The organism is Acinetobacter sp. NBRC 100985, assembly GCF_000241225.1.
GTDB classification, from domain to species: domain Bacteria; phylum Pseudomonadota; class Gammaproteobacteria; order Pseudomonadales; family Moraxellaceae; genus Acinetobacter; species Acinetobacter venetianus.
Genome location: NZ_BAEB01000026.1, coordinates 1 through 55325, shown reverse-complemented (window position 1 = coordinate 55325; position 55325 = coordinate 1). Strand labels below are relative to the sequence as shown.

Sequence of the window (55325 nt, the reverse complement as noted above, 5' to 3'; positions counted from 1 at the left end):
GATCAACTAGTAAAAATCCACACAAGTTGTTCTTCTATTCTCTTAATGATCTCTTTATCGCCTCGTCAGCGATAAATAAAACGCAATAAATATTTAACAACTTAACCGTAAAGCTAAGTTATTTTTGCTTCATTGCGTCGGGATGTGTGCATTATAGGAGATTTTTTTTGGTGCGCAAGCTTTTTTAACTCTTTGCTTTATCAAGTGTTCTTTTTTTACACACAAATAGCTTTAAAAACACCAAAATAAAGCAGCAAATAATTGAAATAAAAGCAGAAATATATTTTTAATATTTCTGCTTTTATATTTTATTTCTTATTCTTTATCTGTACGCTGATAATTTTAATTGGTTGTTTAGGTACATTTTGATGCATTCCATAGTTTCCTGTTGGTGCATTTACGATTTTATCGACAATCTCCATCCCTTTCGTTACTTTGCCAAATACAGCATAGCCAGCGTCCATATTCGAACGATTTAGAAAGTTGTTATCGGCTACATTAATGAAGAATTGGCTTGTAGCAGAGTTTGGATTACTAGTGCGTGCCATTGCCAAAGTACCACGATTATTTTTCAAGCCGTTATTTGCTTCATTCACAATTGGAGCTTTTGTTGTCTTCTCAATCATATTGGCATCCAAACCACCACCTTGAACCATAAATCCTGGGATGACACGATGGAAGATCGTTCCTGAATAAAAATTACTTTTTACATAGTTCTCAAAGTTCTTTGCAGACACTGGCGCTTTATCATCAAACAATTCGATTTCAATATTGCCCATACTGGTTTTCATATCCACCATCGTATTTGCAAATAAATGGCTACTCGCCAAAATTAGAGCTGTTGTAATGAACAGTTTTTTCATGATTGCTTTTCTCTGTACAGAAATAGATTTGTTGTAGCGAGTCATCTTAGTTTTATCAATCTATTTTTGCTATTTCTATTTGTTATCTTCTGAAAACACAAAACCGATGTTTCACGTGAAACATCGGTTTGAAAGTATTAGTGATGCTTATCCCAAAACTTTCTGAAGTTCTTAGCTATCTCGATCGTATTTCGTTTAGCCTTGCTCGAAATTGGAGTTAAATTAATAAAACCGTGAGTTTGTTCAGGGTAATCGATGTATTGCACTTTAACACCGCTTTGTCTGAGCTTATGGCTATATATTTCACCTTCATCATGCAGTAAGTCATGTCCAGCAGTAATCACATATGCTGGCGCAAGCTTTTTAAGACTGCCATAAGTTGGAGAAATAAGTGCGTCATCCAAAGCAACATTGTGCTGCGTTGCATAATAATCTGTAACGTAATCTACATCTTTACTTGTTAACACCAGCCCTTCCCCATATGCATAAAATGAAGGATGTCGACTTTTGAAATCGACAACTGGATAAATAAGTAATTGTGCTTGCGGTGCGTATGACTTACCTGCGGCGTGCTGTGCAACAACAGTACTGATGTTTCCACCTGCACTATCGCCAGCAACAGCAATACGGTTTTTATAAATTTTCAACTGACGGCGGTTTTGATAAACCCATGCTAATGCATCTTCACATGATTTGATTAGGAGTTGCGGCGACACTTCTGGCGCAAGTGGATAGTCAATACTTAAGACTTGTACTTTTGCATATTTGGCAATAAGTCGACAGGCTTCATCATGAGTATCTAAACCACCGACAACAAAACCTCCTCCATGATAAAACACAATCATTGGAAGTTTTTTATTTGGTGCAGGATGATAATGTCTTGCGAAAACAGTTCCACTTTGTAGTGGTAAGCGAATATCTTCAACTGAATCAATCGATGTTGATTTATTTAAAATCGCCAACATTTGCGCATCGAATTGTCGGCGTGATTCGATTGGATCATCTCCAATAAAGCCAATGCGTCCTTGTTTAATCTGAACAGCCATAAGGCATTTGGTAAATGCATCCAAATCTGGATATTGATACGGATAGCCTAAAAGTTTAGCGAGGGATTCTTGTACGATCTTGGGCAGCTTATCAAGTGCTCGTGCAGCAGGACCTTGTCCTTTATCTAAAATTGTTTGAATTTTTTGAGGTAATGCTGTCACTGTCGTCCCCTTCTCTCACTCTGTCCATAATTCTTGTTCTCGTTGACTATATGCTTTTATAAAGTCATAGATCAAGAATAAGATTTCAAAATATGTCGTACGCTAAAGGGCTATTCTTTAAAAGTCATTAACCATTATGCTTATTCGATTTCGTTTTTTCTGCCAATTAACAACAGATTTTAATGCTTTGTTTAGAAATTATAAAACCAGAACTGAATGACTCAACTCTGGTTTTATAGCACTTAAAAAGTGTCATTTTTATGAATAAAGTCGCTATGCATGATATATAGCAGTACATCTATAAATTGATTTTTGGCATCTAACATTCAATCTATTGCAAGCCGACTTAGCATAAAAATTTATTGGCCTGCTGCATCAGCACCAGCTGAGCCAGATACTGAACCTGAAATATCTGCTGAAGCACCGCCTGGTTGAACATCTACAGACGTACCAGCTTGTACACCAACACCACCTTGTACGCCTGTTGGGCCTGCACTAGTTTGAGCTGAACCAGAAGCATCTAAACCACCTTGAGTCGAACAACCCACAGCTGTGAATGCAACACCAGTTACAACCATAGAGATCAATGCTAACTTTTTCATTGTGTATTTCCTTTCATTATGACAAATAGCAAAGTTATCTTTGCGTTGCCTATCATTCACAATTTTTTCTGCTGGCGTGATGCGGATTAGTAGCGGTTTGTTATTTATACAGCGTGCTTTTGCAACTTTTATTTAATCAATTAAAAGCAGATTTCACATATTTTTCTGATCATAAAAATTGGCTAAGCACTTATCTATTCATAACTTTTTTTGATATAAACTGAATTTATTAAAGAAAAAATCGAACATCTTCATTTTTTATAATTTATATAAACCTCGTAGAACATACCCAAAAGCTTACAATTACAAAGAATAGGTTAATAGTTACTTTAATCTAAATAAAAGCCGCAATCAGAAGATTACGGCTTTATTAATTTAGGCTTAAGGCCACTGCATCTCACCTTTAACAACTTTAGCACCTAACTCAAGGCTACTTGTTTCAGTCAGCGTTGGATATTTCTGTTGCATGGTTTTAATCAACACTTCTGAGTTTTTGCTAGATTTAACGGCTTGTTCGTATTGCTTTAAATAATCAATTGAAAAGTTCACCGCATTTAAACCTTCAGCAGCACCAGCCTTCATATGTGCAGGAACAACAGTTTGCGGTTTAAGTGCTTTGATCGATTCCAATGTTTTGATCACTTCAGCACGATCTTTCGTAGTTGGGGTATCTGCTGTCCAAAGGTGAATACCTGAAGATACTGGAATGCCGCCAACCACTGCTTTTACACTTGGAATCCATAAATAAGTCAGTTCTTTTTGACCCTTGATTTCGATGGTTTCATTCTCAAGTTTTAATGTTTTGGCTGTGTATGCTTGTGGAACAATAATTTTGCTTGGAGCATTGGCACCCATTTTTTGGACCCCAGTAATCCACTTTAAGTGCTTGCGTATCCTGAATATGTTTAACCGTTTCAGGCGTAGCAATGATTTGTACATTCGGGAAATATTGTTTAAATACATCTAAACCAAAATAGAAATCTGGATCACCATAACTCACAAAAATTGTTTTCAGCGTTTTTCCACTGTCCAGAATATCCGCTGCAATACGAAGCGCTTCTGATTTTGAAAATTGAGCATTGACCAACAGGACTTCTTTATCCCCTTCAATCAAGGTAGAAGTGACACCAAAATGCTCAGGCTTCGCTAAAAAGTTTTGGAGTGTTAAGTCTTGGGCAAATGTCGTTGATGCTGCTGTTAATGTTGCAATGGTTGCGAATGCAATTGCATAAGGATTCATTTTCATATGTTGTCTCCGATCTGATAGGAAACACTTTAAATTGCAATTATTGCTAAATAAACCCACTAAATTAAGATAAAATGTTGCATATCTTGCAACAATCAAAATAAATATGGATACCTTAAAAGCCATTCAAGTCTTTGTCTGTATTGCACAACAAGGCAATCTCAGCAAAGCTGCAGAACATTTAGACTACTCTAAAGCAATGGTGTCGCGTTATTTGGAACACCTTGAACAAACATTTTCCACTCGACTGTTTCAACGCAATACTCGCAAAGTTTCACTGACGCCTGCAGGTGAAAAAGCACTGGTGTATTGTGAAAATATTTTACAACAACAACAACTCTTGGAAAGTTTAGCAGCGCCAGAACAACATAGCGGTACTATTCGTTTTACGTGTGGCTTGTTCTTATTTCAATTGGGTGTCAATGAATGCATCAAGCAATTTAAAAAACGTTATCCGCACATTCATTTTGATGTGTATTTAACTGAAAATACCGTTGATCTCATGGATGCCCAAGTTGATCTCGCACTTAGGATTACGCAAAAAGTTGCTGATGGACTGATTGCTCGCCCTGTCTGCCAAATTGAATCTGTGTTCTGCGCACATCCACATTATTTAAAAGATCACCCTCCTCTCTCTCATCCCAGCCAATTGATTCAGCATGAATGTATTGCTCATCATACCCACAATCAATATTGGACGCTTTTTGATACAGATCAGCAACCACAGAACTATCCGTTAAATGTTACGTTTAAGAGCAATGATGTGATCGCGCTCTATCAGATGTGTCTCAAAGCGCAAGGTGTTTCCATGCTACCGACTTTGTTAGTACGTCAAGATTTTGCCGAGCAGCGCTTAGAACGAGTGTTTACAGATTTTTCTGCGCCCGATCTCACCTTGTCTTTGGTGTATGCATCAAGACAACATTTACCGAAAATAACCCAAGAATTTATTGCTTTCGTCATCGAAAACTTAAGTTTTTACTTAAATAAGCAAAATTAAAAGATTTAAATCGACCTGAACGCTTGAATTTTGTCGCGTTGCCCATACTTCATCCGTATCTATGAATGACCTATACGTGGCAGTTCGGGTTTGACCCTATGAGCATCAATGCCAAAAGGACTGTACATGTTTGAGAACTTTTTTAAACGGAGATCATCAATGGCTAATGAGCACAATGAGCAAGCTCAAGACATTCAAAATGAGCAACAGACTGAACAAACTCAAGCTGAAGGTGTAGAGCAAGCAAACGAGCTTAGCGTTGAAGATTTACAAGCGCAAATCACTAAACTCGAAGAAAGCTTAAAACTCGAAAAAGCACGTACTGCCAATGCCGTTTACGAAGCACAGAAAAGTGTTGAACGTATTCAACGTGAATCAGAAAAGCATAAAGACACTGTGCTTGAGAAATTTGCGAAAGAGCTATTGGATTCTGTCGACAATCTTGAACGTGCGATTCAAGCAGCTGGTGCAGAAGAAACACCTGTATTAGAAGGTGTAAAACTGACTTTAAAATCGTTGCTTACAACGCTAGAAAAATTTGGTGTGGTCGAAGCAGACACAAAAAATGGTTTTAATGCAGACCTTCATCAAGCGGTTGGTATCGATCCAAATGCTAAAGCGAATGAAATTGGTACGGTTTTACAGAAAGGCTATACCTTAAATGGTCGCCTACTCCGCCCTGCAATGGTCATGGTCGGACAATAAATCCAGTATTTTGAGAGTTTTTCAGTTTTTTTTCATAAAAATGCTTGAAAAAAAACGATTGACTCTCATATCGAATAACAAGCAAATCCCCTTTACCGAAAAGCATATGAGGGGGATTCACAAAATTTTAGAGGAACACATCAAATGGCGAAAATTATTGGTATTGACTTAGGTACTACCAACTCATGTGTTGCTGTACTTGAAGGCGACAAAGTAAAAGTAATTGAAAACGCAGAAGGCGCACGTACAACTCCATCGATCATTGCATACAAAGATGGCGAAATCTTAGTTGGTCAAAGCGCTAAGCGTCAGGCTGTAACAAACCCGAAAAACACATTATTCGCAATCAAGCGTTTAATCGGTCGTCGCTACGAAGATCAAGCAGTACAAAAAGACATCGGTCTTGTACCATACAAAATCATCAAAGCTGACAATGGTGATGCTTGGGTTGAAGTAAACGATAAGAAACTTGCACCTCAACAAATCTCTGCTGAAATCTTGAAAAAGATGAAAAAAACTGCAGAAGACTATTTAGGTGAAACAGTAACTGAAGCAGTCATCACTGTTCCTGCTTACTTCAACGATGCACAACGTCAAGCAACTAAAGATGCAGGTAAAATTGCAGGTCTTGATGTTAAACGTATCATCAACGAACCAACTGCTGCTGCACTTGCGTTCGGTATGGACAAAAAAGAAGGCGATCGTAAAGTTGCTGTTTACGACTTAGGTGGTGGTACTTTTGACGTATCGATCATTGAAATCGCAGACTTAGATGGCGACCAACAAATCGAAGTATTGTCGACTAACGGTGATACATTCCTTGGTGGTGAAGACTTTGACAACGCATTGATCGAATTCTTGGTTGAAGAGTTCAAGAAAGAGCAAAGCGTAAACTTGAAGAATGATCCACTTGCGTTGCAACGTTTGAAAGAAGCTGCTGAAAAAGCAAAAATTGAGCTTTCTTCTTCTAACGCAACTGAAATCAACCTTCCATACATCACAGCTGATGCGACTGGTCCTAAACACTTAGTGATCAACGTAACACGTGCGAAACTTGAAGGTTTAGTTGCTGACTTAGTTGCTCGTACGATTGAGCCTTGCCGTATCGCGCTTAAAGATGCTGGTCTTTCAACTTCTGAAATCTCTGACGTAATCTTGGTCGGCGGTCAGTCTCGTATGCCAATGGTTCAACAGAAAGTTCAAGAATTCTTCGGTAAAGAGCCACGTAAAGACGTGAACCCTGACGAAGCTGTAGCGATTGGTGCTGCGATTCAAGGTGCGGTATTGTCTGGTGACAAAAATGACGTTCTTTTATTAGACGTAACACCTTTAACTTTAGGTATCGAAACAATGGGCGGCGTATTAACTCCGATCATTGAGAAAAACACCACGATTCCTGCGAAGAAATCTCAAGTGTTCTCTACTGCTGCTGATAACCAACCAGCCGTAGACATTTCGGTTTACCAAGGTGAACGTAAAATGGCTCAACAAAACAAATTGTTGGGTAACTTCCAATTAGGCGATATCCCACCTGCTCCACGTGGCGTACCGCAAATTGAAGTATCATTCGACATTAACGCTGACGGTATCTTAAAAGTATCAGCAAAAGATAAGAGCACTGGTAAAGAGCAATCAATCCAGATCAAAGCAAACTCAGGTTTGTCTGATGCTGAAATCGAAGCAATGATCAAAGATGCTGAAGCAAATGCTGAAGAAGATCGTAAGTTTGAAGAACTTGCTAAAGCACGTAACGAAGCTGATGCACTAATTTCAAGCTCACAAAAAGCGGTTAAAGATCTTGGTGAACAAGTTACTGCTGAAGAAAAAACTGCGGTTGAAACTGCGGTTTCTGAACTTGAAGCAGCAACAAAAGAAAATGATGTTGATGCAATCAAAGCGAAAACTGAAGCGTTACAAAACATTTTGATGCCGATTACACAACGTGCTTATGAGCAAGCTCAACAAGCAGGTGGTGGCGCTGAAGGTTTTGATCCAAATGCATTCCAAGGCGGTGATGCAGGTCAACAACAAAAAGCGGACGACGGTGTCGTAGATGCTGAGTTTACTGAAGTAAAAGATGACAAAAAATAATTTGTCTCTTTAAAAAAACCGCGCTTATGCGCGGTTTTTTATTGAACTTAAAATTGATACTGGGTATATTGACCAAAATTTTTATATAAATATTTGAGAATATGGAAAAAATAATTAAGTTAACTCTTTTAGCAACAAGCCTATCGATGATGATGCTTTATCCAATTGGAAACCTTATTATCATATTACCCTCAACCCCTTTACTCTATCCTTTAAATTATCTGCAAACATTAGGTATCGATGCCAACTTTGTCCTTGGATTTCTCATTGCAATCATTTTCTTGAAAATACTATCAATACCCCAACGCTACCCTTTTGGGATGGGTTTTATATTCTTGATCTTAGGCTTATTTAGCTATATTGCCTTTCAAGTTTATAAGTTTGAGATCAGCTTATATGCTTTTAATCATCGCAATGAAAACCCATATAATATTAAATATTTAATTGAATTTATTATATTTCTTTTTAATTTTATAGGATTAATTTTGGTCTACCGTTCAAATCTACCAAAATCTATTGAATTGGAATGCCAGCAACAAATAACAAACGAATAAATCCTACCTTCATTAAAAAATTACATAAAGAACCAAATCGGAAGAGGACAGAAATTGATGAATTAAAAAACTGTGCTTATGCACAGTTTTTATGTTTTAACCTTAATAGGTTAGTCAAAATACAGTTCACCCAAAATTGGCATGAACAAAGGCATCACACCACTATCTTTAATTTCTTGTATAAATTCGGGGATATTCACGCCAGGCAATAATTCTGGTGTTTGGTCAATCGGTGTCACCATGGTATCCCAATGACACGGAATAATGTATTTCGGTTTGAGTAGCCTCACCACATCTTTAACATAATTCGGGCGATATTTACGTCCAATCGCGCATAAACATACAATATCAGCCTGTCTGCCCTGCAATTCCTGCTCAATAAAATCGGCTGAATCGATATGTACCACACTCAGTTTGCCAGTATCAATCCACCAATTAAACACTTGCCCATGTCGCAGATGGTTAAATTTTGGTGGATAAGGGGGTGGTGTGGTCATATCACCAGGCAATGGTATACGTCCAAAAAGGGCTTTACCATGAATCGAAGATAAACCGACAACTTGCCATTTTCCACAGTCAATCACTTCCTTCCCTTTCGTTTCTAGCATTTGCTGTTCCGACAAACCTGCTGAGCGTCCATACATTAAAGTGGCCTGTGAACCAATTAAACGTGCACCCGTTTGTTTACACACTTCTGGTGCATCTAAAATATGGTCATAATGCGCATGCCCAATCAACACATCATCTGCCTTGGGAATATACCGTTTCACTAATACTGGGTCACTTAATAAAGGCTGGGTAAAAGTCTGCCATAAGCCTGGACGACTAATAAAAGGGTCTAAAACCAATATGCGATATTGGTCTGATAAAATGAATCCTGCTGTCCCCAAGTATTTAATTTTTAAATTTTCAGCTTTTGCCTGAGCTGGAGAAACTGCATTCCATGTAGGATCTGGCGTTTTAAGTAAGTATTTCAACATAGATATTCCTTAATATTTTTCAGTACTGCCCTATTTTTGTTATAGTTTGATCTACTTAACGTTAAGTCAACATCTGATCTTCAACGAATTTATATTAGTTTATTTAGAAGAATATAAAATACAATGACTCGTGTTTTGATTTTATCGGGATTAATTCTATTCCTATTCTGGTCAGGCTATCAAACTCGCCAGCACCCCCAACTCAAATTTAATTCGCTCATGATGCGTATTGTTCATCCTTTGGATCATCGGCTACGTTATCGTATTGCTGAGGTTGACCCGCGTTTTAAACTCAGTGTTGAGCAGGTCAAAGTGATTAGCCAACAAGCGACACAAGTCTGGAAAGATGGCACTGGAAAAGATTATTTTGTCTATGATCCCAATGCACAACTCAGCATTCATTTAATTTATGATGAAAGACAATTTGAAAGTGAACAACGCCGAGAACATTTGAGCCAGCTCGAAACAGGTCAACGACAATGGCTGGATAAGAAGCAACGACTTGATCAAACTGAACAGGAAATTCTGAATAATAAACAGTTTCTCGATTTAAAACAGCAACAACTCAATCAACAAATTCAGCAATATAATCAAGAGCAACTGATTGCTCAACAACGCCCTGCATCCATAGTTGATCGGGACTATTTTCAACGAAGACAACAAGCCTTACAGGACAATATTCAACAAGTACAGCAAGAAATCACCCAATACAATCAGAAAATTAGCACTTTGAATCAGCAAGTTGATGAGTTAAATCAATTAAACCAACAGCTTGATCAGTCTGTTCACCAATATAAACAACGCTTTCAACCACATTTATTTCATAAAGGGTTATTTAATGGTAGAGAAATTCTAATCTATGAATTTGAATCCGAAGATGATCTACGCTTAACGCTCGCACACGAGTTAGGTCATGCTCTTGGGCTACAACATGCAAATGATCCAGCCGCGCTCATGTACCCATTAATGAAAGATCAAAATGCTGAAAATTTTCGCCTGACCCAAGCTGATCGTGAGCTTTTAATCAACCGATAGCATGGATAAAAGTGAAAGTTTTAACCAAAAAGTGAATTATTTCTCACTCTTTCTTTTATTTACAAAAAAACAACAAAAGTGATTTTTATTGATTTTCTCCCACTCCTCTACACTTTTAGCCAATCAATAAACTACAAGATTTTGATCTATATCATTTTATTTAGAATAAAAAGACATAATATATTCCATCTCAGTTTTATTTTGTTGTGTTATTCACAGCATTCATTTTTTTATTTTATGGAAAAAAGTCACACTTTTAAACCTTGTTTATTAAGTAGATAGCGTTTTGACGGCAAAATAATATTGCTCAAAAATAAACCTTATTTGGGGGAGTTTGGCTCATGCGCAAACAAGGTTTAGCCGTTTTAGTTGCATGCTTATGCATGGGTCTACCCAATCTAAGCTATGCCCAAAATGCATCACATACAGCGGGTTCACATACACAAGAATCTATGCAAATGCCATTGCATTACCGAATTGCAGACATCGACCCACGCTTTAATTTAGATAACCAACAAGTTTTAGAGCTTACACAGCAAGCGGCGAAAATTTGGGAACAAGAAACAGGACAAAAAAACTTTATTTATGATCCACAAGCTGAATTTACGATTAACTTTGTTTACGATGAACGCCAACAACATAGTAAAAATCGTGTAGAGAATTTAGATCAGCTCAATCAACAACAACAACAATGGGAAAATCAAAGGCTACAACTACAACAAGTGAAAGATGAGATCCAGAAAATGACGGCGCTCATAGCAAGTAAGCAAACCCAACTGACCTCTCAGTTTCAACAATATAACGCTGATGTACAACGATTTAATCAACTTCGTTCTTCATCTAAGCAAATGGCTGATCAGCTCGCACAACGCCAACAAGAACTACAACTTCAATCAAATTCTTTAAAGCAAGAAATAGCTCAACATAAACAAAAAACTCAACAATTAAACCAAGCAATTCAAAGCCTAAATCAAAATAATAAACAATTAGTGTTATCAGCAAATCAATTTAACAAAAACTTTCAACCTCGTTTATTTCATAAAGGCCATTTCAACGGTAAACAAATCTATATTTATGAATTTACATCTAAAGAAGATTTACGCTTAACACTGGCTCATGAACTCGGACATGCGCTCGGTTTAGAACACACAGATGATCCAACGTCTATCATGTATCCAGTCATTCAAAAACAAAACTTACAAAAGTTTGAACTCACAAAAGCGGATCAAGAACTGGTACGTGCAATGAATTAAATAACAAGTCATCGCACGACTGTTCGTTAAACGGAATTTTTCACCAAACGGTATATTTATTAAACAAACAAACTTTTATTTTACATGAAAAATAAAATATTAATAAATTTTCAATTTCACATAAAATACTAAAAAATTCGATATGTATAATTCAAAATAAATGACTGTGTTTCATGTAAATTTCGTCTAATTCATAATCAATACTCGAATTTATGCTCAATTTAAAGCTATATTTCTATATATACATTTATCTTTATTTTATGGAAATATTGTATAAATTGATGAATTACTCTCTTTTTTATAAGTTTGACTACTAAACATATCTGATTAAAATACGTCCTTTTTCAATTTTATCTCCCTGTATGTACCCCTTTATTTTTATGTTGGCTACATGTTTTTTAATGCTGCTCTCTCCTTCAGCTTTAGCTAAAGTTTCTTCTAGTTCAACATCTCCTCAGATTCGCTACAGTACAGAGAATCCTTTACGCTATCGAATCGAAGAGCTAGACCCGCGCTTAAATCTCAACAAACAACAAGTAATCGAGCTAAGCCAACAAGCTGCCGCAATCTGGTCAAAAGACACAGGACAAAACTATTTTGTTTATGATCCTTCAGCAACATTTGTCATAAATTTAGTATTTGATCAACGTCAGATACGCAGTATAAAACGCGCTGAGAATTTACATCAATTAGAAAAACAGCAACAAATTTGGCTCGATCAGAACCAACAATTGCAAATACTTAAACAGCAACTGCGCTATGCTGATACACAATTAGAATTACAAAAAACCGAATACCAAGCACAAGCGAAATCCTATCAAACCGCTATAGAACAACTGAATGCTGCTCACTCTAAAAAGACATTGGCAAAAAAATTTCAAAAGCAACAACACGCACTTGAAAGTCAAAGCCAGCTTTTACAAGCACGTATCTATGATTACAATCTAAAAGTGCAACAACTTCAAAAACAATCCGAAAAATCGAATCAATTACGTCAGCAACTCGTTCAGTCAGTCGATGAATTTAACCAGACATTTAAGCCACAAGTACTCCATAAAGGACAGTTTGATGGTAAGCAGATTTTTATTTATGAGTTTTCATCACTGGATGATCTACGCCTCACTTTAGCTCACGAGTTTGGTCATGCTTTAGGTCTGAAACATACTCAAGACCCAAAATCTTTAATGTATCCAAGAATTAAAGAACAGGATGCTAAAGACTTTCAGCTGACCAATACCGATTTAAAACTGTTAGGCTTTGCTGACTAAATTTAGTAGATAAATCAACTAAATTACAGAGATGATGTTTTTAAACTTAGGTAACAAGAATGGGTCGCTTATTTTGTTTTTTTCATGTTATTGTGTTGATAAAACATCATCTTAGTCTTAATGGAGAACAACATGAGTTACTATCATATTCTCATCGAAGTGAGCGACCATATCAGTACGATTGAGCAAACTCGTGATGTTGAAATCATGGACATTCAAGACATTAGTCCATATCTCCATTCTATTTTAATTCCTTATTTCAACGAGCAAGAGGTTGAGCTCGAGGATGAAAATGTTGGTTATGATGAAATTCTACATTTAGAAGTAAAACAAACTTTATTACCGATTGAACATTTAATTGAAGAAGAACAAAAACAACTCCCAAGCGATACTGATGTCACTATTTCAGCTTATGAAATCTTTAATGATCGCGATCTAAGTCAAGATGTGACTGCCGTCATTTTTGATATTTTAGAAGCAGTTAAACTCGACGCTGCACCTTAAAATAAAAAGGTCTGCTTCTGCAGACCTTTTTATCATCTCTTAGATTTATTGCATCATTTCTTTTGCCTGTTCTTGGCGGAAAGCTTGCAAAATTTGTTGTCCTGCACGGCCTGTTGGATTTAATCCTAAACGAGTTTGTTCTTGGCGAATCGCTTGACGACTTTTATCACCAATCAATCCATCTACAGCACCAATATCGTAGCCGCGTTTAATTAAAAACTGTTGAATTTCACGACGTTCCGCACGAGAAGTCCCTGCATCATCGGTTGGCCAAGCCGTTAAAAATGGTGTCCCACCTTTCAAACGATCTGATAAATGTGCAATCGCTAAACCATAACTTTCTGCTGCATTATAGCTGTAAATCGCGTCAAAGTTTTTAAATACCAAGAAAACTGGCCCGCTTGCTCCTGCTGGCGCAATCAATCCCGCTGGTGTACTGCCAGATAAATTTCCTTGAATTAAAGCAGTGCCATCTGCACGGGTTACCCCTTGTGCAATCCAATGATTTAATGATTTTTTATTACGACGACTTTCGCCTGAAATCGACATCCCTTGTGGAATTTTTACCTCGAAGCCCCAAGGCATTCCCGTTTGCCACCCTGCTCGTTTTAAAAAATTCGCTGTCGATGCCAATGCATCTGTGGTACTTGAAACCAAATCACGGCGACCGTCACCATCAAAATCAACCGCTAAACGCTCATAAGTTGATGGCATAAATTGGGTATGCCCAAATGCACCCGCCCACGAACCATATAATTGATCTTGTGTTAAATCGCCACGTTGTAAAATACGCATCGTTGCAAAAAATTCACCACGGAAATAACTTTGACGGCGGCCTTCACAACTCAAAGTACCCAATGCTTGTAATAAGGGATATTTACCAGAAATATCACCATAGTTACTTTCCACACCCCAAACGGCCACAACCGTTTCAGCAGGTACACCATATGTCTGTTCTACCCGTCGAAGCACATCACGATGTTGTGCAAGTTTTTGCTGTCCAGCTTGAACACGCTCGTTATCAACCAGACCCGATAAATAGTCCCAGATCGCCGTAGAAAACTCAGGCTGATAATTTAATTTATCAATGACGGAATAATCAGGCATTAAATTTTGCGTGTAACGATCATAAGTCGCACCCGATACGCCAGATGAAATGGCTTGGGAACGCAAATTGGCAATACATGCTTGGAAATTTGAGTTTGGTGAATAAGTACTGTTAGATAGTGCTGTTGTTGTCGGTGCTGACACCGTTGCACCATTAATAACAAGCTCTGCATGAGCTTGGTTGAAAAAAGCAAATAAGGCAGTGCCTATAAAAAAAGAAAAATGTTGTTTCATGTCTAAAACCAGAATTTTTAAATTTAAATTTCTCCCTCACCATAACATGCCACTCCCAGATGTATAGTTTGGAAACGTAAATTTGAATTCATTTCTTGTCTTTTAAATTTAAAACACAACTTTTAAATTCATAATTCGATCTAATTTTTAAATTCAAAATAAAACACATCACTTTTTTAAATTCAAAACAACACTCAACCACTACTCACACTTTAAATTCAAAGACCAAGCTCACAACACTCATGCTTTTGAATTCAAAAAATCAAGCTCTTTTAAATTCATTTCAATTTAGCCAAAACATGAAAAACAATAGATTGTTTTTTTAATTCCTTATATTTCAAAATACTAAGATTAGTTAAGGAGTTATCCATAAATGAAAGTTTAAATTCAAAACACAGATTTAACTATGCTTTTAAATTTAAAAACATCCTCTATTTTTGAATTTAAAACCGCAAGCTTAGAAAGCAAACTTATTTGAATTCAAATTTAGGGTCATACTTTAAATTCAAAATTGCAAATAAAAGTTATCCACAAAATCAAACTACAAGCTTTTTAAATTTAAAAATGGACAGACAATAAAAAAGCGATCCTAAGATCGCTTTTTTTACGGCATTGTGGATAAGTTTAGAGACTCATATCAGCCGTCAATGCTAAAGGAACAGGTAAAATCTGTGCTAATTGACGGCATAGACCTGTTAAATCATCCGAATTATTTGGCATCAAGGTAATATGGCCTAACTTGCGCCCAGTACGCTCTGACTTATTATAGAGATGTAAATGTGCACCTTGCAGCACTAATACATCTTCAGATTTTGGATGTTGACCAATAATATTGATCATCACCGTTGGGCGAACCACATCAGTTGAGCCCAAAGGTAAACCCGCCACAGCACGAATATGATTTTCAAATTGCGAGCAAATCGCGCCTTCAATCGACCAATGACCTGAGTTGTGTACACGACATGCCATTTCATTGGCATATAAACCTTGCTCAGTCACAAATAACTCGAGTGTAAGAACACCGACATAATTTAAGTGGTTCAACAAACGGGTAATATAATCTTGCGCAACAGGTTGCAGATCTGTGCTATTTGGCGCAGGTACAATCGAGTGTGACAAGATGCCATTATGATGATGGTTTTCAGCAAGCGCCCAAGTTTTGACATCACCATCTTGACCACGAACTGCAATAATCGAAACTTCACGACTGAATTTCACAAAACTTTCAGCGATCAAGCTTTTCGCCGGACCAAGTTCAGCCCACGCTGTATCAATCTGATCTCCTGAACGGAGAACAAATTGACCCTTGCCATCGTAACCACCTGTCACCGTTTTCAACACGATTGGTAAACCTAGATCTGCCACCGCTTGTTTTAAGCTGTCTAAGCTATCCACAGCACGATACGGCGCAACAGGAATATTCAATTCATCAAATAAGGATTTTTCAGCCAAACGATTCTGAGCAGTTGCCAAAGCAAGGCGAGGAGGGTGCAGCGTCTTGGTTTGTGTCAAAACATCTACATCAGCCACAGGGGTATTTTCAAACTCAAGGCTGAAAACATCCGCACTCGCAATAAAATCCTGTAAACCTTGCTCAGTTTTACTTGAAAAAACTGGACCTAGGATCGCTGCTGGGCAGTCTGTTTCTGCTTCAAAAAAGCTGCATTGAATATTAAGCGGTAACGCTGCTTGCGCCATCATGCGTCCAAGCTGACCGCCACCAAAAATGCCAATGGTTTTATTCATGATCAGCTCCGTTAAACTTGACCAGGAATGTTATTGCCTGACACTTTTTCGGTTTGAGCAGTACGGAAGTCAGCAACATTTTTAGCAATTTCAGGACGCGTTAAACCTAAGATTTGCGCTGCCATAATCGCAGCATTGGTCGCACCTGCTTGGCCAATCGCTAATGTTCCTACTGCAATACCAGCAGGCATCTGTACGATTGAAAGCAATGAATCAACGCCATTTAAAATTGAAGATTTAACAGGAACGCCAAGTACAGGTAAGTCAGTTTTAGCTGCACACATACCCGGTAAATGCGCTGCACCGCCAGCACCCGCAATAATCACTTGAATACCACGGTCACGTGCTGTTTCAGCATATTCAAACAAACGATCTGGTGTGCGGTGCGCAGAAACCACTTCAGCTTCGAAAGGTACACCCAATTGTTTGAGCATATTTGCAGTATGTTCGAGTGTTGCCCAATCCGATTGAGAACCCATGATAATCCCGACTAAAGGTTGGCTATCTGTTGCGACCGCATTCATTGGCTTTTCCAAAACATGATAAAAATAGAGAAGTATCTCGACTTGCGCCAAGCACGAAGGAAGAAATTGGCAAATATTATAGCGTTTTTTTCAATCATCCCCAACAAAAGAACGCTGCGAATGATTTCGAATCAAATTAGCTTTGATTGCGGAAAACAAAGTAGACACAACCCAATAAACATAGCATCGCCCAGACGTAATCTAGCTTGAATGGTTGTTTGAATAGAAAAATCATAAAGGGAACGAAGACAATTAGCGTTACCACTTCTTGGGTGATTTTCATCTCACCCAAACTCCAGCCATTTGCATTAAGCAGTTTGGTTGCTGGAATCATAAAACTATATTCAAGTAGGGCAATACACCACCCAAATAAAATGGCTTGCCAAAGAGGTGCATGATGCAAAAATTTTAAATGCCCGTACCACGCTAAAGTCATAAAACAATTGGAAATGATAAGGAAGCATAGCGCTATAAGAGTCGGGCTCAAAGTCTTATCCTTTTAGAAAAATTCAGGCTTTAAAATGTGCCTTGCAGGGTATGGGAAGATCATCCAACAGACCTTATATTTTATCATTTATTCGCAATCTGATTCCTAAACAACAACAACGAATTTTGACTATCTTTTCACTGCAAGCCTTGCTATCGTTGCGATTGATTTTTATTGATAATGACAAATACAGACACCAAGTTGTGCTGTATCAAAAGCAGTGGAGTAGGCGAGTTATGCATCTGCATATTTTGGGTATTTGTGGCACATTTATGGGGTCTCTGGCTCTATTAGCACGAGATTTAGGACATAAAGTCACAGGTTCAGATGCCAATGTTTATCCGCCAATGTCTACCCAACTCGAAAATGCAGGCATTGAACTGATGCAGGGCTACGATCGTAGCCATTTACAACCCCATCCTGATCTCGTGATTGTAGGTAATGCCATGAAACGCGGCATTGATGCCGTTGAATACATGCTTAATGAAGGTCTACCTTATATTTCAGGCCCGCAGTTCTTGGCTGACCATGTTTTACAAGGCAAACATGTACTCGGTGTTGCTGGTACTCATGGTAAAACCACAACGACCACGATGTTAGCTTGGGTACTCGATCAAGCAGGTTTAAATCCTGGATTTTTGATTGGTGGTGTACCGCTTGGTTTTAGCGAAAGCGCACGTTTAGGTGGTGGCAAATACTTCTGTGTAGAAGCAGATGAATATGATTCTGCGTTCTTTGATAAACGCTCTAAATTCGTTCACTATCATCCTAAAACTACGATTTTAAATAACCTTGAATTTGACCACGCTGACATTTTTGATGATCTTGCTGCAATTCAAAAACAATTCCATCACCTTGTGCGTACCATTCCAAGTGAAGGTCGTATTATTGCACCAATCACTGAAACTAATATTGATGAAGTACTGGAGCAGGGCTGTTGGACGCCTGTAGTTCGTACTAGCCTTGAGCCGAATGATCAAGCGGCTTTATCTGCTGAACTGATCAGTGCCGATGGTAGCCACTTTAACGTGCTTGAACATGGCAATGTAATTGGTGAAGTGAAATGGAATATGACAGGACAGCATAGCGTTGCTAATGCATTAGCCACTATAGCAGCGGCTCAGCATGTCGGTGTTAGCCTTGAGCAAGCTTGCGAAGCCTTATCTAACTTCGGTGGTGTGAAGCGTCGCATGGAGCTTTTGGGAACGGTTCGTGGTATCGAAGTCTATGATGATTTTGCCCATCACCCAACTGCCATCGAAACCACACTGGACGGCGCACGTAAACGCTTAGGTGAACGTAAACTGTGGGCGATTATCGAGCCTCGTTCAAATACCATGCGTATGGGCAGCCATAAAGATGGTTTGGCGCACTCTGCGCGTTTAGCAGATGAAGTGATTTGGTATCAACCTGAAGGCTTGGATTGGGATTTACAGCCTGTCATCTCTGCATCATCAAACAAAGCCGAAGTCAGTCGTTCACTGGATGAGATCATTGCTCGTGTAGTCAATGAAGCAGGTGAGGGTGATGCTGTGGTGATCATGTCAAATGGCGGTTTTGGTGGTTTACACCAAAAGTTGATTACGGCTTTATCTTAATCGAGCTTTTCATAATTTTAGAACGGTATTCACTATCGTGACAGGCGGCATGGATGCCGCCCGTTGGACTGTGGTATAGGGATATACCATCAGTCCAACAAAAGATTTTTGTTACTTTTCATCTTTGAAAAGTAAGGAAATGCCTATATCCAAATATGTTAATGATTCAGCTTATATTATGAGGCTGTGAAATCTTGCCAATTAGAGATATATCTAATCCATTTTAATGGCAATCAACTCAATTTATTCACAAGTTTCAAAGGCAAAATCTTCATTGCAATGCCCATTGGCAGCCACGGCCACTGCGGTACATAGGCCTTCACAGGTTCTTTCTCAATCGCTTTCACCAACGCCTTAGACCCTGTTTTCTCATCCACCTCAAACGGTAACTTCTTCGCACCTTCATTTAGCTCAGTACGAATATAACCAGGGAAAATCGTCGAGACTTTGATTGGTGTATGCAACAACTCGGCACGAATGCCCTCTGCCAAATGCGCAACAGCTGCTTTACTTGCGGCATAAGTCGATAAATGCTTTGGCAAGCCGCGCATCGCACTCATCGAAGAAATCACCACCAAATGCCCCTTATTTTGTGCTCTAAAGATTTCAATCGCTGCTTCGCATTGTGCCAGTGCTGAAATAAAATTGGTTTCCGCTGTAGCACGATTCACGTCAAAATGACCTTTACCAATACGGCGACCATCACCTACACCCGCATTGACAATAATGCGATCAACACTGCCAAATTCTTGCTGAAAAGCTTTAAAAACCGTAAAAACATCATCGTAATGAGTCACATCAAGCGTCTTAATCTTGACCTGAATAGAAAACTGACTTTGCAGCTCTTGTTGTAATGCTTCTAAACGTTCCAAACGTCGTGCACACAACGCCAGATTGTAGCCTTTGGCAGCAAACTCTCTTGCCATACCTGCACCTAGACCTGAACTTGCACCTGTAATTAAAATTGTCTTTGCCATGCCTGCCACCTATTTTTATTTAAATCCATGTTAAAAGTTCAGCATCACGTGCTTTTAAATAATGATGCTCATTAAAGCTGAGTAATTGCAAACGACCATCTACCCAACGCAGTGTTGTGACGCTGGCGTTGGCAATCGACCAATTCAATGCAAAAATCTGTTTCGCATTCAATCCCAAGACCTTGCCCACAGCCACTGAAATGACACCACCTGAGCTAAATACTACGGCTTGTTTGTGTCCTATTACATCAATGTTGGCACAAAGGTTTTGCAAAGCCGTTTCTACACGGGTCTGAAAGGCTAACCATGTTTCATGATATTCATGGTCATATTGCTCTCCAATCCAGCGGTCAATCGCGCCATCAAAAATTTTAGCCAGATAGGCACGTGGATTGGTAACTTGAGCGACATCTTGCTTCAATAATTCAGGTTGATTAAAACGCGGCTCGTACTGAGCAAACACATGCTGATGATCAAACTCATTCCAAGCAGACTCTGTTTGCACCACAATGTCTTGAAAACTCTGAGCCAGAGCCAACTGCGCGGTTTGTTGATGACGCTGCATTGACCCAGCAATCACAAGCGGAGTATGTTTTAGTGTTGATTGAAAGAAATCACCCACCACCTGTGCTTGCTGCTCACCTTTGGCAGATAGTTGATCATAGCTTGCAGCCCCAAACGAGGCTTGCCCATGTCGCACTAAATAAATCGTGCTCATCGTTTTAAAATATCCTGTAATTTTGCTGCATATTCAGGGATCAACTGCTGTGCTTCTACATTATTTTCTGCAATGAGCTTTAATGCTCGAATATGTAAAGCGTGGATCATAATCCAAAAGTCTTTAAAAGCTGGATTATCAGTTTGTTGATGGTAATAACGATAATATATTTGCTGAGCAATCACAGCTAAACGGAACAAACCAAACACTTCATAAAATGCCCAGTTGTCAGGCTTCAACCCTGTTTTTGCCAAATAGTAATCGACCACTTGCCGACGTGTCAGCATACCTTTTAAGTTAGTCGGCTGACGACGGCTGGATTTCATCAGTGCGTCATCATCATCTTGAATCCAATAGGCGAGGGCACTGCCCAAATCCATGAAAGGATCACCTAAAGTTGCCATTTCCCAATCCAATACACCAATCACTTTCGTAGGCTGCTGTGGATCTAAAATGACATTATCAAAACGCCAATCATTATGAATCACACAAGTTTTAGAGTCAGCAGGGATGTACTGCTGTAACCACTGACGTACAAAAGCAAAATCAGGCACATTCGGTGTTAATGCTTTTTGATAACGTGTATCCCAGCCTTCAACCTGACGGCGGCAATAACCTTCACCTTTGCCAAGTTTTTCCAGTTCTGTACCTTGATAAGGCACTTGATGCAACTCAATCAATTTATCCAAAACATTGAGACAAAGCTGCTGCACCTGTGGCTCATCAAGTTGTAATTCTTTGGGTAAATTGGCACGCGGAATAATGCCTGCAATTCGCTTCATCACATAGAAATCACAACCAATGACATGTTCGTCTTGGCACAATGCTACCATTTCAGGCAGGACAGGGTAGAACGGTGCAAGATGTTTCTGCACGTTATATTCACGTGCCATGTCATGTGCTGATTTGGCTTTGGTTCCCTTAGGAGGACGACGCAAAATCAAATCGACATTGTCATATTCAAGACGATAAGTCCAATTCGATGCACCACCTGAATATTGGGTTACCTGTGCTTGACCTTGCAAGATGACACCCTGATCTTTCAACCATGTTTCAACCGCAGAAATATCCAGTTCTTCACCGTGACGAACTTGTCCACCCACATCAATTACTGTCATTTGCTTATATCCTTATCCGCGACCATAACCACGTTTTTTTAACTCTAATTTAGCAATCATGCCTTTATGCACTTCGTCAGGTCCATCAGCTAAACGTAAACTGCGTGCTTGATTAAAGAATGCAGTCAGTGGAGTATCTCGTGACACACCCTCACCACCGTGAATTTGAATCGCCATATTGACGACATTTTGCAACACAGTTGGCGCAACCACTTTGATCGCTGAAATCTCGGTTAACGCCGCCATATTCCCCAAAGTATCCATTTTATAAGCTGCATACAGGGTCAATAACCGAGCTTGGTCGATTTGCACGCGTGCTTCAGCGACACGTTCCAAGTTACCCCCGAGTTTAAGAATTTCTTTCCCAAAGGCTTTACGTGACATGCCTCGATCAATCATCAACTCTAGCGCTTTTTCTGCTGCGCCTATACAACGCATACAGTGATGAATACGTCCAGGTCCTAAACGCCCTTGGGCAATCTCAAAACCTTGTCCTGCACCGCCGATAAAGTTACTGACATGCACACGCACATTGTCAAAATTGACTTGCCCATGTCCATGTGGCGCATCGTAATCCCCAAAAACTGGAAGCATTCGCTCAATGCTGACACCTTGTGTATCAATGGGTACGAGTACCATTGAATGTTGATGATGACGATCTTTGCTTGGATCTGGCGTATAGGCCATGAAAATAATCACTTTGGCATTTGGATCACCTAAACCTGACGACCACCATTTACGACCATTCAGGACGATTTCATCACCATCAATCACAGCCGTTGCTTGCATATTGGTGGCATCACTCGATGCAACCGCAGGTTCAGTCATACAGAACACTGAACGAATTTCAGCATTCAATAGCGGATGCAACCATTGTTGTTTCTGCGCTTCACTACCATAGCGCCATAACACTTCCATATTGCCGCTATCGGGTGCATTACAGTTAAAAACGGTCGGCGCAAGTAAACTACGTCCTGTGAGTTCGGCAATATGTGCGTATTCCTGAACCGATAAACCTACGCCGAGTTCTGCATCAGGCAAAAACATATTCCATAAGCCAGCTGCTTTGGCTTTCGCTTTGAGTTGTTCAAGTTGAGCTGGCCATTGCCATTTGGTCCAATCACCATCGACATTTAAACAATGTGTTTCATCCCAAAATGCTTTTTCTATTGGTTCTATTTCTTGTTGGATAAATGCCTGTGCGCGAGCAATAAAATCCTGTGCACGTTCAGATAATGCAAACATCATCATCTCCCTAAATGAAAAATTTGGCGAAAAACACTTCGCTGCTTTACATCACCATAAGCGAATATTTATTATGAATGAAATGATTTTATTTTATTCAAAACTATGAATCAGATTCATAATACAAACCCATTAGAAGTGGGACATTTCCATCGTATTGATATTAATTTATACCCGCTTTTCATCGCGATTTTTGAACAAAAAAGCATTTCCAAAGCGGCGCAACTACTCTGTATCAGCCAATCTGCGGTTAGCCATGCATTACAGCGATTACGTACACAACTACAAGATGAACTGTTTGTTCGCAGCGGACAAAAAATGCTGCCAACGCCGTATGCTGAGCAAATTTATCAACCGATTCAAAATGCGCTGCTCACGATTCAGAATATTGCAATTCCACAGCAAGACTTTGTACCAAGCATGCTGCAAAGCATTAAAATTGCCATACATGATGAAATTGAACCAATTATTTTTCCGCAATTAGTTCATCATTTCAGCCAACTCAATCTTGATATTCAATTTCTGAGTTCTAAGTTGGATCGTAAAAATATGCTGGCTGATTTATCAGCTCAACAAATTGATTTTGTGATTGATCTGGTGCAACCGTATCAAGCTAATTTACAGTTTGAAAACTTAATTGATGATCATTTTGTGGTGTGTACACAGCAAATGCAGATGGATTTATCACACTATCTCTCCGCACCACATATCGGTGTATCATCAAGGCGCACAGGCTTATTGCTTGAAGATATTTATCTCAATCGTCAGCAACTGTCGCGGCAAATTTTCTTGCGTTGTCAGCATTATTCCACTGCGCTACAAGTGCTTGCTCAATATCCCGATGCAATTCTAACCATTCCACAAAGTATCCTTAAACATCTGCATTATGCAGAAAATTTAAATATTCATCCGCTACCCATCGAATTACCTAAAATTAAGATGGGCATGTATTGGCATGACACAGTTCGGGGCAATCCTCGCCATCAGTTTCTTCGAAACGAAATTTTGAAAATTTTTGAGCCAACCAATTTAGCGCATTAAAACGCTAAACTTGGTTTTAGTTCGAATTAAGAAGCGCTTTAATGCGTTGTAATGCTTAGCTCATCATCACAATTCATCAAATACACTTTAGAAATTATCAGGCGAAGAATATAGATAACTGCCATTGCAAAAACGATATAGCCAATATCAGCAAATAAAAAAGGAATCGAAAACAGGATCAATACGGTAATTGGATAGACCCAACGCCTCCATCCTGATAAATAAAACGCCTCATAAAACAGCCAAATATAAGTGCTGTATACCGCCAAACTGGTCGCAATAATTAATCCCATCATTTGGCTTGAAATATGTGCATGTTGTGTTGAAACATCAACTGCGGCAGCTAAAGCAGCACCTAATACAGCAATACTGATAAAGATAAAAAAGTGGCCATAGCCCCATAAAAATGGCTGCACACCACGGCGTTGATGGTGATGATGACTACGATCAAAATAGACCCACCACATCGCAAACATCATCAATAAACCGCCAATAATTAAAAATACTTCTTGGTAATTGATCACACGATTCGAAAAGGCTTCCTGTGTAGCGGCAAAACTGCCAATGATGGATTCGCCTAATACAATAATGGTCAGTAACCCATAACGTTCAACAATATGATGTGGATGCCATGGTGTAGCAGCATGCTTTTCCGCATAAAAAGGAACGGCTAATTCAAAAAAGACCAGAATGAGAAATAACCACGTAGTCATGTGAATAGAGCTAAAATTACCAATCAGCCAGCCTAACTGAACCAATACAATACCAATTGCATAACGATAAGCAGTCACTTTGCGCTCGGGATCATGCTTTGCCACACGTATCCATTGAGTGACTAAAGCCAATCGCATAATCACATAACCAATGATAATCACATCGAAATTGTGTTGTTGAAAAACGGCTGGAATCCCAGCTGCCATCACTAATGACCCCGCGATTTGCACAAAAGTAAGACAACGATAAAGCGTGTCATCATTGTCATACGCCGAAGCAAACCACGTAAAATTCATCCATGCCCACCACAGAGCAAAAAACACCATACAATAGGTCGGCAGAGCATGCCATAAGTGCCCCTCAATCATGGCATGATGTAGTTGCTGCCCAGCAGTCGCAATGGCAACAACAAAAATAAGATCAAATAAAAGCTCTAACGGGGTAGCAGCACGATGTGCTTCTTCAGGGTCACGAGGGGCAAACAATTTCAGGGATTTATTTAGTATTTTTTCAACACTCATTTCTTATTTCTCAAAACAAAATAAAGCTCTTCAGGTATAACTTAATCGATCTGGGCTGTTTTACCTATTGTCCTGATCATACAAAATCATGTTTAAAATTTATGCGTTGAACATTTGCTTAAATCACTTATTTGTGTAATTCTACGCACATATTTGGATGTCACCATCCATACCATACAGAATTTGTTGACAAGGGGAGTAGCCTCCTCCAAACCTAAGAGATCAAATACTTAGGTGTCAGAGCTTCGTCATTACACTTTGCAAAAAGTCGGACTCTGAGCATCACAATCATTTGTGATGTAGGCAAGACCTTGATCATGTTGAAACAGATGTATTAATTCATCTGGCAACTGGTCAAGGTTTTTTTATGTCCATTTGCCAGATAGGGAGTTGTGATGGAAACTATCGGCAATTTATGGCTGTATGTTGCGTTCTTTGGCATTGTCATTGTCATGCTATTGATCGACTTTTTAGGCTTTAAACAAAAGCAAAACCAAGATGTTCCAATTAAGCAGGCGGCGTATTGGAGTATTGCTTGGGTCACGGTTGCCATGCTCTTTGGCGGTGGTTTGTGGTTCTATCTTCAGCAAACGCTGGGTGCAACCATAGCGAACCAAAAAACCATGGAATACTTCGCAGGCTATCTACTCGAAAAATCACTTGCGATTGATAACGTCTTCGTGTGGCTGATGATTTTCGCTGCATTTGCGATTCCACCCGCGCTACAACGTAAAATTTTACTTTACGGCGTACTTGGGGCAATCATTCTAAGAACTATCTTTATCTTTATCGGCGCTTGGTTTGTTCAAGAGTTTTCATGGGTGCTGTATATCTTCGGCGCGTTCTTGGTCTATACAGGCTTTAAGTTCCTCAAAGGACAAGATGAAGAAACCAATATCGAAGATATTAAATTGCTTAAATGGCTACGCAAACATATGCGTATTACGCCAAAACTAGAAGGCAATAAATTCTTCATTCGCCAAAATGGTGTGCTTTGGGCAACGCCTTTATTCTTGGTGTTAATCCTTGTTGAAGCTTCAGATGTAATTTTTGCTGTTGACTCCATCCCTGCGATTTTTGCTGTTACCAGTGACCCGTTTATTGTTTTAACCGCAAACTTAATGGCGATCTTGGGTCTACGTGCAATGTTCTTCTTACTCGCAGGTGCAGCGACCAAGATGCATTATTTACCGTATGGCTTGGGGATTATCCTATTATTCATCGGTGCGAAAATGTTATTGCTCGATGTGTTCCACATGCCGATTTGGATTTCACTCGGTTTTATTGTCCTTGTGCTCAGTATTACGGCTTATCTCTCTATACGTCATAACAAACGTCAAGCGCAATAATCACAAAGCATTTAAAAAAGGGTCTTCAATGAAGGCCCTTTTTTATGTGTTGATCAATCATTCAACCCGAAATCAAATGAATTGATTTAAATAATGACTCACATTTATACACGTTTTAAGCACTTAAAATAGGCGAATAATCCAGTAACTTTGGCAAAATCAGGTACAATCAACCGAAAAAAGTAAAATTGTAGGTTGTTATGACTTTGGCTACTCCTATCACGGTGATTCGTGGTCGCTTCTTAGATATTAAAAACATTGTTTCTCAAGCCGCAGAAATTGCCGATCAAGTTCGCTATCTCGAAGATGGTATCATGATCACTGAACAAGGTAAGATTCGTTGGTTTGGCGCTTGGGAAGATGCTCAGTCTGAACTACCTACAAACGTTGAAATTCAGCATTATCCAGATCAATTGATCATTCCTGGCATGATTGATACGCATATCCATTTTCCACAAACTGAAATGGTCGGTGCATACGGCGAACAGCTGCTCAGTTGGTTAAATACATATACCTTTCCAACAGAAATCCAATTTCAAGACAAAGCTTATGCGCAAGAAATCGCTAAATTCTTTGTGAATGAATTACTCAAAAATGGAACAACAACCGCACTAGTATTCTGTACGGTTCATCCAGAGTCAGTCGATGCCCTATTTGAAGCTGCACAACAGCATCAAATGCGTTTAATCGCAGGTAAAGTGATGATGGATCGTCATGCACCTGAAGCGCTGTGTGATACCGCAGCAAGCGCTTACGACGACTCTAAAGCACTGATTGAGAAGTGGCATGGTCAAGGACGTGCCTTGTATGCAATTACACCTCGTTTTGCACCTACCTCAACCCCAGAACAACTCGAAAAAGCAGGGCAGCTCAAAGCACAATTCCCAGATGTCTATGTGCACACCCATTTAAGTGAAAATAAAGATGAAATCGCTTGGGTGAAAGATTTATTCCCCGAACAAAAAGGCTATCTTGATGTCTATCACCATTATGGCTTAACTGGACAACGTTCGGTCTTCGCACATTGCGTTCATTTGGAAGATGCTGAATGGCAGTGCATGCATGATACGGACTCAGCAATCGCATTCTGTCCGACCTCAAACTTGTTCTTAGGCAGTGGCTTATTTCCATTGAAAAAGACTTGGGAGCAAAAAGTTAAAGTTGGCTTGGGTACAGATATTGGGGCAGGGACGTCTTTCAGTCTCCTACAAACGGTAAATGAGGCTTATAAAGTCCAGCAACTGCAAGGGGACAAACTCTCTGCTTTTGAATCCTTATATCATGCCACTTTAGGTGGCGCGAAAGCCTTAGACTTAGATGATAAGTTAGGGAACTTTAATATCGGTAAAGAAGCTGATTTTGTAGTGCTCAACCTCAAAGCAACAGCTTTACAACAACTGCGTCAATCACGCTCAAAGTCGATTGATGATAGCTTATTTGCACTATTTACCATGGGTGATGACCGTAATATTGAAGCAACTTATATTTATGGACAAAAAGCATATAGTGCCCACTAAACAAACATCCAAACAAAGACTTGGGTGGGTGTTGTTGGTTTTAGGCTGTGCTGTTCTTTTGAAACGTGACAGCCGTCCGCCGAAAAATGATACATTTTCTGCACCATCAAAAGGTGCATGACGTGTGATTTTGTTTTAGAATTCTCACATTAACTCAAGATTTCGAGGTGTTGCTGGTCAACACCTTTTTTATTTTTCCTGTTTTTAAGTTTTAGGACTCTATCGATGACTGTTGCAATGCGCGTAATGATTTCCAGTGAAGAGATCCAAGCCAAAGTGAAAGAACTCGGCGATAAAATCAACGCACACTATGCTCAAAGTGATAAAGAACTGGTATTGATTGGCTTATTGCGTGGTTCAGTCATTTTCATGGCAGATTTGTGCCGTGCCATTGAAAAACCACATGAACTCGATTTTATGACTGTATCTAGCTATGTAAACGGTACAACTGTTTCTTCACGTGATGTTAAAATTTTAAAAGATCTTGATGGTCAAATTCGAGGTAAAGATGTTCTCGTCGTTGAAGATATTATCGATTCAGGACGGACATTAAGTAAAGTGATGGAAATTCTGCAAACCCGTAATCCAAATTCAATTGAATTATGTACATTGGTCAGCAAACCATCACGCCGTGAAATTGATTTAGATGTAAAATTCCTTGGTTTTGAAGTTGAAGACCGCTTTATCGTTGGTTACGGCCTCGACTTTGATCAAAAATATCGTCATCTACCATTTATTGGTGAGATTGGTCTTTAAGGGCTTTTGACATCTCTCGCAAATTGAATCTTTAAATAAATTTTTGGGGTTTATATTTTGCTAATATGTCAGTTGTAATCAAGGTGCTGCAAAGCACCTTTTTTGTTGGAAAATTTATTTAACTTGACTCAAGTTGCACAAAAATACGACATAAGTGGGCAATCCACTACAGACAAAAGTAAGCTCTATCAAGCAGGATAACAATAAATACCATTGTGAAAACAAGGAGAAAAGACAATGTGGTCTCTAATTGTGGCAATTGTAGTTGGTTTTTTTGCGGGCTTAATTGCACGTGCTTTACATCCTGGAGATGATAAAGCAGGTTTCATCGTAACAACCTTATTAGGGATAGCTGGTTCATTACTTGCCACCTATGGTGGTCGATTACTCGGTTTATATGGAGAGAATTCAGCGGCTGGTTTTATTGCGTCAGTCATCGGTGCCGTTATTATTCTATTTATCTACAACCTTGTAACCAAGAAAAGTTAATCTCAGTAAAACTCCCAATTCATCGTTAATCAATGAATTGGGAGAATTTCTATAATTCTAATTCTTTCCAAATCATTTGGATTTCTTCGGCACTACGACCACCGACCATTTTTAAGCCATTGCCAAAAATTAAGGTAGGTGTGCCTTGTACCCCCAATTTACGACCTAATTCTAAGTTACGATCAATTGGATTTGCACAAGTTTTGGCTTTGGGCTGAACATTTTTCTGCAATAGATTTTTCCACGCATATGCAGGATTTGCTTCACACCAAACTTGTTTAGACACGACAATTGACTGTGTTTTTAATGGATAAATGAAGGTGTAAATGGTGACATCATTTAGCTTATCCAGCTCTGCCTCTAGTTTTTTACAATACGGGCAATTAGGGTCAGAGAAAATTGCCAATTGTCTTTTGCCATTGCCTTTCACTGTTTTGATCGCATCTTTGAGAGGAAGTTGCTTCCAATCAATTGAATTCTGCTTTAACACTAAATCTTTAGTCAGATTCTTTTGATCTTTAAGACGAACCATTGATCCGATGAACATATGCTCGGCATTTTCATCTAAATAAATGATCTGATTATCGAGATTGGCACTATATAAACCAGACATTTCAGTAGGCTGAATATTGGTAACTTGAATATTGGGATATTGTTTACTCAAATTGCTTTTTAATGTTTCCACATTTGCAAAGCTGAAAGCAGAGACGCAGCCTAACAGTGAAAAAATCCCAATTTTCTTTAACATGACGCAAACTCAATTTTAAAATCAGCGGCTATTGTAATCACTCTGATTTATTGAGACTGCAAAGCTTACGGAGTCACAACCAAAATCAAACCAATCGCCCCATGTTTCACGTGGAACGTTCTATTCATTTCAATCAGTTTGATGGAGTTCACGAGTTAAAGCATATTTTTAGTAAAAAGCTGACAATTTTTATCACATCATATTGAAATTATTACTATAAATTTAAAACCAAGTAGATCGTAGAGTTGATCTTTGGAATAATCTCATCGAAATTAAATCATCTCTCTAAACCAAAGATTCATAGCAGCGTAATCACCAATTTTGTCATATTGCGCTGCTTCATTTTTAAGAAATAAGGATATGTTCTCTTAAATCTGTGTTTTTAGTTTCATCCAACTTAATTGCAATTCTAAATGCTTTAAAAAATCTGGGTATATCAATGTACAATGCTGAATTATTAGAAGAAGCCAAAACCTTTATGTTCCATATGCTCACCAAAGTTGTGGAATATGGTGGCTCTGATTTATTTATAACCGCTGATTTTCCGCCGAGTATTAAATTACAAGGTCTAATGCGACCTTTGGGACAGCAGGCTCTAACAGCTGATAAAACCAAATTATTTGCTTATAGTTTAATGAATGAAAAGCAAAGACAAGAATTTGAAAATGAATGGGAATGTAATTTTGCCATTAATGTTCCAAATGTTTCACGTTTTCGCGTCAATGTATTCAAACAACAACTTCAAATCGGGATGGTCATTCGTACCATTACCTCTGAAATTCCAACCTTTCAAAAACTAAAACTACCAGAATCACTTAAAAATGTGATTATGGAAAAGCGTGGTTTAGTATTGGTCGTTGGCGGTACTGGTTCAGGTAAGTCGACCTCTTTAGCAGCCATGATTGATCATCGCAATGAGAATTCAGCAGGTCATATCATCACCGTTGAAGACCCTGTGGAATATGTACACAAGCACAAAAAATCGATGATTACGCATCGCGAGGTTGGCGTTGATTGCCACTCATGGCATCACGCTTTGAAAAACACCTTACGCCAAGCGCCTGATGTCATTCTGATTGGAGAGATCCGCGATACTGAAACCATGGAACATGCGATTGCTTTTGCGGAAACAGGACATCTCTGTTTAGGGACTTTACACGCAAATAACGCCAACCAAGCCTTAGATCGTATTATTAACTTCTTCCCTGAAGAGCGCCGTAACCAATTGCTGATGGATTTATCATCCAATATGAAAGCCATTATTTCACAGCGCTTAGTTCGTACTGAGGATGGTAAAGGTCGTCGTGCAGCAATTGAGATTCTACTCAATACCCCATTGATTGCAGATAATATTCTAAAAGGACAATTCCATGTGCTTAAAGAAATTATGAGCAAATCACGTGAATTGGGTATGCAAACGTTTGATCAGGCCCTATTTGATCTCTATAACGAAGGCGCGATTAGCTATGATGAGGCGCTGCGAAATGCAGATTCAGTCAATGAATTACGCTTACAAATCAAATTGAAAAGTAACCGCCAAGAGGGTGTACCTCCCGCTGCAACTGCACTCAACATGGTAAAGGAAGAAGAAAAAGCTGAAGAGCAAGAAGAGGCTTAAATATAAAAAAGCGTAGGTTTGAGTAAAATCTACGCTTTTTTCATAATTATAAAAATTTATTTACCAATACAAAAAGAACCAAAAATCTTACCTAATAGATCATCAGCACTAAAATCACCCGTAATTTCGCCCAAGGCATTTTGTGCCAATCGCAATGATTCAGCAACTAACTCACCTGCGTTAAACACCACCAACTGCTCACGCGCCTCAGACAAATAGCGCTGAGTGCGCTTCATTGCATCTAAATGACGCGTTCTCGCAATAAAGGTGTCTTCCTCTGGCTGAAAGCCTGCATGCGCTGTAATCGCATCTATAAGCGCCTCAACACCCATATCCTGTTTAGCAGACACACTGATATGACGGAAGCCCTGATAATCACTTAAAGTCGCATCCTGACCCGTTAAATCGCATTTATTGCCAATTAACAGTAAACGCTTCGGCTCAAGATGATCGGCAAAATATTCACGTGCTAGCTGTAACGGTTCATCGCCTTGATTTAAATCATAAACCAGTAGTAATAAATCCGCCTGTTCAATTTCCTTAATGGCACGACGAATCCCTTCTTGTTCGACAATATCACCTGTTTCACGTAAACCAGCGGTATCAGTTAAAGTAATTGGTAAACCATTCAAACTGATTTTTTCATGCAACACATCTCGAGTCGTTCCCGCAATATCCGTCACAATCGCACGCTCATGCCCTGCAAGTGCATTTAACAGGCTCGATTTACCCGCATTTGGCTTACCCGCAATGACGACCTGTAAACCCTCACGTAACAGCTGTCCTTGACGTGCAGATTGCTGTACCGCTTTAACCGAGTCTTGTACATCATCCAATAGCGCTAAGATCTTACCATCCGCAAGGAAATCAATTTCTTCTTCTGGAAAATCAATCGCTGCTTCGACATGTAACCGTAAATGAATGAGTTTTTCTAAAACCGTATTAATTTTGGTTGAAAATACACCTTGTAATGAACGAACCGCAGAACGTGCAGCCGCCTGTGAGGTCGCATCAATCAAGTCAGCAATCGCTTCAGCCTGCACCAAATCCATCTTGCCATTTTCAAAAGCGCGCATGGAAAACTCACCCGCTTTTGCAGCAGTCGCACCCAAATCGAGTAAACGTGCCAACAAGGCATTCTGGATGACTGGACCACCGTGACCCTGCAACTCCACGACATCTTCACCCGTGAACGAATGAGGATTCGGAAAACATAGCACAATCCCTTCGTCCATGATGGAACCATCAGCATCATAGAACTGACGAAAACCAGCCATACGTGCAATAGGAAGACTTTTTTGCGTCAGTTGCGCTGCAATCGCATAAGCTTTTGGCCCAGACAGACGAATCACGCCCACACCACCACGACCTAAAGGGGTAGCAATCGCAGCAATTGTGGTTTGATGTTGCATGTTAAATTCACCTAGAAAAAGCAAGGATGATGTAATCAAGCACCCTTAATACAGACAAAGAAAAATCCGCCTAAGATTACCATCTTAAGCGGATTTATTCAGTAAAAGTTCGAGATTAAGACGCTGACTCAACCTTGTTGAGACGGTCTTTTTCGACACCTTTGTTAATAAACCATTGTTGCAAAATGGTAATACTGTTGTTGACGATCCAGTAAAGCACTAAACCAGCAGGGAAGAACAACATGAATACCGTAAACATGATTGGCATGATACGGAATACTTTTGCCTGCATTGGATCAGTCGGTTGCGGGTTTAACATTTGCTGCACAAACATGGTCACACCCATGATCAACGGCAAGATAAACCATGGATCCATCGCAGATAAATCCTGAATCCAGCCTAACCAAGGTGCATGACGGAGTTCTACAGATTCCATCAATACCCAGTACAACGCTAAGAAGATTGGCATTTGTAATAATAACGGTAAGCATCCAGACAGTGGATTTACTTGCTCGCGCTTATATAACGCCATCATTTCTTGAGAGAAGCGCATGCGGTCCTCACCAAATTCTTCTTTCATGCGCTGCATTTCAGGTGCAATCACACGCATTTTTGCCATCGAACGATAACTTTTCGAAGAAAGTGGCCATAAAATCGCTTTCACCAAGATCGTCAAGAAGATAATTGACCAACCCCAGTTACCAATGATGTTATGGAAGAATTGCAAGCCCAAGAATAAGAGTTTTGCAATTGGCCATAACCAACCATAATCTACAGTTTGGTTTAAACCTGCGGCTAAATCTTTAAGCTCAGATTGAATTTTTGGACCAGAATAAAGTTTCGCATCCACTTCCATTGATGTACCCGCAGGTACATTAATCACTGGAGAAGTAAAGCCCATGATATTCATGCCATCAGCAGACTGACGTGACTCTAGTTTCGCAGTATAAGGCTGACCATTCGCTTGAGTAAGTTTTAAATCACCAGGAATCCACGCACTGACGAAATAGTGCTGAACCATCGCAACCCAGCCACCTTTGGCTTCAACATTCAACTTTTCATCGTTAAAATTCGCAAATTTCAACTTGTTATAATGTTCTTCAGGTGTCCCCCATGCCCCACCTAGGTAAGTACCTAAAGTGAAAATACCTTGCGAAGACTTGCCAGGGTCATCCGAATTATCACGTTTCAACTGACCAAACATTTGACCTTGCCAGTTTTGCTGGCTACGGTTAATCACCTGATGTTTGACCGTAATTGGATAATCACCTTGCGTAAACGTAAACGTCTTGATGACTTCAACGCCTTCAGGTGTTTTAAAAACCAATGGAACGGTTAAAACTTGACTGGTTTTCCCATCTTGAGCAGCAACACTTTTTGCATCAGCCAAGGTATAAGATGTTTTTTCCACATCATACATTGGACGACCATTACGGCTGCTATCTGGTCCATTTAAGCCAATTAAACCTGATTGAGCAACGTAAGTACGTTTCGCATCACTTTCAAGCATAACGAATGGTTTTTCGCTGTCTTTACTTTCGTCATGGCTTAACAATTCAATACGGACAATATCACCACCTTTCGGATTGATCCAAAGATGGTAAAGATCGGTTTTTACCGAAATCAATTGCTGAGTCACAGAAGGTGTTTCTGTGGCTTGCGATGTAGTCACATTTGCTTGTGGCAAGTCTGAAGCCGCTGTTGCATTTTGTGTATTTGGCAAATCTGCAGATACATCATGTGCAGTCACAACTGCCGCAGGTTGTTGCGGTGTTGTTTGCGCATGACCATAATCTTTTTGCCAAGCCAAAATTAGCAAATATGCGGTAACAAACATGGCTCCAAGAATTGCAAATCTGGCCCATTGTTGCATATCTATTATCCCAAATGATTAAAGAGATTTTGCTTGAATAAACGATCACGAAAGGGTACAGCAACGTGATGCTTTTGAGAATCTATTTGATGAAACGAAATAAAACGAAGTGCTTTTGGTGGCACAGGATCATATCCAGAACCGCCCCAAGGATGACAACGACAGACGCGTTTCGTTGATAGCCATACACCTTTTACTGCACCATGTGTTTGCAATGCTTCAATTGCATATTGTGAGCAAGTGGGAATATAGCGACAACGAGGACCCAATAATGGACTAATTGCGATTTGGTAACATCTGATCAACCAATGCAGTAAACGTACCATTAGAGATTCTCTAATTTTGGAGGGGTGCCACAACGACTTTAGAATGCTTCTTTGCTAAACGTTGTAATTTTTGCCAAGCAAAATCTAATTGTTGATGTAATTCTTTATTTGCGATTGCTTCTATACCAACTTTAGGCATCACTACAATATCGATATCAGCATTAAATTGCGCTTGATGTAAACGAAAGCTCTCTCGAGCAAGACGTTTTATTCGATTTCGCTCATGTGCACGACGTACCTTTTTTTTAGCAACGACAATACCCAAACGGCTTTTAGGCTGCTCGGTTAATTTTGCTAAAAATAGGAAATGGGGTTGATGCACTTTAAAAAGCGCACCATCAAATACGCTTTTATAATCTGCAGCACAACGAATACGAGATTCAGTGCCAAAACTGTAAAGTGTCATCACCCAAGTCTGGTCTACTTAACAGTAATTAAACAGTTAAGCTATGACGACCTTTCGCACGACGACGAGCTAAAACTTGACGACCAGCTTTAGTTGCCATACGAGCACGGAAACCATGAACGCGTTTACGCTTTAATTCAGATGGTTGGAAAGTACGTTTCATATCGAAACTCCCAAAATGATCTTTCTATAAAGGTCCGCGATTTTATTGTGCAATGTTTACGCTGTCAATGAAAAATCAAAAACTTTACATTTTGTTTGTGCTGTTTTGAACCAACTACAACTCTCTCATTTTCTATAATTTAAGTAGCAACAAAAAATATACACAAGCTATCTATTTAAATTATATCGCAATTCATTTATATTCACAGCCTATAAACATTGTTATCAACAACATACCTCTCAGTTTAAATTTATTTCTTGGATTTTGAATTTAAATTTCGATATGCTCAGTTATCCACAATTCGAATCATCCTTATAAGTAAATTCAAATTTTAAAATTTAAATTTATTCTTATTAGTGTGGATTTATTCTGTGGAAAGTTAACTTTTTTTAAAAACAAACATGCGTTTAGCTTGTGGATAATGGTGTTTTTATTGCCTTTATGGATTGTGGATAACTTGAAGTGCAAAACTATCCACAGCTTCTGCAAAAAGTTATGCACATGTGCTTTTAAATTTAAATTTATTAACGAATGTTTTATTTTTCAGCGAAAGTTCTATAAATTTGCCTGACAGATGTGGATAACTTGGTTAGAATGGCGACCCCTTTGAAAGATGAGGGTGCGTGGTTTTTATTTTTTGAATTTAAAAAATGGATAGATAGGGGATGCACATGCTTTGGACAGACTGCTTAACTCGCTTGCGACAAGAGCTCTCTGATAACGTCTTTGCAATGTGGATTCGTCCTTTGGTTGCTGAAGAGGTTGATGGTGTGATGCGTTTATATGCACCTAACCCTTATTGGACCCGCTATATTCAAGACAATCATTTAGAGTTAATTTCTATTCTTGCTGAACAACTTTCTGAAGGTCGCGTTCGTCAAGTCGAAATTTTGGTGGATTCTCGCCCAGGAACGATTTTGTCGTCTAATGAGCAACCTGCGACTACAACTGCCGCTCTAAGTTCAACACCGCCACCATCAATACAAACTAAAGCCAAAAAAGAACCTGATTTAGTCCAACCAAGTCAAAACGTCAGCAAAATTCCAAAGAAAAGACAGTTAAACCCATTGTTTACTTTTTCTTTGTTTGTCGAAGGTCGTTCCAACCAAATGGCTGCGGAAACTTGTCGCAAGGTGTTGACGCAACTGGGAGCATCTCAGCATAACCCTTTATTTTTATACGGTCCTACAGGTCTTGGTAAAACGCACTTAATGCAAGCCGTTGGTAATGCTTTATTACAGGCAAAACCAAATGCGCGTGTGATGTACATGACTTCAGAAAGTTTTGTTCAAGATTTTGTGAGCTCATTGCAAAAAGGCAAGGTTGAAGAATTTAAGAAAAATTGCCGTTCATTAGATTTATTATTGGTGGATGATATTCATTTACTCGCAGGAAAAGAAGCGAGTCTCGTTGAGTTTTTCTATACTTTCAATGCTTTACTTGATGAATCTAAGCAAATTATCTTGACATCAGACCGTTATCCAAAAGAACTCACCGAACTTGATCCGCGTCTAGTTTCTCGATTCTCTTGGGGGTTATCAGTTGGTGTTGAGCCACCAGATATTGAAACTCGTATCGAAATTTTATTAAAGAAAGCAGAAAATAGTGGCGTGGATTTACCTCGAAATTGTGCATTATTTATTGCTCAACAAGTGGTTGCGAACGTTCGTGAACTTGAAGGTGCTTTAAATAAAGTGGTCGCGATTTCACGTTTTAAAGGTACTGCGATTGATCTGGATGTGGTGCGTGAATCTTTAAAAGATGTTCTGGCGATTCGTGCACGAACGATTAGTGTTGAAAATATCCAGCGTGTGGTCAGCGAATATTTCCGTATTCCGCTGAAAGAGTTAACAGGGCCTAAACGAACTCGTATTTATGCACGTCCACGTCAGTTGGCGATGGGTTTGGCTCGAGAATTAACAGGGGATAGTTTCCCTGAAATTGGTATGGCATTTGGTGGACGTGATCACAGTACGGTGATGCATGCCTGTGAAAAAGTAGTGAGCTTGCGGGAAGAAGATCCTATTTTTAATGAAGACTATAAAAATTTACTTCGCTTGTTACAAAGTTAATCTATTTTTCAGAGTTGCAAACTGCTTTTAAGTGCAGCATAGTACACTGCTAACATTCATATTCAGCTTCCGTTGTAAGAGGAAAAAATCGTGCGTTTGAAAATCGCTAAAGAAAGTTTACTCAATGTTCTATCACATGTGGTGGGGGCTGTTGAACGCCGTCATACTTTGAACATTCTTTCAAACGTAAAAATTCAAACTACGCAACAAGCTTTGACCATTACTGGTTCTGACTTGGAAGTTGAATTGGTTGCAAGTACTACCTTAGCAGAAGGTGCTTGCTTAGAAGCGGGTGAAACGACTGTACCTGCACGTAAGTTGGTTGAAATTTGTAAATCTCTGCCTACTGCTGCCTTGATCGATTTGCAAATCACAGAAGATCAGCGTTGTATTTTAAAGTCAGGGAATAGCCGTTTTGTTTTAGGTACATTGCCTGCAGAAGATTATCCATTACTCACCACTGAAAACAGTCAGGGTACACAAGTTCAAGTCACTCAGCGTGAATTAAAACGTTTATTTGAAAAAACAGCGTTTGCAATGGCGGTTCAGGATGTACGTTTTTATTTGACTGGTACATTGTTAGAAATTGATCAAAATCAATTGCGTACAGTGACGACAGATGGTCATCGTTTAGCTTTGTGTGAAGTGTTGGCTTCATCAACTGCATCAGCTCCGATTCAAGCGATTGTTCCCCGTAAAGCGGTGGGTGAATTACAGCGTTTGCTCAGTATTGAAGACGAACAACTCACTTTATTAATTGGTCGTGAATTGTTGAATGTCACGATTAATACTCCAAGCCGTGATAAAGAACAGGGTGATATTGTTGTGCGTTTCACGACTAAATTGATCGATGGTAAATTCCCAGATTATCGCCGTGTCATTCCTAAAGGCGGGGATAAGCATGTGTTTATCGCGCATGATGTATTTAAGCAATCATTGCAACGTGTTGCAATTCTAAGTAATGAAAAATTACGTGGTGTTTTCTTAAACTTTAATCAAGATTCGTTGCAACTCCGAGCGAATAACCCTGAGCAAGACGAAGCGGTTGAAGATTTAGCGATCCAATATCAAGATGCGCCATTAGAAATGTCATTTAATGCACAGTATATCCTTGATGTTTTAAGCGTTTTAGATGGTGATGATGTGAAAATGAGCATGACTGAAGCCAATCAATCTGTGTTGGTTCAGGATCCTGCACATCCAGATCAAACTTATGTTGTGATGCCAATGCGAGTTTAATTTGTATTGATGATTCGAGTCTAAATCATGCAAATCACGCGTTTAAATATCGAACGTGTACGGAATCTAAAAGCGGTTGCACTCAATGAGTTGCAACCGTTTAATATTTTTTATGGTGCAAATGGTTCTGGAAAGACCTCTATTTTAGAGTCAATTCATTTATTGGCGACAGGTCGATCGTTTCGCACCCATATTCCCAAACATTACATCCAATACGATGCTGCAGATGCCATTGTTTTTGCGCAATCAGCGAATGAACGAATCGGAATGCAGAAGCTTGTGTCTGGTGAGCAGCTCATCAAAGTCAATGGCGATACGATTGCGACACAAGGGCAGCTCGCAAAGTTACTGCCTCTTCAGCATATTGATCCGCAAAGTACCGATATTATCGATCATGGTGCAAAACCAAGACGGCAGTTACTAGATTGGTTGATGTTCCACGTGGAACCTGAATTTTATTTTGCATGGCAATATTATTCACGTGCATTAAAGCAACGAAATAGTTTACTCAAAACACGGCGTAATTTAAGTCTGGTTGATTTAGAGCCGTGGAATAAAATGCTTAGTGACTATGGCGAAATTTTGCACTCACAGCGTGTGGGAATTGTGGAACAATGGAATCAGTTTTTCCAAGAAGATTTACAACAGTTATTGCCAAATCTTGAAATTGAGTTGGAGTACAGTGCTGGATTTCACACTGAGCAAGGATTACTCCAAGATCTCATTCAACAGCATCAAAAAGATCTAGATCGACGTTATACCGAGTATGGTCCACATCGGGCAGATCTGCGTTTAAAAACCCCTTTTGGTAACGCTGATGATGTGTTATCTCGGGGGCAAAAAAAGTTGTTAATCATGGCATTAAAACTGTCACAAATTGCAATGCTGCATGCGAGTAATAAGGAAACTGTGGTATTATTAGATGATCTGACAGCAGAGTTAGATTTAGCTGCACAGCAACGTTTAATTGAGCGACTGAGTCAGTTAGGAAGTCAGGTTTTTATGACAACCTTAGACCATGCGTCGGTATTAAAACACTTACATGATTTGTCGATTTCTTTTCAATTGTTCCATGTTGTTCACGGTCAAGTCAGTCTTGCTGCGCCATAATTTTATTTCCTCATCTTTGGATAGATTAGATATTTACTAGGGAGTAACCATGAGTTCAGAGTCTCAATCAGTCTCTCAAACAGAACAAACAAATGAAAAGGCTTATGATTCCTCTAGTATTAAAGTATTACGTGGATTAGACGCGGTTCGTAAACGCCCTGGGATGTATATCGGTGACACCGATGACGGAACAGGTTTGCACCATATGGTGTTTGAGGTGGTAGATAATGCCATCGATGAAGCTTTAGCTGGACACTGTGATGAGATCCTTGTGACGATTCATGAAGATGAATCTGTCAGTGTGTCAGATAATGGCCGTGGGATTCCAACTGACATTCACCCTGAAGAGGGGGTATCTGCAGCAGAGGTGATTTTGACCATTCTGCATGCGGGTGGTAAGTTCGATGACAACAGCTATAAAGTATCGGGTGGTTTACACGGGGTAGGTGTTTCTGTTGTAAATGCGCTCTCTAAAAAATTGCATTTGACGATTCATCGTGCTGGGCAAATCCATGAGCAAGAATACGCGCATGGTGATCCACAATATCCTTTAAAAGTTGTGGGTGAAACTGATACATCGGGAACAACCGTTCGTTTCTGGCCGAGTGAATTGACCTTTAGCCAAACGATTTTCAGTGTTGATATCTTGGCTCGTCGTTTAAGAGAACTTTCTTTCTTGAATGCTGGTGTACGTATCGTACTGCGTGATGAACGCGTGAACCTCGAACATATCTATGATTATGAAGGTGGTTTATCTGAGTTCGTTAAATATATTAACGAAGGTAAAACCCATCTGAATGACATCTTCCACTTCACTACAGATGCAGACAACGGCATTGGTGTCGAAGTCGCATTACAGTGGAATGATAGCTATCAAGAGAATGTCCGTTGCTTTACCAATAATATTCCACAAAAAGATGGTGGTACACACCTTGCAGGTTTCCGTGCTGCATTGACCCGTGGCTTAAACAGCTACATGGAAAATGAAAGCTTACTGAAAAAAGAAAAAGTGGCAGTCACGGGTGATGATGCGCGTGAAGGTTTAACTGCAATTATTTCAGTCAAAGTGCCAGATCCAAAATTCTCTTCGCAAACCAAAGAAAAATTGGTGTCGAGTGAAGTGAAACCTGCTGTTGAACAGGCAATGAACAAAGAGTTTTCAGCTTATTTGCTTGAAAACCCACAGGCTGCTAAGTCGATTGCAGGCAAAATTATTGATGCAGCACGCGCTCGCGATGCTGCTCGTAAAGCGCGTGAAATGACTCGTCGTAAGAGTGCATTAGATATTGCAGGTTTACCAGGGAAATTGGCCGACTGTCAGGAAAAAGATCCAGCATTGTCTGAACTGTATCTGGTCGAGGGTGACTCTGCGGGCGGTAGTGCGAAACAAGGTCGTAACCGTAAAATGCAGGCCATTTTACCGTTGAAAGGTAAGATTTTGAACGTTGAACGTGCACGCTTTGACAAGATGATTTCCAGTCAGGAAGTGGGTACTTTAATTACTGCTTTGGGTTGTGGTATCGGACGTGAAGAATACAACCCAGACAAATTACGTTATCACAAAATCATTATCATGACCGATGCGGACGTGGATGGTTCACATATTCGTACCTTGCTATTGACCTTCTTCTTCCGTCAAATGCCTGAGCTGGTTGAACGTGGTTATATTTATATCGCGCAACCACCTTTGTACAAGTTGAAGAAAGGCAAGCATGAGCAGTACATCAAAGATAATGAGGCGTTGGAAACATTCCTGATTTCAAACGCGATTGATGAACTTTCATTGCATATTAGTGCTGATGCACCTGCGATTACAGGTGAAGCACTTGCGAGTGTGATTGCCGATTATCAGGTTTCGCAAAAGAGCTTACAGCGCTTAACTCAGCGTTATCCGGCAAGCTTGCTTGATGGCTTACTTGAGTTAGAGGCATTTAAAGCAGATCACAATGATGATCGTGAATATGTTGAAACTTGGGCTGAGCAATTACGTGCTGCGATTGAAAAATTACAACCAAGTTTGCGTCCTGAAATCACTTTAGAAGCATTTGAACGTGAAAATGCGCAAGGTGAGAAATCAGCGCATTACTGGCCACGCGTTACTGTGTATGTGCATAACTTACCGCACTCGTATTTACTAGATGCTGGTCTATTAAATTCTGCTGAATACGCACGGTTGTTGAAAAACTCGAAGAGCTGGTTCAAGTTAATTGAAGAAGGTGCTTATTTACAGAAAGGTGAGCGCCGTATTCAAGTCGGTAACTTCCATCAAGTTTGGCAGCATATTTTGCAAGACTCACGTCGTGGCATGATGATCCAACGCTATAAAGGTTTGGGTGAGATGAACGCGGAGCAGCTTTGGGAAACCACAATGGACCCAGAGAACCGTAATATGCTTCAAGTGACTATTGATGATGCGATTGAAGCAGATCGTATGTTCTCATGCTTAATGGGTGATGATGTAGAACCACGTCGTGCCTTCATTGAAGAAAATGCGCTCAATGCTGATATTGATGCTTAATCGATTTGTTTTAGTTTAAGGATGAATGCATGAACAAACGTATATTGATGTGTGCTTTGGTCTCAGGTTCATTATTTCTGAGCCAAGCTGTTTCTGCACATCAACTTGAGAAAGATATGCATGTTTTAGCCAAAACTATGACTGTCTTTGCTCAAACAGATGACTTGGCTGAGGCGAATAAGCAGCTTGCTTTAATGCGCAAAGCAGCAGTTTCTTCCAAAGCATCTTTACCGCATCAATTGGAAGGTTTAGCGCCTGAAAATGATCAGGTTAAAAGCTATCAAGGTGGTTTAGATCAACTAATTGCTGAAATTGATGCAGTGACTGCACTGGTAGCAAAAGGGCAGTTGGAAGATGCTAAAGTTGAGGCTTTGAAGTTGGTCAAGCTTCGCAATGAATATCATCAACATTTCAAGTAATTTGAGTATGCATTGAAGCAGAAAAAACGTTGCTGAATTTGATCTATAAAAAAGAGCTTAAGATCTAAATGATTTTAAGCTCTTTTTTTTATCGAATGTAGATGTTTCACGTGGAACTTATGGATCAACAAAATCACTGACTTGAATCAGAGCATGTCCAAACAAGTAACCCGCACCCACTAAAACGCTAATCCACAGAAAAGCGCCTAAAATATTGTAAAGGACAAATCGTGTGTAATTCATATTGCTAGAGCCTGCTGCCAAAGGAGCAAAGGAGCGAGCAAAGGGGATAAAGCGAGCAAGAAGGATTGTTTTCCCGCCATGTGTTAAAAAGAATTTATTGGTTTTTTGAAGATACTTTTGTTTGATAAAACGTGAATCCATATTGAAGATGCGATCACCAAAATGACGACCAATATGATAATTCACCATATAGCCTAAAGCTGCGGCTACAAATAGTAAGCTAATCATATAGCCAAGATGCATAATTTCAATTACAGCGCACAATGCACCAACGGTGAGTAAAAGACTATCACCCGGTAAAAAGAACATAAATACAAAAGCTGTTTCAGAGAAAATAATGAGAAAAAGAATTGCATAGATCCATAAACCATATTCTTGAACCAAGACAGGGAGGATATGTTCAAAATTAAAAATAAAATCTAAAGAATTCATTCAGTTTGTATGATTCCAAAAATAGAGTACTCACCAAATTGAAGTACCAAAATATTAAATAAATTTAACCCTCAGGATTTGCTCGAAAGTTATAACTTTACAATAATGGGAGCTGAGTATATCGAGCCTGAAACCAAAGCTCAATTTTCCGAGAAAATTATCGTTTCTACCTTAACTGAGTTTGTCGCTAAATTCATGACAACTTTATAAGTATTCAATGTACTTTTTAGTATCTTAAACATCAGCTGTTTCATAGATGATGAAAAACCCCATCATGTTCGCATGACATGATGAGGTGAGATCATATTAACCTTCGAAAGAGCTTTCTAATTCTTCTAGTTCCATCATTAGCTCTAATAGTTGTTCTTCTTGCTGCTCTAATTTCGCTTTAAGCTCAGTTTGCTCATTCATGAGCTTAATGAGGTCATCTTTACGATTTGCTTCATAAAGTGCTGTATCGGCTAATGTGTGTTCAATATCCGCTAAACGAGGTTGTACTTTTTCTATTTGAGCTTCAACTTTTTCGATGTTTTTTCGAATAGGTCGCGTCATTTCTCTACGACGTGCAGCTTCTTTACGCTGAGCTTCTTTATCGATTTTGACAACTGGTGCTTGCGTAGTCGAAGCTTGTTGTTGCAAAGCGTTTTGAGCGTTGATCTGTTGCTGTCGCGCTTCACGTAACCACTTCGCATAGTCTTGAAGATCACCTTCAAACTCAGTACATTTTCCTGCATGGACTAACAGTAAATCGTCACAAACACTGGCGATTAACTGGCGTTCATGTGAAACAAGGACCACAGCACCTTCAAAATCTTGTAAGGCCATGCTGAGTGCGTGGCGCATATCTAAGTCTAAATGGTTGGTTGGTTCATCCAGAATCAGCACGTTTGGACGTTGCCATACGATCAGTGCTAATGCTAGACGAGCACGTTCGCCACCAGAGAAACTTTCACATGGCGTATCCATACGCTCGCCACTAAAACCAAAACCACCTAGAAAAGCGCGCAGTGATGCTTCACTGATCTGTTTGTCCGCAATGCGAGCAAGCTGTAACATTGGACTTGCATTAGCATCTAAGGCATCCATTTGATGCTGAGCAAAGTAACCAATATTGAGCAATTCAGATGCTTTTCGTTCACCTGATAGCAGTGGTAAATCACCAACCAAGGTTTTAATGAGTGTTGACTTACCTGCACCATTCATCCCAAGCAAACCAATACGTGAGTTAGGCGTAATTTGCAGGCGGATTTTCTCAGCAATTATTTTATCGCCGTAACCAATTGTTGCTCCATCAAGACTGAGCAATGGCGAACTCATTTTTGTTGGTTCACGGAAACTAAAGGTAAAGGGTGTATCAATATGTGCAGGTGCGAGTTGCTGCATACGTTCAAGTTGTTTGATACGACTTTGTGCTTGACGAGCTTTAGTTGCCTTTGCTTTAAAACGATCAATAAATTTTTGTAGATGAGCACGCGTCTCTTGCTGCTTTTCAAAAGCCTGTTGTTGTTGTGCTAAACGTTCACTTCGTGTCGTTTCAAAAGTTGAATAATTGCCTGTGTACAGCGTCAATTCTTGATTTTCGATATGTAAGATATGATCGGTAATTGCATCTAAGAAATCACGATCATGTGAAATTAAAACCAATGTGCCTTCATAGGCTTTTAACCAATCTTCTAACCACAGGATCGCATCCAAATCCAAGTGGTTGGTCGGTTCATCGAGAAGTAATAAATCTGAACGACTCATCAATGTACGCGCCAAGTTCAAACGCATACGCCAACCACCAGAAAAACTCGCAACATTTAACCGTAATTGATGATCCAAAAAGCCTAAACCTGCCATTAGCTGTGCCGCTTTGGCTGGCGCAGCATAACCATGAATTTCATCAAAACGACCATGTAATTTTGCTAAATCATCGTTACTCAACTGATCTGGATTGGCAAGTTGTTCTTGAATGCTCCAGTATTCCTCGTCACCAGAAAGCACAAAGTCCAATGCAGGCATTTCTAACGCTTTAATTTCTTGCGCCATATGTGCCACCGTCCACACCGATGGGCGAGTGAGATTTCCCTCATCTGCAACAAGATCGCCGAGCAGGGCTGCAAATAACGTCGATTTTCCTGCCCCATTTACACCCGTTAAACCAATTTTCCAGCCTGGATGAAGCTGCATAGATGCTTTTTGAAAAAGAACACGGCCGCCACGGCGTAATGAGACTTGGTCTAATTGGATCATGAGTGTGCAAAATAGCGAATAGATAGCCGCATTTTAAGATGATCAGCTGCGAATGCAACTTTTTATCGAGTGTGACAATTCTAAAACTAAGTTTTATGGAAAGAATTAAAATAGAGTAAAAACTCTATTTTTGTCGTGTAAATCAGATTATTATTTAGTTTATATGAAAAAATAAGTAACAAGACTACAAGTAGAGCAACAGGGTTTAAGGATGAATAAGGGATTTTTTGCACTGGGGGCAGTATTTTTTTGGGGAATGAGTACACAGACAAATGCTGCAAGGGTTTGTGTTTTTGATCTTCTGGGGAAATCAGGTGAAGCCTATCAAGTCATGGAAGAATGGGCGCTAATGGCTAAAACTTGGCGTACTGAAATTGATTTGGTGAGTTACCAGAACGAAGCGCAGGCTGAAAAGGATTTTGAACAAGGCAAATGCGATGGCGTGTATATGACCTCAATGCGCGCGCGAAGTTACAATAAATTTGCAGGGTCTGTTGATGCGATTGGCGCTGTTTCTAGTTATGCGATTGCACAGAAAGCCATTAGTTTTGCTTTGGATAAAAGAAATCGTCATCGCTTATCGAGCAAAATTGGCAATCAAAGCTTTGAAGTCGCAGGTATTTCACAAATTGGTTTAGCTTATATTTATGTAAAAGATAAAAAGTTAAATACTATTGAGCAAATTAAAGGTAAAAAGTTTGCGGTTTTAGGTTATGACGAAGCACAGAAGATCGTTGTAAAAAGCCTAGGTGGTCAAGCGGTGCTATCTGATATTTCTGACATCGCCAAAAAATTTAACAATGGTCAGGCCGATATCATGGCAGCACCAGCTTATGCCTATAAACCGTTAGAGCTTGATAAAGGTTTGGGTAATGACGGTGCTATCATTACCTTTCCCGCAGTGAATATGACGATGGATCTCATCATTCGTCCAGACAAGTTCTCCAGTAATTTTGGCGAAAACTCAAGAGCTTGGTTTTTGAGTCGTCTCAAAAGTAATTTCGCAGTGATTCAAAGAATAGAAGCAGACTTACCTGCCAAATACAAAATAAATCTCAGCAATGAAGATAAAACCCGTTATCAGCAAATTTTACGTGAAGCACGCATGGGACTTATCAAGCGTGGAATTTATGATGCAACGATGATGAGTGTCTTAAAGCGAGCACGTTGTACTGTTGAGCGAACTAATTTTGAGTGCAGCCTTGGGGGCGAATAATTTTAATTTTTTGTGTGTTTGATCATTTTATTTTTATAGGGTAACGAAATGAAAAAGGGGTTATTTGTTTTATCTGTTTTGGCATCAATGGGGTTGATGAATCAAGTACAGGCAAAGCAAACAGTATGTGTATTTGATTTACTTGGCAAAGCAGGAGATACCTTTAAGGTCACTGAAGAATGGGCTGTGATGGCTAAAAGCTGGCAAGCTGATATTCGTTTGATTCCATATCAAGATGAAGCCAAAGCGCAAAATGATTTTGATGCAGGCCGATGTGATGCAGTTTATATGACCTCTATGCGGGCACGTAAATATAATCGCTTTGCAGGTTCGATTGATGCAATTGGTGGCGTGACCAGTAATCATGTTGCGCAAAAAGCGATTAGTTTTGCGCTGGATAAGCGAAATAAGCGCCGTTTATTAGCAACTGTGGATAATCAGAAATATGAAGTGGCTGGTATTTTGCAGTTTGGTTTGGCCTATGTGTTTGTACATGATAGAAATCTAAATACCATTGAAAAAGCCAAAGGGAAAAAATTCGCCTATTTGCATTATGACGTGGCGCAAAAGGTGATTGTAGATAGTCTCGAAATGGTTTCAGTTCCATCTGAAATTTCAGATTTTGTGAAAAAATTTAATAGTAACCAAGTTGATGTGATTGCCGCACCAGCTTATGCGTACAAACCTTTAGAAATTGAAAGAGGGATTGCTTCAGGTGGCGCAATGTTTTCATTTCCTGTTGTAAATATCACGGGAGATTTGATTATTCGCCCTGAAAAATTCCCAACTAACTTTGGTATACGTTCAAGGGAGTGGTTTGTAACGCAACTTCCGAAAAGCTTTGCGATGGTGAAGCGCCTAGAAAATGAAATCCCTGCAAAATATAAACTGAAGCTTCCTAAAGAGGATGAGGTTCGTTATCAGCAAATACTAAGGGATGGTCGAATCAGCCTCACCAAACAAGGGGTCTACGATCCGATCATGATGAGTGTTTTGAAAAGAGCTCGTTGTACGGTCGAAAGAACCAGTTTTGAATGCTCATTAGGCGGAGAGTAAATCTCTTTTAAGAATACGTAATCATTTCCTTGAAATGATTACGTATAAAGTGAGCTCATTTCGTTATTTGTAAAAATGTGATGAGTATTATCAAAAATAAAAAAAACTCGACGTATGTAGAGAAAAATGCTGGGCTTTTAATCAAAACCTGACTATATTGATTTCTAGCTGATGGAAAAATATGCAAAAACAGCAAATAAGGGAAAACAAGATGAAAAAAGGACTTTGGGCATTGAGTGCTGCAACTCTATTTGTCGTGGCTACTCCTGTACAGGCAAAACAAGAAATTTGCGTATTCGATTTATTGGGTAAGGCTGGGGAGTCTTATAAACTGATTGAAGAATGGAAACTCTCTGCACAAACTTGGCAGGGTGATATCGAGTTAATTCCTTATCAAGATGAGGAAAAGGCAGAAAAAGATTTTGATGCGGGTAAATGTGATGGTGTCTATATGACCTCAATGCGTGCTCGTAAATATAATAAATTTGCAGGGTCTGTTGATGCTGTAGGTGCAGTGACCAGTAATGCGATTGCACAAAAAGCAATTAGCTATGTACTTGATAAGCGAAATAGACATCGTCTTACAGCAACTGTAAATGGTGATAAATTTGAGGTTGCAGGGATTATTCAGGTCGGTCTAGCGTATATCTTTGTGCGTGATAAAAACATTGATACGATCGAAAAAGCCAAAGGCAAAAAGTTTGCCTACTTACATTATGATCAGGCGCAAAAAGCGATTGTTGAAAGCATTGACTTAGTTGCGGTTCCTTCTGATATTTCTGACTTTGTGAAAAAGTTTAACAGCGGAAAAGTAGATGTGATTGCTGCGCCTGCATATGCATATAAACCTTTAGAGATCAGCAAAGGTTTAGCAAATGGTGCATTGTTTGATTTCCCTGTGGTGAATATCACAGGTGATCTGATTATTCGTCCAAGTAAATTCCCTGCTAATTTTGGTACGCAGTCACGACAGTGGTTTATTAAAAAATTACCAAGTAATTTCTCGATGGTACAGCGCCTTGAAGCAGGGATGAATGCCAAGAGGATTACCCTGTCTAATGAAGATCGTGAGCGCTACCAAAAGATGTTGCGTGATGGTCGTATGAATTTAACCAAGCAAGGAGTATATGACTCTACGATGATGAACGTACTTAAACGTGCCCGTTGTACAGTCGAGCGAACTAACTTTGAATGTTCGTTAAGCGGAGAATAAAAGTATCCTTTTAGTTATGGCATATAAGGTCATAACTAAAAGAAAAATTTTTATAACAAATATGTTTATAAAAAGAAGTTTAATTCATCAAGTGGGACAAAAATTAAACAAAGTTAAAAGAAAAATAGAGTACAAGCTCTATTTTTTTTCATAAAACATGATTAATATTTGCTTCGTACAAGGAGACAAACATAAAGTTTGTGAAAGGATGAAAAATATGAAAAAAATGGCACTTGCTATCGCAGCAACTTCAATCTTAGGTGTATCTGCTTCAACTCAAGCAGCTGTAGACGTGTGTGTATTTGACTTATTAGGGAAGTCAGGTGAATCATACAAAATGATGCAAGACTGGGCTCTAGCGGCAAAAGGCTGGGGCGCAGATGTTAACCTTGTTGCACTGACAGATGAACAGGTTGCAGACAATAACTTTAAAGCGGGTAAATGTGCTGCTGTAGCGATGACAGCAATGCGTGCTCGTCCATACAATAAATTTGCGGGTTCTATCGACTCTTTAGGTGGTGCGCCAAGCAATGAAATCGCACAACGTGCAATTACATTTGTGCTAGATGCTCGTAATGCTGCAAAAATGACGACCAACCTTGGTGGTAACAAATACGAAGTTGCGGGTATCACACCATTAGGTGCTGCTTATATTTTTGTACGTGATAAAAACATCAACTCAATTGAAAAAGCTGCTGGTAAAAAATTTGCAGTATTGGGCTATGACGATGCACAAAAAATTATGGTGCAACGCGTAGGTGCTCAAGCTGTTCTTTCTGATATTTCAAACTTTGCTGCTAAATTCAACAATGGTCAAGTAGATATGGTTGGTGCTCCAGCTTATGCGTACAAACCATTAGAGTTAAGCAAAGGTTTGGGTACAAATGGTGCGATGTTCAACTTCCCTGTACTTCAAGTGACTGCGGATCTTGTAATTCGTCCAGAAAAATTCCCAGCAGGTTTTGGTCAAAAATCTCGTGACTACTTTGTGAAGCAACTTCCAAAAGCTTTCTCGATGATCAAACGTTATGAAGCTGAGATCCCAGCGAAATACAAAATGAAATTAACTGCTGAAGACACTTTAAAGTACCAAAAATTATTACGTGATGGTCGTATGGATCTCACTAAGCGTGGTATTTATGATGCTGGTATGATGTCTGTATTGAAAAAAGCACGTTGTTCAGTAGACAAAGCGAACTTTGAATGTGCTTTACCTGGTGAATAATCCAGAATTGCAAAAAAGTATACTTAAAGCCTAGATTTTTCTAGGCTTTTTGTTTTTGTTATGTTGTCATTTAAGTCATTGTCTTTATTAATAAATATAGCAATCATAAAGACATAAAAAGCAAATGAAATCGTGAAGATTTAAAAATATGTTTTTAATCAGGAAGATTAAATACGATTGAATAGGAACATATATTCATTTGAGACCCATATCTAGGATTGAGTGGCATTCAGAATTTAAGAATATTCACAACAATCAGCATAGATGCAAAGGAAAAAATAAGATGCAATGGTTTAAAACTTTATTACTCGCAACAGGTATTGCTGCTGTGTCAGCAGGTACTCAGGCCAAACAAACAATCTGTGTATTTGATCTCGTGGGTAAGAGCGGTGACGTGTATGCCCTAATGAAAGATTATCAGCTTGCAGCAAAGAACTGGGGCGCTGATATTGATCTTCGTGTTGGCACAAATGAGGCTGTAATTGCTGAGGACTTCAAAGCAGGTAAATGTGATGGTGTCAGTATTACAGGGATGCGCGGTCGCCAATTTAACCAGTTCACAGGCTCTTTAGATGCGATTGGTGCGATTACCGATCTTAAGTTAGCTGTGAAAATTATGCAGGGCTTGGCGAGTCCGACTTTTGCCAAAGCTATGGTCAATGGTAAATACGAAGTAGTAGGTGTTATTCCAGTCGGTGATGCTTATCTTTTGGTGAATGATCGTAATATCAACACTGTTGCAAAAGCCGCAGGTAAAAAAATTGCGGTTCTTGACTATGATGAAGCACAAAAAATCATGGCAACACAAGTAGGTGCGCAGGCAGTAAGCTCTGATATTACGAATTTTGGTGCTAAGTTCAATAATGGTCAGGTTGATATTATTGGTGCTCCAGCTGCAGCATTTAAGCCACTTGAACTGCATAAAGGTTTAGGTACGAAAGGGGCGATTGTAAATTATCCTATCCTACAAGTGACAGGAAATTTAATTATTCGTCATGACAAGTTTCCTGAAGGTTTTGGACAAAAATCAAGAGAGTGGGTGAAGTCGCAATTGCCGCGTGCATTTACAATCTTGGGTAAAATGAAAGCAGATATTCCTCAGAAATATTGGATGGAAATTCCTGACTCGGATAAACCTGGTTATCAAAAACTTATGCGAGAAGCGCGTATCAGCCTGACAGCAAAAGGAATTTATGATAAACGCATGATGAAACTGTTATGGCAGTTCCGTTGTAAAGAGAATCCGAAGAATTTTGAATGTGGTATGCAAGAAGAGAATTACAAATAATCTTGTAAAAAGTCTTTAATCGCACTTTAAAGTTCAAATACAGACCCGATAATGAGTATGTTATACTTATATCGGGTCTTTTCTTTTTAAAGACATACTGAATTCTGAGGACTCTCTATCATGAACGCTCAAGCTCTTGAATTGTCGGATAATGCGGCTAAAAAAGTTCGCCAATTGCGCGAAAGTGAAGGGAATAACGATCTCATGTTACGTGTATATGTAACAGGTGGTGGTTGTTCTGGGTTCTCTTATGGTTTTAATTTTGCTGAAAGCGTCAACGAAGATGATGCAGAATTTATCAATGGCGACGTGAAAATGCTAGTTGATTCACTAAGTTATCAATATTTAGTTGGGTCTGTCGTTGATTATTTAGAAGGCTTGGAAGGTTCTCGTTTTGTGGTACAAAACCCAAATGCAACAACAACTTGTGGTTGTGGTTCATCTTTCTCGATCTAAAAAGATACTGCAATAAAAAAGCTTCTCTATTTGAGAAGCTTTTTTATTCTTTTATATCGCCGTAATCGTTCCAAGAATACGCCCACCAGCAGCGCCAGTTACGGCTGGCAAATTACCACTTAACTGATCTACAAAACGCATTGCCAACCACGCAAACGCTGTTGCTTCTACCCAAGTTGGTGCTAAACCGAGTACATCTGTAGTTTGTACTGACCAGTTATGTTTACGTAAACGCCAACGTAGTTGCTCAAGCAAATGCGAGTTATAAGCACCACCGCCACACACATAAACTTCACCCGTTGGCATCAATTCTTTACTACGATAAATCGCTTTTTTTATCGCACGTGTGGTGAGTTTCATTAATGTCGCTTGTACATTTTCGGGTGTATCTTCGATCTCGTCATAATCAAGATCATTGCGCCAGTCGATCATTTGATCATCAAGCCATTCAAGATTAAAGTCTTCTCGACCCGTACTTTTGGGTGGTTCGATTGCAAAGAATTCGTGGGTTTGTAAACGATCTAGCAATGAACGAATTGGTTGACCATACGCGGCCCAGTCGCCGTTTTCATCATAAGGATGACCTGTATGACGTTGGCACCACGCGTCCATCAAAATATTAGCTGGGCCAGTATCAAAGCCGTAAACGGCTTCAGGATTATTAGCAGGCAGCATACTCACATTCGCAATCCCACCGAGATTGAGAATGACACGGTGGATACTGTCATGTTGGAATAAGGCTTGATGGAAAGCAGGCACCAATGGAGCACCTTGACCGCCTGCCGCCATGTCACGACGACGAAAATCTGATACAACAGGAATCTGAGTAATCTCAGTAATAATATTTGGGTCGCCGATTTGTAGCGTGAAACCATGTTCAGGACGATGGCGAATGGTTTGCCCATGTGAACCAATGGCTTTAATTTGAGTTCGGTCGAGCTTGTTATTTTCAATAAGTTGGTTAATGCCATGACCAATCATTTGCGCTAAGGTCACATCAGCCTTGCCCATGCGATCAATTTCATTGTCATCAGGTAATGTTAATGCCATTAACTCATCACGTAACTCTGGCTCGAATGGAAGTGTTAAAGTCGCATGAATGATCAGAGGTTCAAATGAAGCTGCAACAAAATCAACACCATCCATGCTCGTGCCTGTCATTACACCAATATAGATTGCGCTCATGTACAACTTCCCCTGCAAGATGCTGAAAAAATGTTAGTATATCGCACAAATTGAATAACTGATGTGTTTAGGTTTTGTGATGTCAAATTTCTTGCCCGCCGAAGAACAGCTTGCTCTCATTCAACGAGGCACGCATGAGATTATTTCTGAAGAAGATTTACTGAAGAAATTAAAAGAGAATCGCCCACTCCGTGTGAAAGCAGGTTTTGATCCAACGGCTCCAGATTTACACTTAGGACATACCGTACTTATTAATAAGTTAAAAACTTTCCAAGACCTTGGTCATGAAGTAACTTTCTTGATTGGTGACTACACTGCGATGATCGGTGACCCAACGGGCAAAAGTGCAACGCGTCCGCCGTTATCACAAGAGCAGGTGATTGCCAACGCAAAAACGTATCAGGAACAAGTTTTTAAAATCTTAGATCCAAATAAAACCAAAGTACGTTTTAACTCAGAATGGTTTAATCAAAAATCTGCTGCTGATCTCATTCAATTGGCAAGCCAACAAACTGTTTCACGTATGTTAGAGCGTGATGACTTTACAAAGCGTTATAGCAACCATCAACCAATCGCAATTCACGAATTCCTTTATCCATTGGTTCAGGGTTATGACTCGATTGCGCTTGAAGCTGATGTTGAGTTAGGTGGAACAGACCAAACTTTTAATTTATTGATGGGACGAACCCTACAAGGTCGTTACGGTCAAGAATCACAAGTGTGCATTACTGTGCCGATTCTTGAAGGTTTAGATGGCGTAAATAAAATGTCTAAATCTTTAGGTAACTATATTGGTGTATTTGATACCCCAGGTGCTATGTACCAAAAAATTCTATCGATGCCAGATAGCTTGATTGAACGTTACTTTGATTTACTCAGCTTTAAGTCACTTGATGAAATCAAAGTTTTGCTTGATGAAATGGCAGCGGGTCGTAACCCACAAGAAATCAAACGTATCTTGGCGCTTGAATTGGTTGAACGTTTTCATGATGCAGAAGCAGCGGAAAATGCACATAAGAGTGCAGGCAATCGTGTGACAGAAGGCGAAGTACCAGAAGATACACCAGAAGTGACGATTTCTCGTGCTGAGTTTGGTGGCGAGTTGTTTATTGCAACTATTCTTCGAGTTGCAGGTTTAAACCCGAATGCTGCCGCTGCAAAAGACGCTGTGGGTCGTGGCGCTGTTAAAGTCGACTGGAATGTGGTTGATATGAGCTACTCTGTAAAAGAAAACGTAACTTTAATCATTCAGTCAGGCAAAAAAGCGATTGCACGTGTGACTTTCACCGACTAAATCGAAATAAAAATAATAAAAAGCAGGTCTAGAGCCTGCTTTTTATACGTAAATAGATGATAAAAACAACGAAAACAATGATTTTGTAGAAAAAAGAAACATGCAAAAGAAAATAATGAAAAACAGGG

At 39.5% G+C, this 55325-nt stretch carries 49 protein-coding genes and 1 pseudogene; 27 read left to right on the top strand and 23 right to left on the bottom strand.

Going from position 1 to position 55325, the window contains the following annotated elements; genetic code table 11:
- Window positions 1-308: 308 nt before the first annotated feature.
- The 4 genes and pseudogenes from ACT4_RS10830 to ACT4_RS10815 form a co-directional block, all read right to left on the bottom strand.
- Window positions 309-863 (bottom strand): peptidylprolyl isomerase, encoded by a 555-nt coding sequence (locus tag ACT4_RS10830; RefSeq protein ID WP_007482201.1) that lies wholly within the window; start codon window positions 861-863, stop codon window positions 309-311.
- A gap of 137 nt (window positions 864-1000) precedes the next feature.
- On the bottom strand, window positions 1001-2071 hold the full coding sequence (locus ACT4_RS10825; protein WP_007482199.1) for an alpha/beta hydrolase: 1071 nt from the start codon (window positions 2069-2071) through the stop codon (window positions 1001-1003).
- Window positions 2072-2430: 359 nt separating this feature from the next.
- Window positions 2431-2673, bottom strand: coding sequence for a hypothetical protein (locus tag ACT4_RS10820; RefSeq protein WP_004882185.1), 243 nt, complete (start codon window positions 2671-2673; stop codon window positions 2431-2433).
- Between the two features lie 381 nt (window positions 2674-3054).
- A pseudogene (locus ACT4_RS10815) lies at window positions 3055-3919 on the bottom strand (MBL fold metallo-hydrolase).
- Window positions 3920-4025: 106 nt separating this feature from the next.
- On the opposite strand from ACT4_RS10815, the gene ACT4_RS10810 reads away from it, so the two are divergent.
- The 4 genes from ACT4_RS10810 to ACT4_RS10795 all read left to right on the top strand — a co-directional run bounded on the left by ACT4_RS10810 (window position 4026) and on the right by ACT4_RS10795 (window position 8269).
- On the top strand, window positions 4026-4919 hold the full coding sequence (locus ACT4_RS10810; protein ID WP_007482193.1) for a LysR family transcriptional regulator: 894 nt from the start codon (window positions 4026-4028) through the stop codon (window positions 4917-4919).
- A 159-nt stretch (window positions 4920-5078) separates the two neighbouring features.
- Window positions 5079-5624: a nucleotide exchange factor GrpE gene (gene grpE / locus ACT4_RS10805; RefSeq protein WP_007482191.1), complete on the top strand. Its 546-nt coding sequence runs from the start codon at window positions 5079-5081 to the stop codon at window positions 5622-5624.
- A gap of 144 nt (window positions 5625-5768) precedes the next feature.
- On the top strand, window positions 5769-7715 hold the full coding sequence (dnaK, locus tag ACT4_RS10800; RefSeq protein WP_004882189.1) for a molecular chaperone DnaK: 1947 nt from the start codon (window positions 5769-5771) through the stop codon (window positions 7713-7715).
- Between the two features lie 101 nt (window positions 7716-7816).
- On the top strand, window positions 7817-8269 hold the full coding sequence (locus ACT4_RS10795) for a hypothetical protein (protein WP_007482190.1): 453 nt from the start codon (window positions 7817-7819) through the stop codon (window positions 8267-8269).
- A 110-nt stretch (window positions 8270-8379) separates the two neighbouring features.
- On the opposite strand, the gene ACT4_RS10790 is transcribed toward ACT4_RS10795, so the two are convergent.
- Complete coding sequence (locus ACT4_RS10790) at window positions 8380-9249, bottom strand: MBL fold metallo-hydrolase (protein ID WP_007482188.1); 870 nt, start codon at window positions 9247-9249, stop codon at window positions 8380-8382.
- Window positions 9250-9372: 123 nt separating this feature from the next.
- Between ACT4_RS10790 and ACT4_RS10785 the strand changes: the two genes are divergently transcribed.
- The 4 genes from ACT4_RS10785 to ACT4_RS10770 all read left to right on the top strand — a co-directional run bounded on the left by ACT4_RS10785 (window position 9373) and on the right by ACT4_RS10770 (window position 13309).
- The gene (locus ACT4_RS10785; protein WP_007482186.1) at window positions 9373-10284 is read left to right on the top strand and encodes a matrixin family metalloprotease; all 912 of its coding nucleotides are present in this window, start codon (window positions 9373-9375) and stop codon (window positions 10282-10284) included.
- 341 nt (window positions 10285-10625) lie between these two features.
- Complete coding sequence (locus ACT4_RS10780; RefSeq protein ID WP_007482185.1) at window positions 10626-11537, top strand: matrixin family metalloprotease; 912 nt, start codon at window positions 10626-10628, stop codon at window positions 11535-11537.
- 362 nt (window positions 11538-11899) lie between these two features.
- Window positions 11900-12805 carry a matrixin family metalloprotease gene (locus ACT4_RS10775; protein ID WP_034604976.1) on the top strand — a complete coding sequence of 302 codons (906 nt, stop codon included), beginning with the start codon at window positions 11900-11902 and terminating at the stop codon, window positions 12803-12805.
- 120 nt (window positions 12806-12925) lie between these two features.
- Window positions 12926-13309, top strand: coding sequence for a hypothetical protein (locus ACT4_RS10770; protein WP_165593500.1), 384 nt, complete (start codon window positions 12926-12928; stop codon window positions 13307-13309).
- Window positions 13310-13354: 45 nt separating this feature from the next.
- Here ACT4_RS10770 and ACT4_RS10765 read toward each other — a convergent pair whose 3' ends face one another.
- The 4 genes from ACT4_RS10765 to ACT4_RS10750 all read right to left on the bottom strand — a co-directional run bounded on the left by ACT4_RS10765 (window position 13355) and on the right by ACT4_RS10750 (window position 17407).
- A complete protein-coding gene (locus ACT4_RS10765; protein WP_007482181.1) occupies window positions 13355-14650 on the bottom strand; it encodes a lytic murein transglycosylase in 1296 nt (431 codons plus the stop codon).
- 624 nt (window positions 14651-15274) lie between these two features.
- The gene (locus ACT4_RS10760) at window positions 15275-16396 is read right to left on the bottom strand and encodes a 5-(carboxyamino)imidazole ribonucleotide synthase (RefSeq protein ID WP_007482179.1); all 1122 of its coding nucleotides are present in this window, start codon (window positions 16394-16396) and stop codon (window positions 15275-15277) included.
- An 11-nt stretch (window positions 16397-16407) separates the two neighbouring features.
- Window positions 16408-16920 carry a 5-(carboxyamino)imidazole ribonucleotide mutase gene (purE, locus tag ACT4_RS10755; protein ID WP_004882201.1) on the bottom strand — a complete coding sequence of 171 codons (513 nt, stop codon included), beginning with the start codon at window positions 16918-16920 and terminating at the stop codon, window positions 16408-16410.
- Window positions 16921-17056: 136 nt separating this feature from the next.
- Window positions 17057-17407: a DMT family protein gene (locus tag ACT4_RS10750; RefSeq protein WP_031234702.1), complete on the bottom strand. Its 351-nt coding sequence runs from the start codon at window positions 17405-17407 to the stop codon at window positions 17057-17059.
- 236 nt (window positions 17408-17643) lie between these two features.
- Here ACT4_RS10750 and mpl point away from each other — a divergent pair, with 236 nt between their 5' ends.
- Complete coding sequence (mpl, locus tag ACT4_RS10745; protein ID WP_007482176.1) at window positions 17644-19005, top strand: UDP-N-acetylmuramate:L-alanyl-gamma-D-glutamyl-meso-diaminopimelate ligase; 1362 nt, start codon at window positions 17644-17646, stop codon at window positions 19003-19005.
- 233 nt (window positions 19006-19238) lie between these two features.
- Here mpl and ACT4_RS10740 read toward each other — a convergent pair whose 3' ends face one another.
- Genes ACT4_RS10740 through ACT4_RS10725 form a run of 4 tightly spaced genes read right to left on the bottom strand, consistent with a single transcriptional unit; the run spans window position 19239 to window position 23063 of the window.
- Window positions 19239-19982, bottom strand: a complete 744-nt coding sequence (locus ACT4_RS10740; RefSeq protein ID WP_007482175.1) for an SDR family oxidoreductase — start codon at window positions 19980-19982, stop codon at window positions 19239-19241.
- Between the two features lie 19 nt (window positions 19983-20001).
- Entirely contained in the window at window positions 20002-20700 is a 699-nt protein-coding gene (locus ACT4_RS10735) for a histidine phosphatase family protein (protein ID WP_007482174.1), read from the bottom strand.
- On the bottom strand, window positions 20697-21818 hold the full coding sequence (locus tag ACT4_RS10730) for a phosphotransferase family protein (RefSeq protein WP_007482172.1): 1122 nt from the start codon (window positions 21816-21818) through the stop codon (window positions 20697-20699). The genes ACT4_RS10735 and ACT4_RS10730 overlap by 4 nt, the downstream gene beginning before the upstream one ends.
- A 12-nt stretch (window positions 21819-21830) precedes the next feature.
- Window positions 21831-23063, bottom strand: a complete 1233-nt coding sequence (locus tag ACT4_RS10725; protein WP_007482170.1) for an acyl-CoA dehydrogenase family protein — start codon at window positions 23061-23063, stop codon at window positions 21831-21833.
- A 105-nt stretch (window positions 23064-23168) separates the two neighbouring features.
- Between ACT4_RS10725 and ACT4_RS10720 the strand changes: the two genes are divergently transcribed.
- Window positions 23169-24104, top strand: a complete 936-nt coding sequence (locus ACT4_RS10720; protein WP_007482169.1) for a LysR family transcriptional regulator — start codon at window positions 23169-23171, stop codon at window positions 24102-24104.
- Window positions 24105-24142: 38 nt separating this feature from the next.
- Here the strand turns inward: ACT4_RS10720 and ACT4_RS10715 are convergent, their stop codons facing one another.
- Entirely contained in the window at window positions 24143-25339 is a 1197-nt protein-coding gene (locus tag ACT4_RS10715; RefSeq protein ID WP_007482167.1) for a low temperature requirement protein A, read from the bottom strand.
- A gap of 395 nt (window positions 25340-25734) precedes the next feature.
- On the opposite strand from ACT4_RS10715, the gene ACT4_RS10710 reads away from it, so the two are divergent.
- From ACT4_RS10710 to ACT4_RS10695, 4 genes are all read left to right on the top strand, one after another.
- Window positions 25735-26688, top strand: coding sequence for a TerC family protein (locus tag ACT4_RS10710; RefSeq protein ID WP_007482166.1), 954 nt, complete (start codon window positions 25735-25737; stop codon window positions 26686-26688).
- Between the two features lie 200 nt (window positions 26689-26888).
- Entirely contained in the window at window positions 26889-28205 is a 1317-nt protein-coding gene (gene guaD, locus ACT4_RS10705; protein WP_007482165.1) for a guanine deaminase, read from the top strand.
- 225 nt (window positions 28206-28430) lie between these two features.
- The gene (gene hpt / locus ACT4_RS10700; protein WP_007482163.1) at window positions 28431-28961 is read left to right on the top strand and encodes a hypoxanthine phosphoribosyltransferase; all 531 of its coding nucleotides are present in this window, start codon (window positions 28431-28433) and stop codon (window positions 28959-28961) included.
- Between the two features lie 237 nt (window positions 28962-29198).
- On the top strand, window positions 29199-29450 hold the full coding sequence (locus tag ACT4_RS10695) for a GlsB/YeaQ/YmgE family stress response membrane protein (RefSeq protein WP_004882229.1): 252 nt from the start codon (window positions 29199-29201) through the stop codon (window positions 29448-29450).
- A gap of 49 nt (window positions 29451-29499) precedes the next feature.
- Here ACT4_RS10695 and ACT4_RS10690 read toward each other — a convergent pair whose 3' ends face one another.
- The gene (locus ACT4_RS10690; RefSeq protein ID WP_007482161.1) at window positions 29500-30198 is read right to left on the bottom strand and encodes a DsbC family protein; all 699 of its coding nucleotides are present in this window, start codon (window positions 30196-30198) and stop codon (window positions 29500-29502) included.
- Between the two features lie 439 nt (window positions 30199-30637).
- Here ACT4_RS10690 and ACT4_RS10685 point away from each other — a divergent pair, with 439 nt between their 5' ends.
- A complete protein-coding gene (locus tag ACT4_RS10685; protein ID WP_007482159.1) occupies window positions 30638-31816 on the top strand; it encodes a PilT/PilU family type 4a pilus ATPase in 1179 nt (392 codons plus the stop codon).
- Window positions 31817-31872: 56 nt separating this feature from the next.
- Here ACT4_RS10685 and mnmE read toward each other — a convergent pair whose 3' ends face one another.
- From mnmE to rpmH, 5 genes are all read right to left on the bottom strand, one after another.
- The gene (gene mnmE, locus ACT4_RS10680) at window positions 31873-33228 is read right to left on the bottom strand and encodes a tRNA uridine-5-carboxymethylaminomethyl(34) synthesis GTPase MnmE (RefSeq protein ID WP_007482157.1); all 1356 of its coding nucleotides are present in this window, start codon (window positions 33226-33228) and stop codon (window positions 31873-31875) included.
- Window positions 33229-33343: 115 nt separating this feature from the next.
- Entirely contained in the window at window positions 33344-35101 is a 1758-nt protein-coding gene (gene yidC / locus ACT4_RS10675; RefSeq protein ID WP_004882236.1) for a membrane protein insertase YidC, read from the bottom strand.
- Between the two features lie 5 nt (window positions 35102-35106).
- Window positions 35107-35427 carry a membrane protein insertion efficiency factor YidD gene (gene yidD / locus ACT4_RS10670; protein WP_004882239.1) on the bottom strand — a complete coding sequence of 107 codons (321 nt, stop codon included), beginning with the start codon at window positions 35425-35427 and terminating at the stop codon, window positions 35107-35109.
- A 10-nt stretch (window positions 35428-35437) separates the two neighbouring features.
- Window positions 35438-35833 carry a ribonuclease P protein component gene (gene rnpA, locus ACT4_RS10665; RefSeq protein WP_019385918.1) on the bottom strand — a complete coding sequence of 132 codons (396 nt, stop codon included), beginning with the start codon at window positions 35831-35833 and terminating at the stop codon, window positions 35438-35440.
- 28 nt (window positions 35834-35861) lie between these two features.
- The gene (gene rpmH, locus ACT4_RS10660) at window positions 35862-35996 is read right to left on the bottom strand and encodes a 50S ribosomal protein L34 (RefSeq protein ID WP_000831329.1); all 135 of its coding nucleotides are present in this window, start codon (window positions 35994-35996) and stop codon (window positions 35862-35864) included.
- A 671-nt stretch (window positions 35997-36667) separates the two neighbouring features.
- Here rpmH and dnaA point away from each other — a divergent pair.
- From dnaA to cybC, 5 genes are all read left to right on the top strand, one after another.
- Entirely contained in the window at window positions 36668-38068 is a 1401-nt protein-coding gene (dnaA, locus tag ACT4_RS10655; protein ID WP_004882244.1) for a chromosomal replication initiator protein DnaA, read from the top strand.
- A 90-nt stretch (window positions 38069-38158) separates the two neighbouring features.
- Window positions 38159-39307 carry a DNA polymerase III subunit beta gene (gene dnaN, locus ACT4_RS17530; protein ID WP_004882247.1) on the top strand — a complete coding sequence of 383 codons (1149 nt, stop codon included), beginning with the start codon at window positions 38159-38161 and terminating at the stop codon, window positions 39305-39307.
- A gap of 27 nt (window positions 39308-39334) precedes the next feature.
- Window positions 39335-40417, top strand: a complete 1083-nt coding sequence (gene recF, locus ACT4_RS10645; protein ID WP_007482111.1) for a DNA replication/repair protein RecF — start codon at window positions 39335-39337, stop codon at window positions 40415-40417.
- A 49-nt stretch (window positions 40418-40466) separates the two neighbouring features.
- The gene (gyrB, locus tag ACT4_RS10640) at window positions 40467-42935 is read left to right on the top strand and encodes a DNA topoisomerase (ATP-hydrolyzing) subunit B (protein WP_004882250.1); all 2469 of its coding nucleotides are present in this window, start codon (window positions 40467-40469) and stop codon (window positions 42933-42935) included.
- A gap of 29 nt (window positions 42936-42964) precedes the next feature.
- The gene (gene cybC / locus ACT4_RS10635) at window positions 42965-43354 is read left to right on the top strand and encodes a cytochrome b562 (protein ID WP_007482110.1); all 390 of its coding nucleotides are present in this window, start codon (window positions 42965-42967) and stop codon (window positions 43352-43354) included.
- A gap of 117 nt (window positions 43355-43471) precedes the next feature.
- On the opposite strand, the gene ACT4_RS10630 is transcribed toward cybC, so the two are convergent.
- Window positions 43472-44029 carry a VTT domain-containing protein gene (locus tag ACT4_RS10630; protein WP_004882253.1) on the bottom strand — a complete coding sequence of 186 codons (558 nt, stop codon included), beginning with the start codon at window positions 44027-44029 and terminating at the stop codon, window positions 43472-43474.
- A 306-nt stretch (window positions 44030-44335) separates the two neighbouring features.
- On the bottom strand, window positions 44336-46264 hold the full coding sequence (locus ACT4_RS10625) for an ATP-binding cassette domain-containing protein (protein ID WP_007482107.1): 1929 nt from the start codon (window positions 46262-46264) through the stop codon (window positions 44336-44338).
- Window positions 46265-46475: 211 nt separating this feature from the next.
- On the opposite strand from ACT4_RS10625, the gene ACT4_RS10620 reads away from it, so the two are divergent.
- The 6 genes from ACT4_RS10620 to erpA all read left to right on the top strand — a co-directional run bounded on the left by ACT4_RS10620 (window position 46476) and on the right by erpA (window position 52718).
- A complete protein-coding gene (locus tag ACT4_RS10620; protein WP_007482106.1) occupies window positions 46476-47480 on the top strand; it encodes a putative solute-binding protein in 1005 nt (334 codons plus the stop codon).
- Between the two features lie 48 nt (window positions 47481-47528).
- The gene (locus tag ACT4_RS10615) at window positions 47529-48536 is read left to right on the top strand and encodes a putative solute-binding protein (RefSeq protein WP_004882258.1); all 1008 of its coding nucleotides are present in this window, start codon (window positions 47529-47531) and stop codon (window positions 48534-48536) included.
- A 211-nt stretch (window positions 48537-48747) separates the two neighbouring features.
- The gene (locus ACT4_RS10610; protein ID WP_007482105.1) at window positions 48748-49749 is read left to right on the top strand and encodes a putative solute-binding protein; all 1002 of its coding nucleotides are present in this window, start codon (window positions 48748-48750) and stop codon (window positions 49747-49749) included.
- Window positions 49750-49966: 217 nt separating this feature from the next.
- On the top strand, window positions 49967-50974 hold the full coding sequence (locus tag ACT4_RS10605; protein WP_004882261.1) for a putative solute-binding protein: 1008 nt from the start codon (window positions 49967-49969) through the stop codon (window positions 50972-50974).
- A 283-nt stretch (window positions 50975-51257) separates the two neighbouring features.
- Window positions 51258-52262 (top strand): putative solute-binding protein, encoded by a 1005-nt coding sequence (locus ACT4_RS10600; RefSeq protein ID WP_004882262.1) that lies wholly within the window; start codon window positions 51258-51260, stop codon window positions 52260-52262.
- Window positions 52263-52382: 120 nt separating this feature from the next.
- On the top strand, window positions 52383-52718 hold the full coding sequence (gene erpA / locus ACT4_RS10595) for an iron-sulfur cluster insertion protein ErpA (RefSeq protein ID WP_004882264.1): 336 nt from the start codon (window positions 52383-52385) through the stop codon (window positions 52716-52718).
- Between the two features lie 51 nt (window positions 52719-52769).
- Here erpA and ACT4_RS10590 read toward each other — a convergent pair whose 3' ends face one another.
- On the bottom strand, window positions 52770-53903 hold the full coding sequence (locus ACT4_RS10590) for an anhydro-N-acetylmuramic acid kinase (RefSeq protein WP_007482104.1): 1134 nt from the start codon (window positions 53901-53903) through the stop codon (window positions 52770-52772).
- Window positions 53904-53964: 61 nt separating this feature from the next.
- Here ACT4_RS10590 and tyrS point away from each other — a divergent pair, with 61 nt between their 5' ends.
- Complete coding sequence (gene tyrS, locus ACT4_RS10585) at window positions 53965-55197, top strand: tyrosine--tRNA ligase (protein WP_007482103.1); 1233 nt, start codon at window positions 53965-53967, stop codon at window positions 55195-55197.
- Window positions 55198-55325 lie beyond the last annotated feature (128 nt).

Bases quoted from the DNA above. Each gene is read 5' to 3' on its own strand.
- ACT4_RS10830 (WP_007482201.1), bottom strand. From the start codon at position 863: ATGAAAAAACTGTTCATTACAACAGCTCTAATTTTGGCGAGTAGCCAT.
- ACT4_RS10820 (WP_004882185.1), bottom strand. From the start codon at position 2,673: ATGAAAAAGTTAGCATTGATCTCTATGGTTGTAACTGGTGTTGCATTC.
- ACT4_RS10810 (WP_007482193.1), top strand. From the start codon at position 4,026: ATGGATACCTTAAAAGCCATTCAAGTCTTTGTCTGTATTGCACAACAA.
- grpE (WP_007482191.1), top strand. From the start codon at position 5,079: ATGGCTAATGAGCACAATGAGCAAGCTCAAGACATTCAAAATGAGCAA.
- dnaK (WP_004882189.1), top strand. From the start codon at position 5,769: ATGGCGAAAATTATTGGTATTGACTTAGGTACTACCAACTCATGTGTT.
- ACT4_RS10795 (WP_007482190.1), top strand. From the start codon at position 7,817: ATGGAAAAAATAATTAAGTTAACTCTTTTAGCAACAAGCCTATCGATG.
- ACT4_RS10790 (WP_007482188.1), bottom strand. From the start codon at position 9,249: ATGTTGAAATACTTACTTAAAACGCCAGATCCTACATGGAATGCAGTT.
- ACT4_RS10785 (WP_007482186.1), top strand. From the start codon at position 9,373: ATGACTCGTGTTTTGATTTTATCGGGATTAATTCTATTCCTATTCTGG.
- ACT4_RS10780 (WP_007482185.1), top strand. From the start codon at position 10,626: ATGCGCAAACAAGGTTTAGCCGTTTTAGTTGCATGCTTATGCATGGGT.
- ACT4_RS10775 (WP_034604976.1), top strand. From the start codon at position 11,900: ATGTACCCCTTTATTTTTATGTTGGCTACATGTTTTTTAATGCTGCTC.
- ACT4_RS10770 (WP_165593500.1), top strand. From the start codon at position 12,926: ATGGAGAACAACATGAGTTACTATCATATTCTCATCGAAGTGAGCGAC.
- ACT4_RS10765 (WP_007482181.1), bottom strand. From the start codon at position 14,650: ATGAAACAACATTTTTCTTTTTTTATAGGCACTGCCTTATTTGCTTTT.
- ACT4_RS10760 (WP_007482179.1), bottom strand. From the start codon at position 16,396: ATGAATAAAACCATTGGCATTTTTGGTGGCGGTCAGCTTGGACGCATG.
- purE (WP_004882201.1), bottom strand. From the start codon at position 16,920: ATGAATGCGGTCGCAACAGATAGCCAACCTTTAGTCGGGATTATCATG.
- mpl (WP_007482176.1), top strand. From the start codon at position 17,644: ATGCATCTGCATATTTTGGGTATTTGTGGCACATTTATGGGGTCTCTG.
- ACT4_RS10740 (WP_007482175.1), bottom strand. From the start codon at position 19,982: ATGGCAAAGACAATTTTAATTACAGGTGCAAGTTCAGGTCTAGGTGCA.
- ACT4_RS10735 (WP_007482174.1), bottom strand. From the start codon at position 20,700: ATGAGCACGATTTATTTAGTGCGACATGGGCAAGCCTCGTTTGGGGCT.
- ACT4_RS10730 (WP_007482172.1), bottom strand. From the start codon at position 21,818: ATGACAGTAATTGATGTGGGTGGACAAGTTCGTCACGGTGAAGAACTG.
- ACT4_RS10725 (WP_007482170.1), bottom strand. From the start codon at position 23,063: ATGTTTGCATTATCTGAACGTGCACAGGATTTTATTGCTCGCGCACAG.
- ACT4_RS10720 (WP_007482169.1), top strand. From the start codon at position 23,169: ATGAATCAGATTCATAATACAAACCCATTAGAAGTGGGACATTTCCAT.
- ACT4_RS10715 (WP_007482167.1), bottom strand. From the start codon at position 25,339: ATGAGTGTTGAAAAAATACTAAATAAATCCCTGAAATTGTTTGCCCCT.
- ACT4_RS10710 (WP_007482166.1), top strand. From the start codon at position 25,735: ATGGAAACTATCGGCAATTTATGGCTGTATGTTGCGTTCTTTGGCATT.
- guaD (WP_007482165.1), top strand. From the start codon at position 26,889: ATGACTTTGGCTACTCCTATCACGGTGATTCGTGGTCGCTTCTTAGAT.
- hpt (WP_007482163.1), top strand. From the start codon at position 28,431: ATGACTGTTGCAATGCGCGTAATGATTTCCAGTGAAGAGATCCAAGCC.
- ACT4_RS10695 (WP_004882229.1), top strand. From the start codon at position 29,199: ATGTGGTCTCTAATTGTGGCAATTGTAGTTGGTTTTTTTGCGGGCTTA.
- ACT4_RS10690 (WP_007482161.1), bottom strand. From the start codon at position 30,198: ATGTTAAAGAAAATTGGGATTTTTTCACTGTTAGGCTGCGTCTCTGCT.
- ACT4_RS10685 (WP_007482159.1), top strand. From the start codon at position 30,638: ATGTACAATGCTGAATTATTAGAAGAAGCCAAAACCTTTATGTTCCAT.
- mnmE (WP_007482157.1), bottom strand. From the start codon at position 33,228: ATGCAACATCAAACCACAATTGCTGCGATTGCTACCCCTTTAGGTCGT.
- yidC (WP_004882236.1), bottom strand. From the start codon at position 35,101: ATGCAACAATGGGCCAGATTTGCAATTCTTGGAGCCATGTTTGTTACC.
- yidD (WP_004882239.1), bottom strand. From the start codon at position 35,427: ATGGTACGTTTACTGCATTGGTTGATCAGATGTTACCAAATCGCAATT.
- rnpA (WP_019385918.1), bottom strand. From the start codon at position 35,833: ATGACACTTTACAGTTTTGGCACTGAATCTCGTATTCGTTGTGCTGCA.
- rpmH (WP_000831329.1), bottom strand. From the start codon at position 35,996: ATGAAACGTACTTTCCAACCATCTGAATTAAAGCGTAAACGCGTTCAT.
- dnaA (WP_004882244.1), top strand. From the start codon at position 36,668: ATGCTTTGGACAGACTGCTTAACTCGCTTGCGACAAGAGCTCTCTGAT.
- recF (WP_007482111.1), top strand. From the start codon at position 39,335: ATGCAAATCACGCGTTTAAATATCGAACGTGTACGGAATCTAAAAGCG.
- gyrB (WP_004882250.1), top strand. From the start codon at position 40,467: ATGAGTTCAGAGTCTCAATCAGTCTCTCAAACAGAACAAACAAATGAA.
- cybC (WP_007482110.1), top strand. From the start codon at position 42,965: ATGAACAAACGTATATTGATGTGTGCTTTGGTCTCAGGTTCATTATTT.
- ACT4_RS10630 (WP_004882253.1), bottom strand. From the start codon at position 44,029: ATGAATTCTTTAGATTTTATTTTTAATTTTGAACATATCCTCCCTGTC.
- ACT4_RS10625 (WP_007482107.1), bottom strand. From the start codon at position 46,264: ATGATCCAATTAGACCAAGTCTCATTACGCCGTGGCGGCCGTGTTCTT.
- ACT4_RS10620 (WP_007482106.1), top strand. From the start codon at position 46,476: ATGAATAAGGGATTTTTTGCACTGGGGGCAGTATTTTTTTGGGGAATG.
- ACT4_RS10615 (WP_004882258.1), top strand. From the start codon at position 47,529: ATGAAAAAGGGGTTATTTGTTTTATCTGTTTTGGCATCAATGGGGTTG.
- ACT4_RS10610 (WP_007482105.1), top strand. From the start codon at position 48,748: ATGAAAAAAGGACTTTGGGCATTGAGTGCTGCAACTCTATTTGTCGTG.
- ACT4_RS10605 (WP_004882261.1), top strand. From the start codon at position 49,967: ATGAAAAAAATGGCACTTGCTATCGCAGCAACTTCAATCTTAGGTGTA.
- ACT4_RS10600 (WP_004882262.1), top strand. From the start codon at position 51,258: ATGCAATGGTTTAAAACTTTATTACTCGCAACAGGTATTGCTGCTGTG.
- erpA (WP_004882264.1), top strand. From the start codon at position 52,383: ATGAACGCTCAAGCTCTTGAATTGTCGGATAATGCGGCTAAAAAAGTT.
- ACT4_RS10590 (WP_007482104.1), bottom strand. From the start codon at position 53,903: ATGAGCGCAATCTATATTGGTGTAATGACAGGCACGAGCATGGATGGT.
- tyrS (WP_007482103.1), top strand. From the start codon at position 53,965: ATGTGTTTAGGTTTTGTGATGTCAAATTTCTTGCCCGCCGAAGAACAG.